This window comes from Flavonifractor sp. DFI.6.63 (genome assembly GCF_024462255.1).
Taxonomy (GTDB): domain Bacteria; phylum Bacillota; class Clostridia; order Oscillospirales; family Oscillospiraceae; genus Lawsonibacter_A; species Lawsonibacter_A hominis.
The window spans coordinates 1-57,671 of record NZ_JANGBE010000020.1 but is presented as its reverse complement, the minus strand read 5'-3'; the positions used below and the strand labels follow the sequence as shown (position 1 = coordinate 57,671).

The following is a 57,671-nucleotide window of genomic DNA, read 5'->3' as shown; positions in this document are numbered from 1 at the left end:
GATGCGGATGATCCGCTCGGCGGTGGCGGCAATGCCGTTGTCATGGGTGATGAGAATGATGGTGGAGCCGTCCGCGTGGAGCCGGTGCAGGATTTCCAGTACGTGCTTGCCGGTCCGGGAATCCAGGGCGCCGGTCGGTTCGTCGGCCATGATGATCGGCGGGTGGGTGGCAATGGCGCGGGCGATGGCCACCCGCTGCTGCTGGCCGCCGGACATCTCGGTCGGCTTGTGGCGGGAGCGGTCCGCCAGGCCCACCTTCTCCAGCGCTTCCTCCGTCCGTTCCGAGCGCAGGGAGGGAGACATCCCCTGATAGATCAGGGGCAGCTCCACGTTTTCCCAGGCGTTGAGGGCGGGGATCAGGTTAAACCCCTGAAAGATGAAGCCGATCTGCTTGTTGCGCACGTGGGCCAGCTGCCGGTCGGTCAGCTCGGTCACATCCACCCCATCCAGATGATAGTCCCCGTAGGTGGGGATATCCAGGCAGCCGAGGATGTTCATCAGGGTGGATTTGCCGGAGCCGGACGCCCCGATGATGGCCACGAACTCGCCCCGGTCGATGCGCAGGGAGACCCCGTCCAGGGCCCGCACCTCGCTCTCTTCCCCCTCGTTATAGATCTTGAAGAGGTTTTTTACATCTATGAGCATCGCGTCAACCCCAACTGTCGGCCTGCTGGGTCTCATAGCCGATGAAGACTTCGTCGCCCTCGTTCAGGCCGCTGATGATCTCCACGCGGGTGGTGTCGGCAAGGCCCACCTCCACCGGTACGGCCCAGAAGCCCTCAGGACACTCCCAGGAGGGGTCCGGCTCGGCAATGCCGTTTTCCGGCATCTGCTCGGAACGGACAAAGACGATGGTGCCGGTGCCGTCGTCGCTGACGCCGGCGTAGCTGCCGGAGGAGCCGCCGCCCGCAGGCATGGGCACGGCCACCGCCATGAGCGGTTTGGCGGAAGCGCCGCCGGCGTAGGACTGGGGCGCGGCCTCGGCGTCGCCGCCCGCTTCCTCGTCCACAACGGCTCCGTCGTCTGCGATGGCTCCGTCGCCCATCCCATCCGTACCGCTTGTCATACCGTCGCCGTTTGTGCCGCCGAAGCCTTCGATCCCGGCAAAGCTGACGTACTTGACCGCCTGGACGGGCACGGTCAGGCAGTCGTCGGACTGGCTGGCGACGAAGGAATAGTTGACGTACATGCCGGTCATGAGGCTGCCGTCGGGATTGTCCACCTTGACCACGGCGGGGAAGGAGGCTACGCCGTTTTCGCCCTTGGCGGTCAGGGAGACGCTCTCCACGATCCCCATATAGGGGGTGCCGTACTGGTCGATATTGACCATCATACCCGTCTTGACGTAGCCGATATTCCGCTCATCGATGCTGATATCCACGGTCATGACGCTGGTGTCGGCGATGGTGATGCCCTGTCCGGAGCTGACCTCCATGCCCTCGCTCAGGCTGCAGGAGAGGACGGTGCCTGAAATGGGGGCCACTGCGTTGTAATTGCTCAGCTCCTTCAAGGCGGTATCCAGCTTCTCCTGCGCGGTCTTCAGGGCGTCCTGCTTGGCGGAGATCTCCTCCTGATTGTCCTCGGCGCCCAGCCGGACCAGCAGCTGGCCCGCTTTCACGTCGGCATAGTTGAGCAGCCCGGCGTACTCCACGGGGCCCTTGACCTTGGCGGTGATCTTGGTGGTCTCGTAATATTTGAACTGCCCGTTCTCATAGGGGTAGATGGGGGTGCCGTCGGCAGCCGTAAGGACGGCCGAGGCGTCCATCCCCTCGGTAAGCGTGCCGGGATTGTCCAGGACAAGGACAACCTCAAAATAGATGCCGCCCTCGGGGGAGATGAAGCGAACCTTGTTGATCTGCTCCACCTTGCCGCTCAGCGTAGACATGACGGAAGGGATGGAGACCTGCACGGCCTGCCCCACGCTGATCTCGTTTTCGTATGTATAGTTATAGTAAAGGGACAGGCGCAGCTTGGTGTCGTTGACCAGCGTGGCAATGGGGTCCCCGGCGTTCACCGTGTTTCCGACCTTCAGGTCGGCCACCTCCATCAGCTTGCCGGAGTGCGGCGCGGAGATGGTCAGATCCTTGGCCGAATCATAGATGGCCTGCAGGTCCTTGGCGCACTTGTTCACCGTCTCCTGGGCGGCGGTCACCGCCTCCTGGGCGGCGGTGTCGTCCATCCGGTAAAGCTGCTCGCCCTCGGTCACCTGCTGGCCCTCCTGCACATACAGCTCCAGGATGGTGCCGCCTGCGGTGGGGCTGACGGTGGCCGAATCCTTGGCCCGGGTGGAGCCGCTGCCCTCCACCACGCTCTGAATGGAACCGCGGCTGACAAAATCGGTCATGGCGGTACCCTTGGAATCATCCTTTTTGAACACCAGGAAATAAAGGGCTGCGATCAATCCGATCACCACCGCGGCGATGAGGACGATGGCCAGAATGATCTTGCCCACGCTGTGTTTTTTCTTTTTGCGCTTGCCGCTGGGCGCTGCAGGCGGCGTCGCCGGCGCAGCGGCGGCGGCCGCGACCTGGTCCAGAACCGGGGTTTGCTGTTGCGTCATGTTTCCTTCCTCCTAATTCACGGTACTCTGCTTGCCATTGTACCACCCGGGCAGGGCGTATGGAATTACAATCCAGTGACAAGTTCTTAAGTTATCCTTAAATTTAGACGGCGCCGAAGGCGGAAAGTTTCCCGGGGCGCGAAAAAAATTCCAGTGTCCGCGGCCTGTCCGCCCGCCCTGGATGTACGCAGACGTGCATCCGCCCGGCCATACATTATATATAAATGGAAGGCATGGCTTGTTTTACAGCTTTGTTACAAATGGCCCGAAGCGGTTGACGGGGGACGGAAGATGATTTATAGTCATCACAGAGGCAAGGGGAGTCATACTTGGCTGGTAAGTAATGCCAAACCCGAGGCATGACGGCCCGGAACTCTAAAATTTAGAAGGAGGAATTCCAGATGAGAAACCTCAAACGGGCTCTCAGCCTGGCTCTGGCCGCCGTTATGCTGATCGGCATGATGGTCGTCGGCGCTTCCGCTGTGAGCTACAACGATTTCACCGACCGCGATGAGATCGTGAACAAGGATGCCGTTTCCATGCTCACCACCCTGGGCGTGATCGACGGCAAGACCGACGGCAGCTTCGATCCCGAGGGGACCGTGCGCCGCGACGAGATGGCGAAGATGATCTCCGTCATCATGAATCAGGGCGTTGACAACAACGCGCTGTATTCCGGCGTGGACAGCAAGCTGACCGACATCGGCGACAACTGGGCCAAGGGCCACATCAACTACTGCTACACCCTGGGCATCATCGCCGGCCGCGGCGACGGCCGCTTCGACCCCGCCGCCGAGGTGACCGGCGCCGAGGCCGCCAAGATGCTGCTGGTGGCCGCCGGCTACGATCCCTCCATCGAGGGCTTCGTGGGCACCGACTGGGCCATCAACACCAACGCCAAGGCTTCCAGCCTGGGCCTGTTCCGCAACTTCACCAAGAACATCATGCTCCCCCTGAGCCGTGACGACGCCGCTCTGCTGATCTACAACGCCCTGGACGTTGAGATGATCCAGAAGTATGAGAACGGCTACGCCATCGCCTTCTCCGATCACCGCACCATCCTGTCCACCATGTACGGCGTGTACAAGCTGGAAGGCGTTGTGACCGGCAACCAGTGGGCTCAGCTGGACGGCACCGACTCTGACGCCGCCCTGCGTTCCGGCAAGACCAACCTGGAGGAGGTCGTCCTGTACGGCTCCACCACCGCTTCCACCGTCACCGGCGAGTCCAAGGAGTATGTCGGCGATCTGTCCCTGAGCATGGACAGCACCGTGGACATGATCGGCAAGACCGTGACCGTGTACATTGAGAAGACCACCATCCTCTCCAACTCCAAGGTTCTGGGCGTGTCCACCAAGGACGACGTGAACGTCATCAAGTCCACCACCGCCAACAGCGACACCCTGGCCAAGTTCCTGAAGGGCACCGGCCTGGCCGCCGACGGCGACACCCAGTACTATGTGAACTACGGCTATTACAAGACTCAGGCTGCTGCTGAGGCCGCCATCAATGAGTACTATGATACCGCCAAGTTCAACCTGAACGGCATCTCCGTCGAAGTCATCGACAACGATGACGACGGCACTGTGGACTATGTTCTGTACCTGATGGAGACCCTCTCCGAGGTCCGCTCCTACAGCGTGAAGAACGAGACCATCTCCCTGTACAGCTATGCCCGCGACAACAACGGCAAGCTGACCCAGAAGGCTGACTCCTTCTCCGAGGACTTCGAGAACGTGGTCTTCAACGACGAGGTCGCTACCAACGATGTGGTGCTGTACGTCCAGTACGGCGGCCGCACCTACATCTCCCTGCCCGAGATCGTCACCGGCAAGATGACCCGCGTTGACCGCGACAAGGCCAGCGAGCTGTACATCACCGTCGAGGGCGAGACCTACAAGCAGTCCTTCATCCCCGACGCCGCCTCCCTGGTGGACGTTGACCTGACCCACTTCGAGATCGGCAAGGCCAACACCAACCCCGGCTTCGACACCGCTTATGACTTCATCCTGGATTCCACCGGCGAGTATGTGGTCGCCATTCGTCCCGCTGAGGAGACCGTGACCAACTACGCTCTGGTCCTGAATTCCGCCTGGACCCAGAACGCCCTGACCAAGTCCGGCATGGTGAAGGTCCTGAAGGCTGACGGCACCGAGGCCACCTATGACATCAACTGGAAGGCTTCCGTGGGCAGCAGCAAGGCGTTTGCTGACGATGCCGCTCTGGAGACCTATCTGGGCACCCGCGACGTGAACCAGGCCACTGACAACACCCTGGGCGCCGCGATCGGCACGGTCATCACCTACACCCTGTCCGATGACGACGTGCTGACCATCAAGAGCGTGCTGAAGACCCACACTCTGGGCAATGACGGCTATGTGGCCGAGAACGGCAACCAGGCCGGCGGCGAGTACGCCTACATCGCCACCAACGCCAAGTCCGTGAACGTTGTTGACAAGGGCGGCCCCAACACCGACTGGACCCTGAAGAAGACCTACGATTCCGGCGATGCCAGCGTGGTCCTGAAGGCTGACGGCGTTCAGACCGACGTGACCTACGCCATCGACCGCAACACCGTGGCCTTCTACTACACCGACAGCAAGAACTACGGCGTGGCGATCGGCTGGCAGAACATGGGCAAGGTCGAGGCCGACCAGGGCAACACTGCTGTCCAGGTCTATCCCGTGCTGCAGAAGAATGACGCCAAGAAGCTGGTGCCCACCAAGCTGGCTGAGGTCATCCTCTTCAACGCCAACACCACCGCTTCCAGCCGCGACTACATGTTCGTCCTGAACCGCAACGCCTACACCGCCTCTGACGAGCTGTGGCTGAACGTGGTCTTTGAGGACGGCACCACCAAGGAGATTGAGATCAAGGACGACGGCGGCTACGACTTTGACAACAAGGACAACAGCGCCTACAAGAAGGCCTATGCCTATGTTGCCAACAGCGACGGCACCTACAGCGTCGTGTCCCGCAGCGTGCAGAACGCCCAGACCGCCAACCTGCTGAAGGTCGGCACCGTCAACGGCAATGTCTACTACGCTCTGCCCGACAGCGCCAAGGTGTGGGATGTCACCGACATGACTTCCGCCTCTGACGAGCCCGTGGCCGGCACCTTCACTTATGTGGATGTGAACGCCGTTATCATCCCCACCACCACCGACGGCAGCGTGATCCGTACCGCCTTCATCTGGGATAAGGATACCACTACCCCTGAGAAGCCCACTGATCCCGTGTACGGCTACACCAAGGTCAGCGAGCCCACTACGGGCACCCTGAATATCGACCATTATGCCGCCAGCCTGACTGCCCGCCAGGTTGCCGCTCTGGTGCGTGAGCATCTGAACGACAGCGACATTGAGACCGTCAATGTGCCCGCCAATATCGCGACGGCTACCGTGGTCTACAAGGATGGCACCTCTATCACCTACAACCTCACCCTGACCCGCGTGTATGCGGTCGACCTGACCATCGTCAACAACAGCGGCAAGAGCGTCACTGTGAAGGTGGATGGCATGACCGTTTACAACGATGACGTTCTGTATCTGGCCAATGGTCAGCACAACGTTACCGTTGAAGGTGATAGCGTGCAGGTCAGCCCCACTACCATTACGGTTAGCGACGCGAACCAGACCCCGACCCTTACGGTGACCAACCAGTAATTTCCTTCGAGAAATTTCTGGTCAAACAAAAAACGGAACCCCGGGCTTTTGCCCGGGGTTCCGTTTTTGCCCTCACCGCAGGGCCAGATAGGTGTAGGTGGTGCTCCGGCGGTTGCCAATATAAACGTATGTGCTGTTGTAGGTCACCTGAAAGCCGGTGTCGGTAAAGCAGATGTAGTCATAGGTGAGCCCGTCCGCAGCCATACACATTTTATGGCTGGTCTCATCTTCCACCATGATCAGAAGCCTGGGGCGGAAGCCAAGCGAGATCTCCTGGGTCCCTCCGTTTCCTGTGAAGCTGCCGCATACAAAGCCGGACATCTGGTCCAGGGCGGCGTCGATCCTGGCCAGATCCTGATTGAAATCCTCCCGTAAAAAGCTGTCCTCCGGCTCCCACTGGTGGAGCCCGTAATGGGGTGTATACTGTGCCATTCGGCATCCCTCCTTCACCCCTGCCCGGTCCGGGCGGAAAAGAGGGACGTTATTATACAATTATTTCCAAAAATGAGGCTGCCGCTATGCCACAATGCCCGGCCTGAGCCCCCAAAGGGTCGTAAAAAACGGATCGCCCCCCAGAGCGCAGCGGGGGACGATCCGTTTTTTTACGTGTTCCATCCGATCCTCAGCGAACAGGAGGAGCCAGGCATAATCCTGTTTCTTGCTAAAAACCTTTAGGCAACACCGCACAATTCCACACGCACGTCTTGGCGGCTGCGCCGCCGGGCCGCTTGCAGCGGCCTCAATAAAACGATGGAATCGTTTTATTGAGAATTCATATCAGCCGCATTTGGAATAGCCGCAGTCCCGGCAGGTGACGCAGCCGCCCTCATGCTCCAGCTTGCTGCCGCATTCCGGGCAGAACTTTGCCAGCTTGGCCTCCGCAGGACTCATGCCGGGCCGGGGAATGGGCGCGGACGGCGTTTCGCTCATGGGGGCGGGGATGGGGTCGTGGCTCTGCTGAGAGACCTTGAGCACCTTCTCCAACGCCTTGGCAATGGCATCCGGGCAGGAGGTGACGGGTACGCCCTGCTGCCGCAGGCAGGAGGGACAGCGGATGCCCTTGAGCTGCTGGATGATCTCCTTGGGGTCCATGCCGGAACGAATGCCCACGCTCACCAGGCGGGCGGTGGCCTCGCTCTGGCTGGGGCAGCCGCCCGCGCGGCCGGTGTTGGTGAACACCTCGCAGATGCCCTTTTCGTCATAATTGACGGTGATATACAGGTTTCCGCAGCCGATGCGTACCTTTTCCGTAAAGCCGGTGGTTACGGCCGGACGCTGCCGGGGGAGGATGTGGCCGTATTCGTGGGCAGGGTCGGCAGAGGTCTGCCTTCCGTCGTTGACCTTGCCGATGTTGAGCACCTGTTCGCTGCGGCTGCCGTCCCGATAGATCGTGGTGCCTTTGCAGCCCAGGGTATAGGCCAGACGGTAGACCTCGGCCACCTCTTCCCTGGAGGCGGAATGGGGGAAGTTGACCGTCTTGCTCACTGCGTTGTCGGTGTACTGCTGGAACGCGGCCTGCATCTTTACGTGCCAGATGGGGGATACGTCATGGGCGCAGACGAAGACCCGGCGGATCTCTTCCGGAATGCCGTCCACGTGGGCCAGAGAACCCTGCTCCACGATCTGGCGCATCAGCGCGTCGGAATAGACGCCCGCCTCCAGAAGCTTATCCTTCAGGATCTGGTTGGTCTCAATGAGGTGGGTGTTGTCCATGACGTTGCGGATATAGGCGTAGGCGAACACCGGCTCCACGCCGCTGCTCACCCCCGCCAGGATGGACAGGGTGCCGGTGGGGGCGATGGTGGTGACCGTGGCGTTGCGCAGGGGCGCGCCGTCCTTATAGATGCTCTGGCTGAAGAGGGGGAAGGGGCCGCGCTGTTCGGCCAGCCGGCGGCTGGCCTGATGACCGACGGCATTTACCGTGTCCATGACCTCGCGGGCCAGGGCCACGCCCTCTTCGCTGTCATAAGGAACGCCCAGGTAGAGCAGCATATCCGCAAAGCCCATCACACCCAGGCCGATCTTCCGGGTGGCACGGGTCGTCTCCCCGATTTGGGGCAGGGGGTATTGGTTGACCTCGATGACGTTATCCAGAAAGTGAACGGCGGTGCAAATGGTGCGCTCCAGCTTGTCCTGATCCAGCGTATAGCCCTCCGGAGTCCGTTTCAGGTGGTTGACCAGGTTGATGGAACCCAGGTTACAGCTTTCATAGGGCAGCAGGGGCTGCTCCCCGCAGGGATTGGTGGACTCGATCTCCCCCTGGGCCGGGACGGCGTTGTCCCGGTTGAGACGATCCAGGAAGAGGATGCCCGGCTCACCGGTCTGCCAGGCGGAGGTGACAATGGCGTCAAAGACCGACCGGGCCCGCAGCTGGCCGGTGGAGGAGCCCGTGGCCGGGTCCACCAGGTCGTACATCCCGTCCCGGCCCACCGCCTCCATAAAGGACTCGGTAATGCCGACCGAAATATTAAAGTTTGTGATCTCGGAGGTGTTGTTCTTACAGGTGATGAAATCCATAATATCCGGGTGGTCCACACGGAGGATGCCCATATTGGCCCCACGCCGGGTGCCGCCCTGTTTGACCGCCTCGGTGGCGGCGTTGAAGACCTTCATAAAAGACACCGGGCCGCTGGCCACGCCGCCGGTGGAATTCACCGTGGAGCCCTTGGGCCGCAGCCGGGAAAAGGAGAAGCCGGTGCCGCCGCCGGACTTATGGATGAGGGCGGCGTTTTTGATGGCGTCGAAAATGTCCTCCATGGAGTCTGCCACCGGCAGCACGAAACAGGCGGACAGCTGTCCCAACGGACGGCCCGCATTCATCAGCGTAGGGGAATTGGGCAGGAAATCCAGCTCGGTCATCATCCCGTAAAACGCACGGGCGGTGGCCGCCACATCGGCCTTGGGATCGAAGACGGCGTCGGCTGCGGCGACCGCATCGGCGACCCGGTGGAACAGGCCGTCCACCGTTTCAATCGGCTCGCCCGCTTCGTTTCGGGCCAGGTAGCGCCGCTCCAGCACGGCCTTGGCGTTCTCAGAAATAGGCATAAGACACTCTCCTCCGAACAACGGATTGTAATACTATATATTGTATCACGAACCAAAAATAAGTCAATATTTTGTTTCTTGCTCTAGGGAAGAAAACTTGATATAATAGAATGGACAAAGTAGCTGCTGCGCGCTGCGCTGCGCGGCATGCATCGGAGCGGATCATATCTTGTGAGGGAGGGGCGCGGATGTACGAGCCATGGCACAGCACGCGCTCAGACGAGACGGCGCGGCTGCTGCGCGGTCACTGCCAGCACTTTTCGCGGCTGGGCTGGGCGCTGTTTGCCCAGATGCTCTCCATGCTGTTGGCGCAGGCGGGGATCCTCCTGATCGTGGGCGTCTGTGCGCCCGGCCTGACGGGGAACAGCCTGTTTTTGTGGCTGCTCTGCGTCCTTTCCGTCTATGGGATCAGCGTTCCGGTATTTTGCCTGGTGATCCGCCCCGCGCCGGCCGCGCCGGGCCCGGTGCGGGGCGCGCCCTTGGGGCCGGTACGCTTTTTTCAGACGTACTGCATGTCTCTGGCGGCCCTGTACCTGGCCAACTATGCCACGCTGGCGCTTCTGTGGGTCGTCGGGCAGCTGCGGGGCGCGCCGGTGAGCAACCCGGTCGAGAGCATCCAGAATTACCCTGCGGCACTGAATCTGCTGCTGGGGTGCGTGATCGCGCCCGCGGCGGAAGAGCTGATGTTCCGGCGCCTGCTGCTGGACCGGCTGCGGCCCTATGGGGACCGGTTTGCCGTGTTCGCCTCGGCGCTGTGCTTCGGCCTGTTCCACGGAAACCTGAACCAGATGTTTTACGCCTTTGCCCTGGGGGTGATTTTTGCCTATGTGATGCTGCGGACCGGGCGGCTCTGGCAGACGGTGCTGCTCCACGCCCTGGTGAATGCCGTGTCCGTGGCCCTGGCGCCCCTGCTGGAGCGGGTGGGCGCCTGGGGCGATGCGGCGCTGGGCGTGTTCGTACTGACGGCGATTGTGCTGGGGGTGACCTTTTTCCTCGCCCGGCGCCGGGAGCTCTCCTTCGCCCCCGGCGGCTCCGGCTTCCCGGAGGCGCGCAAATGGAGGTTGTTTTTTGAAAATCCCGGCATGATCTGCTTCTGTCTCCTGGCGGGGCTGCTCACAGCGGCCTACCTGACGCTGGAGTGAGGCAGGAAGGCATGTGCAGACAGGCGCCTGGATTTGGTTTGGACAAAAGGCTGCAGGACGGACAGGGCTCGTTTCCTGCCGAAAAGCTGCCCTGCCCGTCCTGAGTGTCCTTTTCCAGGCGCATCCCCCAGGGGCCCCTCCCTTGCCCCTGCGGGGCCATTCACCCTGCGTTTTGGAAAAGGACGGATCTTTATTTTGTTCCGCCGCCTGCGGGCGGGGGAATTCTGCGCAGCGTTCTTTCTGCAGGTTTTTTCCGGCGGTTTGGCCCCCGTGCGTCCCGGAGAGGGCGCGCGGGGGCCTGGTTTCATGGATAGGCATTCCAGTACATTTCCCCGGATTCCAGAGCAATGCCCCGGGCGGCAAAAAGTTCGTCTACGGTGCAGAAGAGATAGCCCTGGGCGTGGAGCTGATCCACCACCTGGAGAGCGGCGTCCACCGACTCGGGAAAGATGTCATGCATGAGGATGATGGCCCCGTCCTGCGCCTCTGAGACAATCAGCTTCACCTCGCGCTCGGTGTTCATGTCCTTCCAATCCTCCGGGTCGATGGACCAGAGGATGATGGGACAGCCCGCCCAGGCCTTAACGCTTTCATCCAGCATTCCATAGGGAGGACGCAGCAAAAAATCGTTGTGTCCCAGCACCTGCTTGAGCAGGGCGCGGGATTTTTCCACCTGGGCGTTGAAATCCGTCCGGTTCAGGTCGGTGAGCCTCACATGGTCATAGGTGTGCAGGCCGATCTGATGGCCTTCCTCGTCCATGCGCCGCACCACGTCCTGGTTTTCCTCCACCTGGGCGCCGATGAGGAAGAACGTGGCGTTCACTCCGCGCTCCGCCAGGCCGTCCAGCAGACGGGTGGTGGTAGAGCGGCGCGGCCCGTCGTCGAAGGTCAGGGCGATGAGCTTTTGCCCGGTCTGGACAGAAGGGGATTCCTCCGTGTCGCCCGCAAGACCCGCGTCCGCCTCCACCGCCGCAGGATGTCCCGTCCGCAGCCCCGCCGCCGTCAAAACAGAGAGCAGCAGAAGGGCGAGGGCCAATACGTACCCCTTCTGCTGCCGTCCAAACTTGTTCATATCCGCCCGCCGCCTTTCCAAATCCATCGGACTTAGTATGCGCGGTGGGGCAGAAGAGTCTCGCTGTAAATTTTGTTATTGTTCGCGCGGATCCGGGTCGGCGATCACGTCCATCATATATTGATAATAAGGCAGCAAAAATTCATAGCCTTCCAGCAGCTGGTCCGCCAGATCGTGGGACCAGAGCAGCGCGTCGTGAGGGCCCTCATACCCCAGACTGAAGCTCTTTTTATTGTACCAGGGAGCGAGCAGTTTGGCGGCTTCCCCTTTGGGGCGCTTGTAATCCACTCCGTCCAAAACGAAGCGGTCCTGCCGGCGGAACGCACGGGCCAGCTGTTCCATGGGCTTGGGGTCCCGGTCCATCCGGGCGCGGAACTTGGCCATGGTCACGGCGGGCGCCATCCAGAAGCCCATGCCATAGGAGTAGCCTTCCGGCTCCAGCTCGAACCAAAACACCGGCTCTCCGCTCCAGTTGTCGGAGGGACGTTCCATGCTCCACCACAGCCGATCCTTATAAGGGCCCCGGCCGTGGAGCCTGCGGGCGTCCCGATAGATGCGGGAGACCCGGCGTATCAGGTCCAGCTCGCCGTGCCGGTCCAGAAAACGCTCGTACACCTCGTCGGCCAGCGCACGCATGGGATCGTAAAAACAGCTCTTGTATAGTTCCTTGTGCTGCTCGAACCAGCTCTTTTCATTGTTGAAACGGATGCCCCACATAAAATCTACGGTCTGTTCCGAAAAGCCTTGAAACATGGCGGGTCCTTCTTTCCTCATAAGGTACGCCGCCCCCCGCCGAGGCGGGGGGCGGGCGGTCATTCGGTCACGGGGGATGCGGCGGGAGGCTCCGGCGCGGGGGAGGACGTGTCCTCCGGTTCCATGCCCGGCCCGCTGACGGGGGTGGTGGCTTCCGGCGTCGGGGCGGCGGAGGGCTCCGGCGTGGGCGACGTCTGGGGAATGGGAGTGATCTCCGCCGGCGGAGTGACCGCGGGGGTGGCGCTCGTCTGCGGCGCGGGCGTGACCGACGGCGCAGGCGTGACCGGGGTGAGCGTCATCAGGCCGGTGGCGGGGTCGATGCCCAGACGCTCCGCGTCGGCGGGATTGTAATAATAGACCGGATTGGAAACGGAATAGGCGTCCTTGTGGAGGAAGATCGTGTCTACCGTATTGCCGTTCTTGTCGACCAGTTTCTGATAGACCTCTACGGTGATGCCGTTGTAGCGGGCGTACTCTTCATCCCGCACGGGCGCGCCGCCCACGGGCACCTTGGAGGCGTCCGGCTTATAGGTGTTCTGATAGGCCACGGTGCTCAGCGTGACGCTGTAAGGCTCCCCGTGGACGCCGGTGGTATCGGTGCCGTAGAGGGTCACATGGAGCCGGTGGCTGTCGTCCTGATAGCACTCGATCTTGAGCGGGAAGTCGGTATCGTTTTGAAAGCGAAAATCCAGAGAATCGCTGAACACGGTGGCGTCGGTACCCACCACGGGCATATAGCCGCTGTTGTACTTGTGCTTGTTGCGCTCCACGATCTGCAGGTTGGCCTTCAGGGTGGTCCAGTAGAGCGTGGAGGAGAGCTGGCAGATACCGCCGGCGGTCGTGTCGATGTTCTTGCCGCCCACGTAGGCGCCCGCTTTCTTGTAGCCGCCGGCCTCGGTGTAGGGGCCGGCCAGCGCGTTGTAGGAGAACTCCTCCCCAGGGAGGAGAATGGTGCCGTTGACCCGGCCGGCCGCCAGATCGATGTTGTACCAGCGCGTGGAGGGCCCGGCGCATTTTGTGGTGGAGGTGCCCAGCACGTCGGCAAAGAGCTTTTCCTGAAATTCTTTCGTGGTCAGCTCCGGTTCCTCCAGCTGCAGGGGGACGGTGCAGGTGCCGCCCTCGGGGGTATCCGCCAGCGCGGCGGCGGCTTCCTCCACATCAAAGCGGACCCCGGTCACCGACGCCACGATCTCCTTGGTATCCGGATCCAGGTAGGCGTCCGCCGCCTCGACGGACAGCTCGTCGTAAACGGCCTGCAGGTCGGGCTCGGCCGGGGGCGCGGTGGTGATCTGGGCCTCGATGGGGGCGTAAGAAGCAGGCTCGTCATCCAGCAGCAGATGGTCAAAGCGCTCTACCAATGCGTCCAGCAGCGCGGCCACGTCCACGGTGCGCCCGGTGACCCCCTTGCGAAAGACCAAACTGCGGTCGGTCTGTTCCCAGGTGGTCTGCGCCTCGGGGTCGGTGCAGTCCTCAATCGCCTGCGCTACCGCCCGGGGCGTTTCGTCCAGAGACAGCGGTACGGGATACTCCGCCCGGCCCAGCAGGGCGGACAGATAGTGCCAGCCGCCCAGAAAAAAGCTGCCGTGCTGGTCGGCGATGGCCTGCTGTGCCGCGCGTGCCTCATCAAAGCTGAATTCAGCGCCGGAAACGGCGTACTCCGCGCCGCCGCAGAGAAAGGAGGCGGACAGCTGCGACAGGCGGCCGGGAAGCTGCCCGGCCAGAGCGGAGGAAGCCTCCGCCTGTGTCATACCGCCCACATCCACACCGGCGATGGCGGTGTTGGGCAAAAAGGTGCCGGCTCGATCCACATAAGCGCAAAGCCCCACATATCCGGCGATCAGCACCGCCGCCAGTACGAGAATGACGATGAGGACGGCCTTTGCGCCCCGGGGTTTCCGGTCGCCTTTGATGACGCGCTTTCCCCCCTGATGATCCATTGCTATCACTCCAAAGCATCCCTCTCCGGATGCAAGAATACGGTTCCTGTTCCCGTGCGTAGGAAACAACGCAAAAAGCACGGAAATGCCATGCGCCCGGGCGCCCTTCAGCGTGCGGTGGGTTCACCGCACGCAGCAACCGGCGCAGGAAGGCCGGATGCTGCCATGTATTCGAACAGCGGCGCAAACAAGCCGCGCCGCGGCTTGTTTAATAGACACTATTATAGGGCCTTTTGTCCGGAAATGCAATTACAGAACGGTTACATGAAAGCCCTTTACACCGGCGGGCTTTCGCGGTATGATAAATAGACCGGGCGGGAAACCATACGGGAATGCGGGGCCCAAACGGCGGCGGGCTTCGTTCTCCGCCCGGCCGCGTGTCCGCCGGGCCCGTCTTGCCGGCCGCCCTTTTATGGCGGAAGAACCGGGCGTTCGGATTCCGTTGCGGATATCATTCATCTTTTATCTTTTTTAAAGAACTTATCCATCGAAACTTTAACACTGATGTGATACAATACATTTGTTCCAAGCGGCGGGCCGGTGGCCCGCGGAAACAGGAGGGGCCGCATTCATGGCAGACTATCGAGACGACAAAAACGGTACCGACGCGGGGGATCTGATCTCCTGGATCGTCACCATTATCCTGCTGGTCAGTCCCGTGTGGCCGGTGGGACTGATCATGCTGTTCCGCAAACTGACCGGCGCGTCCCGCGGCCGCCGCCAGCCGCGTCATCCCTATGACATCCAGCGGGAGAGCGGCGCGCCGGCGCCGGGCACCCAGGGAATGCCGGGTACCGGCAGCACACGCCGGCAGACGCCGCCCGCGGGGGGCAGAAGCGCTCATTACGGCTCCGCCCGCCAGGGCAAGCCGGTGAATCTGGATCGGGGCAAGGGACTGACCATCGGCGGGGCCGTGGTGAGCGCCATTTTCGGCATTGCGCTCATCTCCGCTCTGCCGCCGGTGCTGCTGGAGGACGGGATCGCCGCATTTGCCTATCTGTCCCCGGTAATCGGTTTCTTCTGCGGCGGATTGGGCATGCTCTATGCCGGAACCCAGCGCACCAAAAAGGCAAAGCGGTTCCGGAAGTATCTGGCCCTCATCGGCCGGAGGGAGAGTATCTCCATCACCACCCTGGCCCAGGCAATGCCCATTTCGGTCCACAAGGCCTGTGACGATCTGCAGGAGATGCTGGATACCGGCATCCTGTCTACCGGCTATCTGGACATGAGCAGCGGCCGTCTGATCCTTAACGACGAGGGCCTGCGGGAGGAGGAGCCCGCCCCCCAGCCGGAGGAGGCTGCAGAGGAGAAGGATACGCTCGACATCAATGACGACGACGCGGTGCTGGGGGAGATCCGCAGGGTCAACGACGCCATTGCGGATGAGGAGATGAGCCGCAAGATCGACCGCATCGGCGAGATCACCGGAAAAATATTCGCCTACCAGAAGCAGAACCCGGGCAAGGCGGGGCAGCTTCGGAGCTTTTTGGGGTATTACCTGCCCACCACGCTGAAGATCCTCAACGCCTATGCGCAGATGGAGGCCCAGGGGATTGAGGGGGAGAACATCCGCTCGGCCAAAAAGCGGATCGAGGGAATGATGGATAAGGTGGTGGAGGGGTTTGAAAAGCAGCTTGACAAACTCTTCCAGAACGATGCCATGGATATTACCACCGATGTGGAGGTCCTGGAGCGGATGCTGGAAAAGGACGGACTTTCAGGCGGGCAGGGCCTGACCTTGGGCGGCTGAACGGGCTTGCATTGTATTTTCGGGAATCGGAAGCGGCCGTGCGCAGGAAACGTCCTGCGCACGGCCGCTTTTTCTGCAGTGGGTATTAGGACCATTCCCAGAAGATCCCGGTCAGGCCAAAAATCCGGCGGCCACATCGGCGGCGGAGGCGGCGTCCCGCGTATAGGCGTCGGCGCCGATGGTCCGGGCAAACTGGTCGGTGACAGGCGCGCCGCCCACCATGATTTTCACCTTGTCCCGGATCCCGGCGGCCTTGGCCCGCTCCACCACCTCGCCCATGACGGGCATAGTGGTGGTCAGCAGGGCGGAGCAGGCAATGATGGAGCAATCATTGTCGATGGCCGCCTGTACAAACTGGTCGGGAGGGACGTCCACGCCCAGGTCGATGACTTCGATCCCCTTGCCCTCCAGCATCATGCGCACCAGGTTCTTGCCGATATCGTGCAGGTCGCCCTTGACCGTGCCCAGACAGGCCTTGCCCAGCGGCTCCGCCCCGGATGCGGTCAGATAGGGCTTGAGCATCGCGGTGCCCGCGTTCATGGCCCGGGCGGCGATCAGCACCTCAGGTACGAAAACCTCGTTCTTTTTAAATTTGGCGCCGACGATGTTCATGCCGGCGAGCAATCCGTCCTCCAGAATAGCCTTGGGAGAGACGCCTTCCTCCAGGGCGGCGGAAATCAATTCCTTGACCAGCTTGGCCCGGCCCTTCTGCATGGCTTCCGAGATTTGGCACACAATGCTCATCGTAGTTCCCATTCCTTTCGAATCCCCGCCGGTTCAGTCTGCGCTGCGCTCCTTGTCCGGCTCCAGACGGCCCCGGCGTTCCCGAAATTTCCCCGGTGTGACCCCGGTACGTTTTTTAAAGACTTTGGTAAAATAGCTTTGATCCTCAAATCCGGACTGGGAGCAGATCTCAACCAGCGTGGCGTTGCCGGAGAGCAAAAGAGATTTGCTCTTGTTGATGCGCAGCTCATTGAGGTAATGATTGAAGGTGCAGCCCATCTCTTCTTTAAAGACTTTGCTGAAATAGGAGGGAGAAAGGCCCACGTATAGCGCGGTATCCTCCAGGGTAACTTTTGATTGATACCGCTTTTTCATAAAGTCGATGGCTTTGTAAATGATATCCTTGTGCTTGATATCCACCAGATTGAAGACCAGGTCGGCAAACCGTTCCATGATGCGGGTGAGCCAGAAGATCAGATCGTCGGTGGAGCGGAGGTGGCTGATCTCCGCCAGGTAGCGGTAGTTGAGACCGAAGACCTGCTCGATGTCCACGCCGCCCTCGGCGGCGGCCCGGGAGAGCACCACCATCAACTCCAGAGCCCGGGCCCGCATCACGGTAAACTCCCCGCCCGTCGAAAAAAGGATGTGCCCCAGGATCTCGTTGAGCAGCCGCCGGGCGGCGGTCTGATCCCCCTCGCGGATGGCGTGGACCAGCTCCCGCTCCTTTTCGATGGGGTAGACGGTGGGGGCGCCGTCCAGCTTGAGCTGCTGAATGTGTTCGCTCAGCACCTGCTGCTGCTGGTCCCGTTCCCGGTTGAGCAGCAGGGTGCAGCTGCTGTCGCTGATGTAGACCGACAGGGCGAACAACAGGTTGGAAAGGTGGGACAGGCGGGCGGGTTCGATCCGGGGAAAGGACTCCAGGACGGGGCGGAATTCCTCCAGCAGCTCCGCAGGTACGTCCCGCATGCCGGGAGGACTGCCGGCCAGATAATCGTCGATGTCCATAATGAGCACCGGCCCGCCCACCAAGCTGCCCGCCGCCCGGCCGCCGATGATGATGGGAGCGGCGAAATAGGCCATGCCGCTGGGGCAGAAGTAGATGTAGCGTCCGCCGAAGCGCTCCGCCTGATAGGCGCCGTAGAGATGGACCTTCTCGCAGTGGGAGGTCTGCCCGGTGAGTTGAGCGATCCTGCGGCAAAAGGCGCAGCTGTCGCCGCAGAGGCGGCTGCGGTAGAGCACCTGACCATCGTGATCGAGCAGCTGGCAGTTTGCACCGCAGGCCTGGGTAAAGGACTCCGCGATCTCTCTGGCGGCGTTCAGATCGAACGCGGTGTCCTGCAAATGGCTCAGATCCATAGGTGATCCCTCCCGTATACCAACAATGTTTGCGCGGCCGCTGCGCGTATGCCCTGTATCCACCGGCAGAACGGCTTTGGTTTGCGGAAAAAGGAGCCCCGATCAAGGCAAGGCCGCCAGCGGGCGGGGCCGGCATTCCGTTGGACGATCCTGCCGGGCGAGGCGTCTTTAAAGCTATTATAACAAATTTTTCAGGTTTGGAAAATAGGGAAAAGACGGCGCCCTTCCAAAAAGCGGAAGCATAAAAGCGGGAGTGCCGCCGCCGCCGCTTCTGGAAGACGCTTCCAAGCCAAAGGTGCGTTTCATTCCCAGCGGACCGGCCGTGTTTTTGTCTGGAGGCGGGTCATATTAAACACGTCGGACAAAATCTGCGTCCGCATTGCCGGCAGGACGAGAGTGCATGCGGAGAACTTGTCCGTGACTCCAACACAGATAAAAATGCGCGGGTTTGACTGAAAATGGCAGGGGTGATCGAATGAAGGAGGAACAAACGACACGGCTCTGGGCTGTGGCGGTGCGGATGCTGCTGGTGATCGCGGTGATGGCGTCATTCGTGCTGGCATCCACGGCCCAGGCGGCACAGCACGACACGGAAGGGCGCAGGGTGATCCCCATGGGGCGCACGGTGGGGATCAAGCTGTTTTCCGACGGCGTGATGGTGGTGGGCTTTTCCGAGGTGGCGGCTGCCGGAGGCAGCAGCGCCCCCGCCCGTGAATGCGGTCTGCGGGAGGGGGACATCATCACGCATATCAACAGCGCGGAGGTGGACACCATCGAAGAGGTCCAAAGCGTTCTGCAGCAGGTCGGCGGTGAAAAAATGAGTATCCGGGCCAGCCGGGACGGAAAACAGCTCCAGGTGACCGCCCAGGCGGTGCAGTGCAGTGCGGACGGACAGTATAAGCTTGGAGCCTGGATCCGGGACTCCATGGCGGGGATCGGCACCATGACGTATTATGACCCCGGCACCGGCGTGTTCGGCGCCCTGGGGCACGGGATCAACGACGTGGATACCGCGCTGCTGATGCCGCTGCAATCGGGGAACATCATGTATTCTGAGGTTACCGATGTGAAAAAGGGGGAGAGCGGCGCCCCGGGCGAACTCCACGGCGCGTTTCAGGTGGATCGGGACCTGGGGACGCTGAGTGCCAACACGGCGGGCGGCGTGTTCGGAACCCTGACCGACAAAAGCCTGACCGCCGGACACACGGCCATGGAAGTGGCGTCCCGTCAGCAGGTCCACACCGGTAAGGCGAGCATCCTCACCAATATTGCGGGAGACACGGTGGAGGAGTATGGGGTGGAGATCATGCGGGTATATCCGGCGGGGAGCGAAGATACCCGCGACCTGATGATCAAAGTCACCGATCCCGTACTGCTGGCGGCCACTGGCGGAATCGTACAGGGAATGTCCGGTTCTCCGGTGCTTCAGGATGGGAAAGTGGTGGGAGCGGTGACCCATGTGCTGGTCAATGATCCTACCCGTGGCTACGGCATCCTGATGGAACGGATGCTGGAAATGGCATAAACCGCAAAGCAGGGGGCCGCCGGCGCGGCTTCCTGCTTCTTTTGAATCCAAGCGGGGCGAAAGGAGTCGGATCGTGGAAACACGGCAAAAAGAAGCGGCGTTTGTGTCGAATGAAGTCGCGCGGAATATCCAAAAAATTCCATAATAATACTTGCGTTTGCTGTCTGAATATGGTAAATTATAGGCGACCGGTAAACCGCCGTGGCCAGGCAGAAAACGGAATTGGAGAGAAACCAGTGGAAAGGAAGTCAATATGGAAAATCGAAAGAGCGTATTACTGGCCGATGCCAGCGAGGAGTTCCGTCATCTTTTTGCAGGAGCGCTGGCAGAGGAGGACGATATTGTATTGATCGGCGAGACGGGGGACGGGCAGGAGGCCGTCCGTCTGGCGCGGGAACAGCAGCCCGACGTGATGGTAATGGACCTGGTGCTCTCTCGTATGGACGGCCTGGAAGTACTGCAGGCGCTGGCGGGACAGTCGCCCAGGCCGCGGGTGCTGGTGCTCTCCAGCTTTGCCCGGGGCAACATGGCTGAACTGGCGGCAAGCTGCGGGGCGGATTACTATATGATGAAGCCCTGCAAGCTCTCCACCGTCATCGAGCGCATCCGCCAGATGGCCGCCGGGTCCTTTCAGGGGGACGGAGAGGGCGAGAGCGCCCGAAACGGATCGCGTGAAGTGAGCCTGGAAAGCACCGTCACCGCTATCATCCATGAGATCGGCGTACCCGCGCATATCAAGGGATATCAGTACCTAAGGGAAGCCATCCTGATCGCGGTGGCAGACATGGAAGTCATCAACGCCGTTACCAAGATACTCTACCCCGAGGTGGCCAAGCGCTTCGGCACTACGGCCAGCCGGGTCGAGCGGGCGATCCGGCATGCCATCGAAGTGGCCTGGGACCGGGGCGACCTGGAGACGCTGCAAAAATATTTCGGCTATACCGTCTCAAACGCAAAAGGAAAGCCCACCAATTCGGAATTCATCGCCATGATCGCCGACCGCCTCCAGCTTCAGCGAAAGGAGAAATGAAACGCGCCGAGCCGTTGCGCCGCAGGCGGATAGGGGGAGGAAGGCGGGGGCGGAAAACACTCCAAAAGCGGGAATGAGGATCCCGTTGGAATACAACAGACCTTCTGCGCAGAGCGATAAGCGCCCCCGGTTGATTGGATGGATCATCGGATCGACCGGGGGCGCTTTATCCGAACGCGCAGCCGGTCAGAAAGAGCGCGCGGCTGCCGCGAACTTGATAATTGCAATTTGGATGATTCGGGTATATACTTGTTTATAACAAGGGCGAATGGCGGTGTTTCCCATGGAGCAGGAAAAACAGAAGCAAGACCACACGGAGGATGCGCTCAAGCTGCCGGCGGATTTCCGGGAGGAGCAGTACCTTCACACCGTGGCCAGCGAAAAGCGGCATGAACTGTTGATGGCTCCCTACGGCGTGTCGTTCCCGGTATTTCGCACGCTGGTCTATTTGATGCAGCACCCGGATGGGGCGGCGCCCTCTCAGATCGCGGATGACCTGATGATCCTGCGGCAGAGCATGACCAACATCGTGGATTCCCTGGAGAAGCAGTCGCTTGTGGAGCGCAGCGCCCACCCGAACGACCGCCGGCGTATTATCGTCCGGCTTCTTCCCAAAGGACTGTCGCTGGCGCGGACGTTATTCCAGATCGAAAACGACTATACGCAGCGTATCTACCGGCATTTTACGAAGCAGGAGCTGGAGGATTACTACCGCCTGATGCGAAAAATGCACGAAGCGAAGGAATTGGAGCTGAATCAGATCCTTAAGGAATATGAGGCGGGGCATGTATAGCATCCTTCGCCCGCTCCCGTTTCCAAGACCGCCGGAAAGCAGGATTGCTTTCCGGCGGTCTTGTTTTGTGCATTTTATAAAAAAGCAGGGGAATGATTTGTGGGAAAAAGAGAAAAGCATGGGGGAGAACAGATTTTGCTTGCACGCGTCGGAGAAAATAGTATAATCATTTATAGTAAAACAATTTATTATTTTACTATGGATAATATAAAAATGGAGGAGTGATGGCATGAAGGAGACCTATCTCGAACCAGGCGGCCGCCTGGAGGTCTACGAGCGCTGCGATGTCCTGGTGGTTGGCAGCGGCGCGGCGGGGCACAGCGCCGCCGTGGCCGCTGCCCGGGCGGGGTGTAAAAATATCGTGCTGATGGAACGATACGGCTACTCGGGCGGGGATGTGACCGGGGGCTACGTGATTATGGTGCCCGATTTGTCCTGGTATGAAAAATCCTTTGTCCGGGGGCTCCAGGAGGAGTGGTTTACCCGCTTGGGAAGCATTCCCCAGGCGGTACGGGCGCCCGGCCTGGCGGACATCGGCAGCCAGGATCCCGTCCTGGTAGACGCCTGGAGCGCCATCCACGACTGCGTCAGCCGCAGCGAGCCCAAACGTCTGGTCCGGGCGGTCTATTTCGAGCCCAATCAACTCAAGATCGAGATGGACAAGATGCTCCGGGAGCATGAGCAGGCCATCCGGGTGCTGTACCATTGCTGGGGGGCCAGGCCCATCCTGGAAGGAGACACGGTCCGCGGCGTGATCTTCGAGAGCAAGGAGGGGCGCAAGGCGGTCCTGGCCAAGGTCGTCATCGACGCCACCGGAGACGGCGACATCTTCGCGCAGACCGGTACGCCCTACAGCAGCCTGGCCGACGGCGGCACCCGCTCCAGCACCACGGCGCTGGTCTGGCGGATCGGCGGGATCAACTGGGATCAGTTTGAACAGTGGAAGCGTACCCGTCCGCAGGCGGCGGCGGCGCTGCGGGAGCGGCTGAGCGCCGTGGCGGGCTTTCGGTGTCTGCCGCTGCCCACCAATCAGAACGACATGTGCTGGGTCAATAACTGGCATCCGGCAATGGATTGTACCAGGATCGCCGACCAGACCAAGACGGAGATGGATACCCGCGCCACCATGCGTCAGGTGCTGGCCTATCTGAAAGAGGCGGTGCCCATGGCCTTCCGGGACGCCTTCCTCTACGATATCGCTCCCCAGTTGGGCACGCGCTGTTCCCGCCGCCTGAAAGGCGAATACGTCATGACGGCCAACGATTTCGCCTTTGCCACAAAGCATGACGACGTGATCGCGTGGCATTCCACGATCTGCCAGATCAACGATTGCGGTCCGGTGGAGATCCCCTACCGCTGCATTCTCCCCCAGAAGGTGGAAGGGCTGCTTTGCCCCGGACGGCATCTGTCCGCCGACGACGTGGCCATCGACTGGCTGAACCTGATCCCGCAGTGCGTGGGGACCGGGCAGGCGGCCGGTGTGGCGGCGGCCGTGGCTGTGGCCGACGGCACCACCGTGCGGGAGGTGGATATCCGCAAAGTGCAGGATATCCTCTGCGGCCAGGATGTGCCCCTGCCCCGCAACGCCAAGACCGACCCCTCCTATACGGCCTGCTGCGAGGCGCATGAGTACGGACTGTATACCGACCTGGCCAAGCAGGCCCGCGCCGCCGCGGAAGGGAAGGGGGAGGATCTGAACCAGTACCGGCAATGGTAACCAAGAATAAGGAAGAAAAACGAAAGAGGGAGAAAGAGCCGACTTCCATACCTCTGCCAGTGGAATTTTATCAAAAACTCTTAGACCTCCAACCCTGCCGAAGGGGAAAACCATGTAACCACTGCGGGCAATGTGAGCATTAGTGCAGGATGTCAAGCCGCCTGTAAAATGCTTGAATACGGATAAGAGAAAACGATACAAAAAAGTAAAGCGGGGGAAAAATATGTCAGCATTAGCACAAAAGAGATCCATAAAATATCCTGTTCTGTGTATCATCTCGCTGCTACTGATGTTTGGTTTTGGGAAGATTGTTCCAGCATGGGGACCGCTCACGTCGGTTGGGGTAAGTATGTTAGGCATCTTTCTTGGTGCCTTACTCATGACAGTAACAACTGATCAGACATTTTGGCCGCCTGTCATCGGCATTTTTGCAATGGTCATGTGCGGGTATACCACAGCAAACGGCGCATTGGCGACCTGGTTTGGAAATACCACAATCCAGCAGATTATATGGGTATCTGCACTGGCGGGCGCGTTGTCTGATTCAGGTGCCATCAATGTTCTTGCACGTAAGATGATGCAAATCAAGGCGCTGAAAGGCCGTCCTTTATTGTTCATTTTTGCGCTCTTCGGAATGGTACTGCTCTGTTCGGCACTGGCTGGCAGTCCTACGGCCATGCTGCTGCTTTGGTATCCAATCCTGGATGGTATTGCTGAATCCTGCGGCATCAAAAAGGATAGTGATTTAAAACGGGCGTTGCTGTTGGGAATCTATATCTCTTGTATGGGGGCCTATATTTTCCCATTCAAGGGAGTTCAGATGTCTTCCATTGCTATTACCTCCGCTGTGCTGGAGAACTATGGCCTGACCTTTAATCAAGGGGCTTATTTTATCACTGCTACGCTGTCCGTCATTTTATTTGTGGCCTTGTATGCGTTGTTCATCAAGTTTATATGGCGCATTGACCTGTCACCCCTGGAAAGTTTTGATGCCGATAAGCTGGGCTTTAAGGCGGAAGAGCAAAAAATGAATAGTCGGCAGAAGATTTTGTTAGTAGCAATGATAGCAGGTATTGTCTGGCTGTTCGTCGGTGCATTTCTGGGGGGGATCGCAAAAGAGGTATATAATACAATTGGAACTACTTGGATCTGGATTGCCATAGTGGCATTGCTGACCATGATTCGTTTTGAGGGCAAACCTTTGGTGGATGGCGCTACGATGCTGAAAAATAAGACCATGTGGGGAATTGTGGCTATGACAGGCTGTTTTACTATGGCAGGTAGCGCGATTAGTTCGGATGAATTGGGAATTAAGACATGGATTTCCGAAATATTGGGTCCCTTGGTCAGTGGTACTAGTTGGCCTCTTCTAATTATTATCTGCGTCATCATTGCCACTGTTTTTACGAATATAACCAACGGTATGCCTGTCAGCTTTACTATGAACGCGGTTGCCGTGCCTTTTGCCGCAGAAATGGTGCTGGCAGGAAAAATCTCTGATGCCACACCGCTTGGAACCGCTATTATCATTTCGGGTATGTGTGCGTTTTTGACCTATGGTGCAATTGCCTATGCGCCCCTGTTGTTGGGACGTGAGGAGATGACTAAGAAATTCCTGTGGACAAAGGGAGTGGCAACAAACCTTATCTATATTGTTGTAGCAAGTGTCATCTGCATTATCGGAGGTTATATTCTGTAACGCATATCCTGATGGGACATCTGTATGAAAACCATATTAGGAAAGGTGGTCGTGAATATGATTGAATACGCGCCTCCCGTTGGAGTGGACGTTGCCTGTATGAATAAATTAGATAGCCCCTATGCGCCCCCTATCGGAATTGACCTGCTGTGCAAGAATGTGGTTGAGACCACATATGACCAGCTGAGTGAAGACAATGTCCGCATTTTTAAAGACCGTCTGCTGGATATGACGGGCTGTATTTTGGGTGGTGCCATCGTACCGGAGGATCAGTTCTTAGCTGAGGTGTTATGTCGGTGGGGTGGTATTGAGGAAGCCCCTTTGTTTGCACGCAGGGGACGGCTTCCAATGCCCAGCGCAGTTATGTTAAACAGTATTACCGCGCGTGCGAATGACTTTGGGAATATGTTTTTTCATGTACATGGGGATCGTATTGCGTCCCACTGTGGAGAGACCCTGATTCCTATGGGCCTGACGCTGGCGGATGTGTATCAGACTAACGGTGCGGAGTTCATTGCCAATAATGTGGCAGCAGAAGACCTGACAGCCCGTATTCTGTATACCCTACCTATGCGCTGGCCTACTGATATGCTAATGGTTTCCAGTGCCGCGGCAGCCCTTGCATCCAGATACTATAAATTGGATGCTGATAAAACAAAAGTTGCGTTGACCTATGCTGCCTGCAACGCAACAGACCCTGCAAACTCTTATTATGACTATTCCCAAGAGTTTAAATATCACAATGGTGCTAGTGCGCAGATGGGCATTATGGCCTGCGAGTTGGCGAAAGGCGGCTGGGACGGCTGGGCGGATCCTTACTTTGGGCATTGGGGATTGGTAACGAGGCAGGTCAAAGATGGGAAACCTCTGCCGGAACTCTATGAAAAAGCGTTTGAGGGATTAGGACAGGTTTGGTATACAGAAGAGAGCTTTAAGCGGGGACCAGGCGGTATACCGACCACGGCGGCGGCAAAATGCGGCGCAGCTGTCCGCAAAAAAATTATTGAAGCGAGGGGACGTTTGGATCCTGATAAGATCTGCCGTGTAAGGGTATTCCGTTCAAGCAATATGCGGTTTAACTATTATGCAAATCCCTTCCATTTGAGAAATCACACCAACGCACTGTTCTCCTATCAATTTGCAGCTTGTTGCGCATTGCTCCATGGAGCGGTACGAGTGGATTTGGTGCAGACACCTGCCATACTAAATGATCCCTATCTAATTTCGCTGGCGGAGAGTTCTACGATGGAGGTATTTGAGTGCGAGCCCGGCAAGAGTATGATGAAGGTAATTGTAGAGTTGGCAGATGGGCAGTCATTTGAGGATATAGAAGATTATGGCGGTTCTATGCATGACTATCCAACAAAAGAGTTTATTGAAGAAAAATTCTGGGCTCAATTCAATGCATATGGGAAAATGCGCCGTTCTGTTGGTGAAAAGATTGTGGAATTAGCCAGCAAATTGGAAACCTTACCCGATATGCGTGAGTATACAGAGTTGTTAACTCTGAAATAGAAACCCTTATGACAGAAATCGAGCGGGCTGCGAATTGCAGCCCGCTCGATTTGATATCAGTTGCACGCCGGGGCGCTTTGGAGTACACTGGTCATAAGAACAAAAGAGGGGGAGCGCTTATGCCCGATCTATTTGATTATCTGATCTGGCGGGGAGATTTGACCTTGGAGCAGTCCCCCTTCAACGATGTGGACAGCCTGATCCTGTGCAGCCTGTCCTATGCCGCGCTGGACGGATTGGTGGGTCCTGGGGGCGCCACGATCCGTCAGGCGGCGGAGGCCTTTGTCCGCGCGGGCGGGCAGTGGCCCAAGGAGCGCCGGGGCGGCGGCATGGAATTTTGGGAAGATGCCCTGCGCCTGTTGGAACAGTTGGCGGGGACGGCCCGGTTTGGTACCATGCGGCTCTTTGATTCGGTAAACTATGTCGACACGGCGGCGGAGGAGCAATTTTCCGCCGTGACCGTGGATACGGGGGATGGCGCGTATTTCGTATCCTACCGGGGGACGGACAGTACGCTGATCGGCTGGAAAGAGGATTTCAACATGAGCTACCAGACCCCGGTGCCCGCCCAGCGCTCCGCCGCGGAGTATCTGCGGGATGCGGCGCGGCGCCGCAGAGGCCGCCTGCGGGTGGGCGGACACTCCAAGGGCGGAAACCTGGCGGTGTATGCCGCGGCGCACACACCGCAGCCGGTGCAGGCCCGGCTGGAGGCAGTGTACAACAACGATGGACCCGGATTTTGCGCCGGGGCATTGGACGAGACCGGCTATGCGGCGGTGCGGGAGCGCATTCGGACCTTCGTCCCGCAGACCTCCATCGTAGGCATGCTGCTGGACCATGAGGAACGCTATACGGTGGTGCGCAGCCGGCAGGTGGGGCTTTTGCAGCACGACCCCTTTTCCTGGCAGGTGGAGGGGCCGGACTTCGTGCGCCTGGAGACGGTGACCAGTTCCAGCCGGTTTTTGAGCCTGACGCTGAAAAACTGGGTGGCCTCCATGGACCGGGAGCGGCGGGAGGCGTTTGTGGACGCCCTGTTCGATATCCTGGGCTCCGCCGGAGCGGATACCACGGAGGAATTGTCCGAGGGATGGCTGAAAAACGCTGCGGCCATTCTCTCCAAACTGCGCAGCGTGGACGACGAGACCCGCCGGATGCTGTTGGAGGTGCTGCGGGCGCTGCTGGCCGCGGCCCGCGAGAGCATGCCGGAGCTTTTGGCCTACCATCGGCGCCGGGGCGGATGAGCTCCGGAGGAGCCTTGTCGGCAGGCATGGGCCGGGCCTGCCGGTACTCCGGATTCCGCCGCCGGGCCCATACCCATGGACCAAACGCCCGCCCGGCCTGAAACAAAGGAAGGAGCATTGCCTCAGCAATGCTCCTTCCTTTGTCCGTCAAAAGACCGAACACACGTGCAAAAAAGAAGAACGTTTTCGTATGGGAAACGCACTCGGCTTTATTTTTGCCGCCCAAGAGCGGCGGAAATAAAGTTCGGCCCCATACTTCCGGGGGGCTGTGCGAAAACAAGACCCCCTGGTGCGCCTGCACCTGGGCGCCAGGGAAGACGCCGCTTGGGTTCCCTTGCTTCTTCCGCGTGATCAGTCTTTTCGGGCCCGGCATCCCGCCCACAGCACGCCCGATCCCGCCATTTCTCAGATGCAGTGACAGCAGGCAAAGTGGCCGGGGGAGACTTCACGCATCTGCGGGGTATCCTGGGAACAGATATCCTTCTTAAAGGGACACCGGGGGTGGAAGGGACAGCCCTTGGGCTTGTTCAGAGGGCTTGGGATCTCGCCGATCGACTTGATCTTCTGGGGCTTAAGGCGCTCCTCCTCGTCGCTGAGCACCGGGATGGAGGCCAGCAACATCTGGGTGTAAGGGTGGCGGGGATTTTCGAAAAACTCCGCCGTGTCGGCATACTCGCAGATGCTGCCCAGATACATTACCGCCAACCGGTCGCACATGTTGCGCACGAGACACAGGTTGTGGGTAATGAACAGATAGGACAGATCGTTCTTTTTCTGCAGCTCAATGAGCTTATTGGTGATCTTGGCCTGAATGGATACGTCCAGAGCGGAGGTGGGCTCGTCCAGCACGATGAACTGGGGGTTGGCCGCCAGGGCGCGGGCCACGCACACCAGCTGCTTTTCGCCGCCGCCGATGGCCCGGGGATACTTGTCCAGGTAGTGGACCGGAAGACCCACCTGCTCCAGTATGCCCTTGATGCGTGCCTCAACCTCCGCGGTGGTCAGACGCTTGTCCGCATACAGCTGTACCGGTACGGAGAGGATCTGACGGATGGTTTTGCGGGGATTAAGAGAACCGCCGGGATCCTGAAACACCAACTGGATCTGCTGCTTGAGCGAGGGTTCCCGGGACTGGCTGGAGCGGCTGATATCAATCTCGTCCCGGAAGGTGATGGAGCCGGAGGTGGGGCCGTAGGTGCCCACGATCATGGAGCCGATGGTAGACTTGCCGGAGCCCGACTCGCCCACCAGACCGAAATTCTCGCCCCGGCGGATGTCAAAGCTGACGTCATCCACGGCGGTGAGGGTACCGAACTTGGTCTTAAATTGCTTGGTCAGATTCTTGATCTGAATGACGTTTTCGCTCATACCGCCGCCTCCTCTCCCGCATGATGACAGGCTACCTGACGCCCGTCCTCCATGTCCGCCAGAATAGGGGGCGCTTCCAGGCACTCCTGAGTGCATCGGGGACAGCGTGAGGCAAAACGGCAGCCCTTGGGGGGATTGATATAGCTTGGAATATCGCCGGCGATACCGTCGGCAATGCCGCTGCCGGTGAGTTTGGGCGTGGCGGCCATCAGGCCGATGGTATACGGGTGGTGGGGGTGTTCGAAGACTTCTTTGGTCTTGCCCACCTCGACCACATTGCCTGCGTACATGACGTACACCCGGTCGGTGATCTTCCGAATGGCGCCCAGGGCGTGGCTGACCAGGATGAGGGACTTCTTCTTCTCCCGGACCAGTTTGTCCAGCAGGTCGAGGATCTGTTCCTCGATGGTCACATCCAGAGCGGTGGTGGGCTCGTCGGCCAGCATCAGGTTGGTATCCTTCATCAGCGCCATGGCGATGCACACACGCTGGCGCATACCGCCGGAGAGCTGCACCGGATAGCTGCCCAGCACCCGTTCGGGGGCCGGCATGGACACCGAGTCCAGGGCGTCCAGCATCATCTGGCCATACTCTGCTTTGCGCTTGCCGGGGAACTGGCTTTTGAGGATGTCCGTCATCTGGGTAGAGATCTTTAACGTGGGATTGAGGGAGCTGGAGGGGTCCTGAAAAATCATGGACACGTTGCGGCGTACGCTGCGCAGCCCCTTTTTTCCGTCCACCGAGACGCCGCATACCTCGATGGCGTCTTTGTGGACAATGGCCGGAGGGCTTTGAAGCACGGCGGCGGCGGATTTGAGTACCGTGGTCTTGCCGCAGCCGGTCTCGCCGATGAGGCCCACCCGCTCGGCCTGCTCCACATGCATGCTCAGGCCTGGGATCACCTCCAGGATCCCTTCGTAAATTTTATACTTCACGGAGAGGTTTTCGATATTCAATGCAAGATTCTTCTTCTCCATGTCACTTCTCCTCCACGGACAGAACATCGTTCAAACCGTCGCCCAGCAGGTTGAAGCCCAGCACGATCAGTACGACCACGATGGCAGGCATAACGGTCAGCCACCAGAATTCGGGCAGATACTGGATGCCGTCGGACACCATGGCGCCCAAGGAGGGCTCCGGCGGCTGCACGCCCAGCCCGACAAAGCTCATGCTGGAGGCGGTCAGAATGATGCTGCCCATATCCAGACTCATCTTGGTGACAATGGACGAGGTGATGTTGGGGAGCATCTCACTCAGGAGAATTTTCAGGACTTTAACGCCGGACAGCTCCGTATAGACGATATACAGCTCATTGGAGAGGGAGGTGACCATGTTGTAGGTCATACGAGTATACCAGGGCCACCAGGCGACGGCAATGCCGATGGCTGCAAAGAGGTAGCCGTTGGTGAACATGGTGCAAACCACCATAGCCAGGATCAGGGGAGGAATGGCCATAAACAGTTCGGTCACCCACATGATCAGCCGCGAGATCAGTTTGCCCTTGTAGTAGCCGGCGACCAGGCCCAGAATGACGCCCAGCGGTACCGAGATGGCCAACACCAGCAGCCCGATGACCAGGGAGGAGCGGGTGCCAATGAGCATGCGGCTGAACACATCTCTCCCGTACTCGTCGGTGCCTGCCAGGTGAATGGCGCTGGGCCCCTGGAAGGACTCGGCGATCTTGGTGGTCAGGCCGGCGTCCTCCGGATAGGGGACAATGTAGGGCGCGAAGACCGCCACGAAGACGACCGCCAGCACCACCACCAGGCCCAGCATGGACAGAGGGTTACGCGAAAATTTATACCAACTCTTCTTCAGCGATTCAATTCTGGGATTTTGACCCTGCTCGACGGCTGCGTTGGCTTTCAATTCTTTTGTCATCATACGCAATCACTCCGATGTATTGATGCGGATTCTCGGGTCCAGGAAAGCCACGCCGATATCCACCAGGGCGTTTACGACAGCGAAGATGATACCAAACACGAAGGTAACTGCCACGATGCCGTAAGGGTCCTTGTTCTGGATCACGTTTAGGCTATACTGCGAAAATCCCGGATAGCGGAAGATCACCTCAATGATGAATGCGTTGCCGATCAAAGAGGCCACCTGCAGGCCGTAAATCGTCAGCGTGGGGATAAAGGAAGGCTTCATCAAATGCTTCATTACCAACTTGCCCCGGCTGACGCCGGCCACCTGCGCGAAGGCAATGTAATCAGCATTAATGTTTTCCACCATGGCTCCGCGATGGATACGAGCCATATAGGCGATGCTGCCCAAAGAGAGACTCAGGCAGGGCAGTACCATGCACTTGAGCACTTGGCCGTAGAGGGCGAAGTCTCCTACCAGCAGGCAGTCCAGGCCCATCATGCCGGTTCTCACATAGTTGTCCGGAATCGTGGGCATACCGCCGATGGGGAAGATGCCGAGCGTATAGCTGAATACCAGCAGCAGCAGTACGCCGATGGCGTATGCCGGGGTACACACACCCAAGTAAGAGATAAACCGGATCAGGTTATCCAACCACGAGTTTTTGAATATGGCGGATATCGTGCCTACCGCCACGCCCACAATGAGAATGAGGATCGCACAGTAGAATACCAGCTCCAGACTCTTGGGCAGGTATTGCTTGATGTCCTCGGCGACATTGCGGTGGGTGAAAAGAGACTCGCCGAAGTCCCCCTCGGTGATTACCCCCTTGAGCCAGTGGGCCCACTGTATCGGCAGGGCGCGGTCAAAATACAGTTCGCTGCGCTTCTGCGCGATGGTCTCCTCCGGCGTCATGGGACCCATAGAGATTTTGACCGGGTCGCCGGGAATCAGACGGATGAAGGAGAACACCACAAAGGAGAGCACCAAAAGCAAGATAACTGTATGCAGCAGCTTTTTCAAAATGGCGACGACAGTCTTTCGCATAGTGGCTCCTTACTCGTCAGGGCCAGAAGCACCCGCCTCTGGCCCTGACGCATGTTCTTCTTGGAATGATTTACTTCATGATATAGTCCGCGTAGTAGAAGTTGTATTCCGTGGTGGCGTGCTTGGCCGGCCACTCAAAGTTGTTGGCGTTGTAGATGGGCTTGATGACAGAGGCGCATGTGTAGACGGAGGGCACGACCTCCTCCACCAGGTACTTTTGCATCTGGCCGTACAGCGCGATCCGCGCGTCGTCATCCACGGTCCCCAGGGCCTCGTTGAGCATGGAGTCAAACTTTTCATCCTGCATCCACTCGTTCTGGTTCCAGTTGCCCACCGTCCAGGAGGCATACTTCAACTCCAGGATGGAGCCGGCTTCCGGATAGCCGGCGGTGGCAAAGGCGTTGGTCACGTTGGGGCTGGTGGCGATCTCGGCCTCATTGTTGCAGAACTGTACCCAAGGAGTCTCGTTGATGACCACCTTGAAGCCCAGGCTCTCCAGCGAGGAGGCCATCAAGTACACCAGTTTGCCGGTGTCGCCGTTGCCTTCAATGTAGTCCAGCTGGATGGGGTAATTCGCCAGGTCACTGGCGTATTTGGACGCGGCGATCTCCTCCTTGGCCTTGTCCAGATCATAGGAGTAGCCTTCAAAGTCATCCACATATCCGAACAGGTTTGTGGGTACGGGGCCGTTGGCATCGGGAGCGCCGCCCAAAATCTGCTTCATCTGCTCATAATCACAGGCGTAAGAGATGGCGCGGCGGATGTGCACGTCATCGGTGGGGGCTTTTTGCGTGTTCATCATGAAGTAGTTCAGGCCGGCCTCCTGGAGCTCAGCTACCTCGATTCCGTCGTTGGCGGTCAGAGCAGCGATGGTAGTGGAGTCCTGGTGGCCATGGACAAAGTCCAGATCACCGTTGCTCATGAGCATCTTGGTGGTGGATGCCTCGGTCAACTCCTGGATTTCCACCGTGTCGGGCGCGGCAGCAGGCACGGCACCGTTCCAGTAGTTCGCGTTCTTGGTCAGCACCATGGTGTCATGGACCGTAAAGCTGCTGATGACGTAGGGGCCGGAGCCGGCGGAGTGGGTCAGCAGATAGCCGGTGCCGTAGTCGCCGTTGTCACCGTACATCCCTTCGGCGGCGGTGTTGGCCTCCACCAGAGCGCTGTTGACGATACGGAAAGCGGTCAGAGCGGAGACGAAGGGGCCAAAGGTCTTGGAAAGCTTGAATTCCACGGTGTGCTCGTCCACCGCCACCGTCTCAGCCAGCACATCTTTGAGCACATAGGCGAAACCCTCGCCCATGGTCATCATGCGGTCAAAGCTGTACTTGACGTCCTTGGAGGTCAGAGGGGTCCCGTCGGCGAAGGTCACATCCTGGCGCAGCTGGAAGGTGTAGCTCAGACCGTCTTCGCTGGCCTCCCAGCGCTCCGCCAGTTGGGGCTCCGGGCTGCCGTCCTCTGCGTTGGGGGCCACCAGGCACTCGTACAGATTGACATAGAGCATCAGGTCGTTTTCGCCGGTGCCCCGGGCAGGGTCGACGGTCTCAGGGGTGGTGGTGCAGGTGCCGCGCAAAACCGTGGCGCCCGCAGGCGCGCTGGTGCTGGGGGCGCCGGTATTGCCGGGGGCCGCGGTGTTTGCGGCGCCTCCGCCGTCTGTAGTGCCGCAGGCGGCCAGGGCAGCCAGCAGGGCGGCCGACAAAACGCCGCACAAGATTCGTTTCATGGTTTTCATTGTTCTGTTCCTCCTTTAGTCGGTCAGTTCATGAATCGCGTAGCCGTACATTATCGTGTTTTTGATAATATTCGCTCTCAGCGTCCGCTCGTTGGGGGAATGCACGGTCAGTTCCTCCTTTGGATAGACCGGGGCTGTTGACAAAGTCCCTTATCGAAAAAGCAAATAGGTTTTTCTTGCTTGTTTGTTGTTATTTACTATCAAATATATGCTATTTGATAAACTTTTTGCAAGGCCATATTTTTGAAAACAGACTTTGTCAACAGCTCCAGACCGAACCAAAGCAAACACAGTTGGGGAAGGCCCTGGCATAGGTGCCGCCGCCGATGGCGGAGAGTACCGCCTCCTCCCCCGCCACCGTCTCATAGACGCGGCAGAGGGTCTGGATGAAGCTGCTGTCTGCCGGGACGTACAAAGGGTGCTTGAGATGCTCGCCTGCGCAGTGGTAGCCCTGGCCTGCAAAAGCGTCCTTCACCTTGGCTGCGACGTCATCCAGGGAGACGGTGACCGGGGCACGCACGTCCAGCTTGGCGGTCAGCATGCCGTCGTTCAGACTGAGCATGCCCAGGTTGGTGGTCAACTCGCCGGACACGTCGTCCGCACAGCGGATCCCCATGGCTGCGCCGTCAGGCTGTTCCCCCATCAGGCCCAGCAGTTCCCCGGCCGCGTCCCGCAGCGCCCCGGGCGCGCCCTCGCACCCGGCGATCACATGCAGCAGGCCCTGGATGGCGGACACGCCCCGGGCGGGACTGTGAGAAGGGGCGTTTCTGCCCTTGCAGCGGATGCACGTGCCTTCCCGCTCCTCGCTCACGGTAAAGCGCATGCCCTCGGGGGCGGAATAGGCGGTCACAGCCGCCTGTGCTTGGGCTGCCGTACAGGGCAGCCATGCCGCGGCCCCGGCGGGCACCAGGTTCCCGGCCTCGCCGGCCTGGATGCAGGCGCCCGCCCCCTCGATCTCCTTGGCAAAGTCTGCGCCCAAAATGCCCTTCTCCCGGTTGACTACGGTGTACATGCCGTCGGGAGAGAAGCTGTAGGCGGGAGGATCCAGGTGCTTTTTATAGTAGTCCATGCAGCCCCAGCCGGTCTCCTCGTTGGTGCCGATGATCACGCGGACCTGCTTTTTGGGTACAAAGCCCATCTGTTTTAACGCATACATTCCATACAGGCAGGAGAGCAGAGGCCCCTTATCGTCGGCTACGCCCCGTCCCTGAAGAAATCCATCTTTCTCCGTGAGGGTGAAGGGGTCGCTGTTCCACGCGGACAGGTCGCCGGGGGGCACCACATCTACATGGGAGAGGATACCGAGCACCTCGCCTTCGCCCCACTCGATGGTGCCTACGTACCCGTCGTGGTTTTTTACACAAAACCCCATCTGTGCGCCCAGGCCCAAAATATGCTCCAGAGCCTGAGCCACCGCGCTGCCGAAGGGGGCGCCCGGGGCGGGCGTTCCCTCTACGCTGGGGATGGCGATCTGCTCGTTCAGGCTTGCAAACAGTGCGTCAATGTGGGCATCGACCTGCGCGGTCAGCGCCTTTAACACCCCGTCCATGACTTAGTAACCGGCCACGCCCAGCTCGCCGCAGATGCGAACGCACTCGGGGTCGACATAGAAGCCGTTCTCCTCAATGGCCTTGCCGTCGCAGTAGATGGAGGGGTTGAGAATGATGCCGTCGGTGTGGTTGGCAGCCACCCAGCTCTTGCCGCCCAGGCCCTCGCCCTGGGTGCCCAGGCCGATCTCCACACAGCCGAAGATGCGCTCGTCCTCCTCGATGCGGCCGGTGGGCTCGGGGATACCGGGGTTGAAGCCGCAGGAGATATGCGCCACCCAATACATCTTGGGATCGTTCCAGCTGGCCATCCACTTCTGGAACAGGTGCGCCTCACGGCCGGGCCCCTCAATTTTGGTACAGACGCCCTTTTCAATGGTCAGCTTGACCGGGTTGACCTGGCGGCCGATCTCCTGGGGCGGGAACAGACCGCCGTCGAAGACGATGGTGCCGTTGATGGTCTCCTCGATGGGGCACATGGAGGTCTGGCCGGAGAGCATGACGGAGGTGCCGGGAGCGGCATAGGTGCCGGACTGGTTGCACAGACGGCCCTCGCAGGCAAAGGTCAGATCGGTTCCGCCGGGGCTGGTGATGCGCATCTGCTTGGCCTCGTTGTGCAGCACGACCAGGCGTTCGCCCAGTTCCACGATCTTCTTGTGGTCGAAACGGCCGATGACGTTGAGCATCATATTGATGTCCATCGAGGCGGCGGTGATCTGACGGGTACCGCAGTCCATGGCCTGCTTCCAGCCGCGGGTATAGAACAGCTGGTAATCATACTCGATCCACACATCAGCGGCCTTGATGGCCTCCAGCACAGGCTTAGTGGGTTCGATCATGATGGCTTGCTCCAGAGAGGCGGGGTACTGCATCACGATGGGGTAGGCGCCCATAGTCAGGGCGGCGCCGGCGGTGGCGTTGATCACGCGCTCATCGTTGGTGGTGTCGCAGGTAATGAGAACGGTTTCGCCGGGCTTGACCATCATGATCTCCCGCAGCAGCTTTTCAGCAGCCTTCTGCAGTTCCCAATTGAGGTAGTACGGACGGCCTTCCGCCTGAGTGGTAGCTTTCATGTTGCATTCTCCTTTTCATTATTCGTTTTATTAAGAAAGATTCTAATCCTGCTCTTGGTAGGCGCGCAGCGCCTGCGCAATGCGCTGGAGCACCTGCTCCGACTCGTCGTCGCTGCCCAGGCAGCCGTTGATGATGCGCAGGCAGCCATTGCCCTGGGAACCGTAATTTTTGCCGTCGTTGACGGCCACTCCGGCCTGGCGGATGAGGTAGTCCATGATCTCGGTGGAGTCCCCCAGCTCGGATACATCGATCCAGCAGAAGAAGCCGGACTGGGGCATATCCATCTTGACTCCGGGCACCGAACCCAGAATGCGGTAGGCGTCCTGGCGGCGGCGATCGTAGTGGGCCTTATAGCCGGCCATAAAGCTGGTGTCCCGGAAGGCTGCGATGGCCGCCAGCTGGGAGGCGGTGTTGGTGGCCCCCAGTACGTTGACGGCGCCGCCGTAGTATACGTCCATAAACGTATCACAGGCCACGATGTAACCCACCCGCAGCCCGGACAGGCCCATGCCCTTGGAGATGGAGCATACCGTAACGGTCCGCTCCCACATTCCGGGCAGGCTGGCGGGGGAGACAAACTCCACATCGTCGAAGATCATATCCTCAAAGGCCTGATCCACCACTAAGATGAGATCGTGGCGGATGACAAACTCAGCCAGGGCCTCCAGGCTTTCCCTTCGAAATACGGTGGTAGTGGGGTTGTTTGGGTGGGTAATAAGCACCATCTTGGTCTTATCGGTCACACAGCGTTCGAAGGCATCCATGTCAAACTGGTAGCCGTTGGCCGCATCCAGGGGGACCGGGACCGTAACGCCGCCCATCAGCGTGGGGTTGAGAAAGTTGCTGGGATAGCTTGGGTCGGGTACCAGAACCTCATCGCCGGGGTCGAGGAAGACCGTCATGGCATAGAACAGCCCTGAATCCGAACCCGGAGTGATAATGATGTTGCGCCGGGGATCCACATCCAGATGGTTGTAGGCCTTGCACTTTTTGGCGATCTCTTCCCGCAGCTCCACAGAGCCGATGGGCATGGTATAGTGGGAAGCAATGCCGCACTGTGCCGCCTCAATGAGAGCTTCCTTCACCGTTTCGGGCACTGAGGGATCTGGATAGAAGGGGTCCGCCCATCCCATGAGTACCACCTGCCCGGCCATGGAAGCAAAGCTGTCTCCCACATCGGCCTTTGTCACCTTGGTGAACAGGCCTCCCTCTACCCCACGGAACTTTCGTGCGATCTTATCCTTACCGGCCATATCCGCACACCCGCTTACAGTGCGGCTATGGCGTCGATCTCTACCTTCGCGCCCTTGGGCAGGGCGGACACCTCCACCACAAAGCGGGCGGGCGCCCCCTCGCCGAAGAAGCTCTGATAGGCCTCGTTGATCAAGCCGAAGGAGTTCATATCCTGGATAAACAGGCCGCATTTGACGATATTTGTCTCATCACCGCCGGCGGCCTTCACCAAGGCTATGATATTCTTCATGGACTGAGCCACCTGGGCCTTGAGATCCTCGGGCATCACGCCGGTGGCTGGGTCGATGGGCAGCTGACCGGACACATACAGCGTGCCGTTCCCAATTACCGCCTGAGAATAAGGACCGATCGCCGCCGGGGCTTTGCTGCTGCTGATGATCGCTTTTTCCATTTTTGTTCTCTCCTTTGTTTGGTGAGGGGCATAAGCTGTTTTTGCAGTTTTAGTTCTTTGCTCTTGCAGTGCTGCGTTTTTGGATTTGCCGGATAATGAAAATGGACGCACTGAGCCGGGTACCTGATGCACCTTTGCCCGTTGCGTCCTGCTTCCTACATTGCTGATTATAAATGAACTTTTTTTCATTGTAAATCTTTTTCAATAAAAAAATTAATTATTTTGGCGGCCGATTTTTCTGGTTTTTTGCATTATTGTCGTTTTATTGGAAAATATTTCACAATTGCTTGCATCCAAATTGGAATGGTGGTAAAATTTATTTTAGTTTTGGGAACGCTTTGTTGACTTCTAGACTATAAAGTTTTCTGTTTGTCACCTTTTGACTCCACTTTTTTATTTACTTGCAAAATTGGGAGGATGTTTATGGAGCAAATTGCCGTTTCACTCACACCTGCGGATCGGATGATCCTGGAGTCCTATAAGACCATGGCGGAAGGCCTGAGTGACTATCTGGGCAGCGGCTACGAGATTGTGCTGCACAGTCTGGAAAATCTGGACCGTTCAGTCATTAAGATTTTAAATGGCTATCACACCGGCCGCAGGGAGGGGGCCCCCATCACCGATCTGGCGCTGGAGATGCTGTCCCGCATTAAGGAGACGGGTGGAGACCCTCCCTATATTTCCTATTTTACAAAGAACAAACGGGACGAACCCCTCAAGTCCACCACGATCGCCATCCACGGCGAGCGCGGACGAGTTATCGGCCTGATGTGTATGAATTTTTATCTGAACACCCCCCTGGCCGATGTGATCAGTTCGCTTACGCCCCGCCAGCACCAGCCGCCGGAAAGCATCCCTGAGATATTCTCGGACAACATCGGCGATGTCATTGACGCCACGGTGCGCCAGGTCAAGGAGCAGGTCTGTGCAAACGAAAAAATTCCCGCCAATCTGAAAAACAGGGCTATCGTCTCCGAACTCTACGAAAAGGGGATCTTCAGCCTGAAGGACAGCGTGGTGCGTACGGCGGAATTGTTGAGTATCTCCAAAAATACGGTCTATCTCCACCTCCGTAATTTGACCGGGTCCAAATAGCGCGCATGTGTCGTTCCCGCATACGCCATACCCGGCGGTGCTGGAAAAGGTTGTGCGACGCTTCCCGCCAGTGGTTTTTTCTATAAGAAAAAGTCCTGCCGCTATTGCAGCGACAGGACTTTGCTTTGCCTCAATGCGGCAAAAAAGCTGTTTGGAACATACGGGCCCTACACGGTGGGCGGCGCTTTTGCGCGGCGCAAGTGTTTTCACCCAAAGGCGAAACCCTTGGCGGAGGCGGAATTTATTTCCGCCGAGCAGTTTGATCACCGAAGGACGGAGCGACAAAAGGGCGCGAAACTCCAAAAGAAAGACACGCGTTTTGCGGGCCGTTTTTTGCATGTTCAAAAGGTATATGCAGGTGAATGCCGCTGACCGGAATTTGGAGCGGAAGCCCTCGATTAATTATCGCATCCCTGGCCGCGGGCCTTCTTGATCTCATTGGTAAGGGCAGGAAGGATTTGAAAAAGATCGCCAACAACACCGTAGTCTGCAATGTCAAAGATGGGGGCATCGGGATCTTTGTTGATGGCGACGATGACGTCGGAGCTGGACATACCGGCCAAATGCTGGATGGCACCGGAGATACCGCAAGCGATGTAGAGTTTGGGACCTACGGTCTTTCCGGTCTGACCCACCTGATGGCTGTGGGGGATCCAGCCGGAGTCTACGGCGGCGCGGGAGGCACCCACAGTGGCGCCTAGGACTTTGGCCAAGGCTTGGATAGGCTCAAAACCCTCGGGCCCGCCCACGCCGCGGCCGCCAGAGACGATGATCTCCGCGCTTTCCAGGTCTACCAGCGCTCCGGCTGCCTCCTGAATGACCTTCAGAAGTTGCGTACGGATCTGCTCGGCGGGGACGTGGAGTTTTTCGCGGATAATCTCAGCCCTGAGGGCCACGGGGGCGGACTTTTTAAACACGCCGGGACGCACGGTGCCAATCTGGGGCCGGTGGTCCGGGCAGAGGATGGTGGCCATCAGGTTGCCGCCAAAGGCGGGGCGGGTCCAGGCCACGTTACCAGACTCCTCGTCAATGTCCAGGGCGGTGCAGTCTGCGGTGAGGCCGGTCTTCAGGCGGCAGGCCACCCGGGGGCCCAGATCCCGACCGTTGTTGGTGGCGCCAATGAGCATGCTTGTGGGGCCGTACTGCTCCACCAAGGTGCACAAAGCGATGGCGTAGGCGTCGGTGGTGTAGTGTTCATATTCCGGGCCGTCCACTACGATTACCTTGTCTGCTCCATGCTGCGCGGCAGCGGTTATAGCCGCGTCCGTGTGATGACCGATGACCACAGCGGTCAGAGCTCCGCCCTGTTTGGCCGCCATGGCCTTTCCGGGGGTGAGCAGTTCCAGACCCACGTTTTTGGCAGTGCCATCCCCATTGGTCTCTATAAATACCCAAAGCTCTTTCGTTTTGGCTTCCATTGCGCTTCCCTCCCTTAGATGATACTGGCCTCGCGCAGAGCCTGAAACAGCTTCTTTGCGGAGTCCTCGTTCGTTGCTTCCTGAATCTTCGTGCCGCCGCTCTTCTTTTGGGGCACAAAAGTCTTTTTTACGTGGGTGGGAGAGCCCTTCAGGCCGATGCGGGCGGCATCGATCCCCGGAAACATGGCATCGTCCAGCACCGGGATCTCTACCCGGTTGGCCGCCATTTTCCGCTTGATGGTGGGGTAGCGGGGGTCCCAAGCGGGCTTGGTGAAGGTGACCACGCAGGGGGTACGCACACCTATGAGTTCTGCTCCCTCCTCAGTCTCCTTCTTCACTATAAGCATGCTTTCCTCCGCCTCAACCTCCAGGCCGTAAGTCACCTGGGGATAGCCCAGGTGCTCGGCAAGTTCCGGCCCCACCTGGGCCGTGTCTCCGTCGATCGCCTGCTTGCCGCAGAAGATGGCATCGAACTTACCCTCCAGCGTCTCTATCTTCTTCACAGCGTTGGACAGGATGTAGCTGGTGGCCAGAGTGTCTGACCCGCCGAAGCTCCGTGCGCTCACTAAGTATGCTTTGTCCGCTGCGATGGCAAGGCACTCCTTCAGCGCCGCCGCAGCCTGAGGCGGACCCATGGTGACCACCACGATCTTAGTCTCTGGGGCCTTGTCCTTGATCCGGGCTGCTGCCTCCAGTGCATAGCCATCGAACGGGTTCACAATGCTCGGTACCCCGTCCCGAATCAACGTGTTCTTCACAGGGTCGATTCGAATCTCCGTCGTGTCCGGCACCTGTTTGACACATACTAAGATATTCATTTTGTTTCCTCCTGCTGTAATTTGGTTCTGTTTTTGCCGTTTGTTTCAAAGAAGTTCCGGCCCACGGCCCCTTCCCCGCCGGTGCAGGCATTGTATTCATCAGAACGCATGAGATGGGTCTTCAGTACCGACCTGTAGGTACATAGCCCGTGCCAGAGGGTAAGCTCGTGGAAGGGAATGTTAATCGGGAGTTCCCCAAGAGCCGCAAGGCAGACCTCACGGTCTCCGGAGAGCAGCTGCAGGTGGGACTGGAATAGTGCCCTCAAAAAGCAGGCGTATCCTCCTTGGTCCTTCTGTCCCTCTGCGTTGGGCAGATTGGCCAGCAGCTCCAGCAGCGCACTACAGGAGTCGGCTTTTCCCCGGCAGAATCGGGCAAAGCGCTGACACCTGTCCTTGTCCCGTTCCAGAAAATAATCTTTTGACATAAGACCCGCGTAATGCCGCACCTGTTCCGCCAGCCTGCGCAGATGCTCCAGCTTCTGAGAATCGACGCCCGATACCGGCTTGTGCTCCAGCAGCTCCACAAATAATGCCGTAAGAGCGCGGTCCATCTCCTGCACAGACCTGGTCAGGGCTGCGCGATGTCTTGGCGGGTACACGATAATATTCACAGCGACCCCTACTGCAATCCCTACTAGGCAGTAGAGAAGCCGTTTTACCGGATAGAAAGAATCGCCGCCGGTCATGAACTGTATCATAAGCACGGGAGAGTACAGCGTCATGTCCGGTATATCCAGTTTCCTGATTCGCCCGACCAGCAGGATAAGAAACGCGCTGACCGATAGGCCGAGGGCCAGTCGCTGTGCCTTGGGGATGCCATCAAAGCGGGCTAGGAAGAAAAACACCGGGGCTCCGATGACAATGCCGAGCAGCTGTGCCTTGATTCGCAGCAGGCCGTAGGCCAGAGCACCGTATATCGTATTGCCATATGCCATGAGAAACACCGCACTGAACACCGCGGTCAGCGGAGAGGGAAAGCCACATAGCTCAGATACCGCAGCGCTCACGTAGATCGCGATTGCCAGTTTTATTAGGGGAATCCACTCTTCTCGCGCCATCCAGTCCTCCTCTCTTCCGCGCGCAGTACTAGGGCGTACGGGTGCAAAGGCTGCGGCCGTCAGGGGCGACCATCCCTCCGGGTCAGAGTTTGGCCGCCTTGCCCAGCAGCTTGTCGGAGAGCAGGTTTGCCAGGATCAGTGCACAGATGCCGCAGGTGAGCTTGGCCACGATTACCGGCAGGATCATATCCTGATTGACGCCGGCAGTAAAGCCCAGGTGGTCACCGAAGACAAAGGCGGCGCACACGGCGAAGGAGATGTTCAGTAGCTTGCCCTTGGGGGTCATGTCCTTGACCATGTTGAATACCGGGATATTGTTGGCTAGATTGGCCACGAACCCAGCGGAGGCAGTCTCATCCACGCCCAGCAGCTTGCCGAAGGACATCAGCGGCTTGCGAAAGGTACGCTTGATCCACTCCACCATCGGGAAGGCCCCAATGAGCACTAGAGCGATGTTGCCCACGGTGATGAGGCTCTCTTTCAGGGGAGACATTCCATTGGCATCCTCAGCTACCATGATTTCCGCCAGGGGGAAGCGGATGCCGGTCTGGTACTGGAACACAGCGACAACGGTGCAGACGGTGATGACGGCAGTGACCACTGCGCCGAATTTGTCGAAGCCGTTCATCATGGCTTCCGGTTTGAACCATAGCCCGATGGCGATCAGAACCGCGATGATCGTGACGGGGATAATGTTTTGAATGAGGGCCAGCAGGTTCAGCGAATAGGGCGTCAGGCCCATAGCCAGCCCGCCGGTCAGACAGCCCAGAGGAACCGTGACCAAGCCGCACAGTATACCACAGGCCAGGATGGAGCAGTCCTTCTTCGGAACAATGGACAGGGCTACAGGAATATCAAAGAGGATGATGCACCCCATGGTGGTTCCTACAATCAGTCCGGCAAAATTGCCGATGGCCTGGTCGGAGCCAGCCAGCGACATGGCCAGAGAGTAGCCGCCCATGTCGCTGGCCAGCAGCGTGGTGGCAAAGACGGCGGGCGAGGCGCCGAAGAGAGCGTAGATGGGGGTAATGATGGGCTGGAGGATCATACACAGCACCGGAGCGGCGGCGATGACGCCCACCATGGCAACGGCCAGGGGGCCCATGGCATGGAAGCCCTCGTCAAAAGCGGCGCCATAGCCCTTCCGATTGCCGCGGATCTTGTCCACCGCGCCCACGACCATAAAGATCATCATGATCAGGATGATGGCGGAGTTGAAGGAAAAATGAGAGAGATAGCTGTGTAAACTCTCTGAAAAAGCCGCCGTATCGGTGACGGCGGAGATCAGTTCATCAAACATGAAGCAGATTCCTCCTCATAAAAGGCATCCGGGACAGGGCATCGCCACTAGGTCCCGTTGAACTGGGGAGAACGCTTTTCCACAAAAGCCCGTACGCCCTCCCTGTAGTCGTGGGTGTCCGCGCAGGAGTTCATTGTCGTCTCCTCCACCTGATGGAGGTAACGGTCGTAGTCGTGGAACGCGGCGCCATAGACCTGCTTTTTGATGTTGGTATAGGCGAAGAGCGGCCCGGCGGCCAACTTGCGGGCCAAGGCCATGGTGCGCTCCTCCAGTTCCTCTCTGGGACAGATCTCGTGGACCAGCCCCAGCCGGAGGGCCTCCTCCGCGGGGACAGGACGACCGGTAATGCACATCTCAAGGGCCCGCTGAGCGCCGATGCTTCGGCTGAGCAGATAGGGACCGCCGGTGTCCGGTACCAGAGCGATGCCCACAAACGCCTGGATAAACCGGGCGTTTTCCGAACAGACCACAAAGTCTCCGGACAGGGCCAGGTTGGCCCCGGCTCCGGCGGCGGAGCCACTGACCGCGCAGATAACCAGCTTGTTCAGCTGCTTCATGGCCAGGGCCAGTTTGCCTACCAAAACGACCAGCTCGGAGGATTCAACAACTCCCCGCTGGATATTGTCGTAAAGATAGCGGATGTCCCCGCCGGCAGAGAAGGCTCTGACACCGCCCTTGAGCACGACGACCTTGACCTCTGAACTCCGGTCGCACTGGTAAAGACGCTCCAGCAGTTCTTTGGCCATATCCACATCGATGGCGTTGAGGTTTTCTGGACAGTCCATTGTGATGGTGGCCACTCCCGCCTCACAGTGAAAGGCTGTTTTCTTATATTCCATGGCATTCTTCTCCTTCCGCTGGCAGAGGCTCCGGCAGCGGGAACGTTACCGTTACCGTTGTGCCGATGTTCTGCTCGGATGTTATAGATACGATAGCTTTACTCTGGTCGAATACTCGCTTGGCCACAAAAAGACCCAGGCCGGAGCCGCCATTCCTCGCTTTCGTGGAATAATAAGGCTTAAACAGATGATCAATCTTCTCCGGCGGGATGCCGCAGCCAGTGTCCTGAATGGAGACCTGGGCTGTGCGGGGCAGTCGGCGGCTGCAGACCCGAATCGTTCCGCTGGTTTGAATGGCCTCCACGGAGTTGATCAGCACATTGAGAAACGCTTGCTGCAGACCGCCGTTGTCTGCAATCAGTGTGGGGATGGACGGGTCCAAAGCCACGTCCATATCGATCTGCTTGCCGTTTTTCTGCCGATTGATGATGCGCACGCAGTTGTCGAGCACATCGTTCAGATTCATAGCCGACGGCTTGCGGGAGACACTGATATTGCCGAAGGAGAGCATCTGCTCGATGACGTTGTTGATGCGGCCGCTCTCATGGAGAATAATGTTGAGCAACTCCTGATGCTCCGGCGACAGGCCGCCATTGCGCAACAGAGCGCCGGCGCAGCCGTTAATGTTCATCAGGGGATTTTTTACATCATGAGCCAGTCCGGCGGAAATTTGACCTAGAAGGCTGAACTGCTTGCTCTGCTGCAACTCGTGCTCCATGGAACGCAGACTGGTTACGTCGTTTCCCACCAGCACCCCCCCGACCAGATGGCCCTTGCTGTTCCGCAGGGGCGACAGGGTGGCATTGACGATGCGGTCGGTGTTCGGAAAGAGGGCTATGTCCCCCAGAAGCTGGCGCTGACCAAGCTGTGTTATCCGCTGGAAGCACTCGCTAAAAGCGTCGCGGCAGGCGGGGTTGATACAGGTCAGGAAATTCCGGCTCAATAGAGTGTTTACCCCAATGCCAAACATGTGGCGGATGTTTCCATTGCAGCTGACTACCTTTCCGGTCAGGTCCAAGACCACGATGGCGCTCTCAATGCTGTCTACGATGTTTTCCGATAGGTCCCGCTCCTGGATGGACTCGTTGTTCAGCAGGGTATAGGCGTACTTCAACTCGGAACAAATCTGCAGCCACTCCAGATTTGCCGGGCTGATATCTTCTCCTTTGCGGCAATACAAGGCGAAAACGCTGTAGCTGGCATCCCGGCGGATGGGGATCTTGCGGAAGTAGCAGTCCTCCATCTGAAAGAGCTGCATCCCATCGTCGCAGGTCAGCTCGTGGCCGTACTGATCCAGAAAGCGTTGGGGAATATCTCCCGCGGCCCCGGTCTCGTCCCGCTGGGCGTCGATATAAATTGCGCCCTGGTTGGTTTTGGTACAGATGGCGACCCAGTCCAACTGACATAGGCGGTACATCCCCATAGCGTGGTTCTCTTTCAATGTGACTTCGGCGCGGCAGCTGGGATCGTGAAACAGCATAGGTGCTCATCTCCTGTCCGTCTGAGGCGGAGTATAGCTTCATCTATAAAAGGGAACCCGCCCCGGACACGAAGACGTCTGGGGCAGGTCCCGAATACGGGCTTATCTGCCGTGATAGACTGGGGGACGCTTCTCCAGGAAGGCGCGCAGGGCCTCCTTATAGTCTTCCGACTCTAGAGACTGCATCGTCTTGTCCCCGTCGAAGGCCACCAGATCAGCAATGTGAGCGGGGGGATAGATGTTGTTCAGGGATTCCTTCATGCACTTGACGGTGAAGGGCGGCAGGGAGATGATGCGTTTGGCCAACTTCATGGCAGTTTCCAGCAGTTGATCCTGGGGGACGATATCCATGACCATGTTGTAGTCCTTGGCCTGCTGGGCTGTGAGCAGATTGCCGGTCAGGGCCATGTAGCGGACTACCTTGGGCGGAAGAGAGTGGCTGGCTTCGGGCCCGCCGCCGATGATGCCCACGGTGACCTCGGTGATGCCGAATTTAGCCTCGGGGGCGGCTAGGACGATATCGGAGTAGGTGGCGATGCAGAAGCCGGCTCCCACAGCGGTGCTGTGGACACAGGTAATAACAGGTACCTTGCACTTGATTACAGAGGTCAGGCCCTTTTCCACCATATCGCCGTAAGGAATCTCGTGGGTGTCTTCGGCGCCGCTCTGAGCGGTCTCGTCCAATTCGTTCAGGTCGTTTCCGGCGCAGAAGAGTTTGTTCTTGGCCTGGAAGATGACACACCAGATTTCAGGATCCTGAGCCACCAGTTCGAAGACCTCGAAAATCTCGCTGTAGGCCTGATAGTTCAGGGCGTTAACCGGGGGACGGTCCAGGGTAATAATGCCGATGTGGCCCTCTTTCTTCAAAGACAGGTATTCCATAGTGCTTCTCCTTTCTTATTTTACCAAAGTTTATACTGCTCTGCACCCGCGCGCAGCATGTCACGGAAGTCGGGATGGGCAATGTTGATCAGGTTTTCCACACGGCCGGAGACGGGGACGCCTCTCATTTTGGCAATACCGTACTCGGTGACGATATAGTCGATGTCATTGCGGCTGATGGAGACGATGGAGCCGGGGGTAAGTATGGGCTGGATGGTAGAGATCGTGCCCTTCTTAGCAGTGGAGCGGATAGCGATGATGGCCTTTCCGCCCTTGGCGTGGTTGGCGCCAATGGCAAAGTCTGCCGCGCCGCCGGTGCCGGTATACTGGATGGGACCCATGCTCTCAGAACAGATCTGACCCATCATGTCCACCTGGATGGCGGAGTTGATGGAAATCATGTTGTCGTTCTGCGCGATGACATAGGGGTCGTTGGTGTAGGAGCCCCGCATGAGCCAGACGGCGGGGTTCTGGTCGATAAAGTCGTACAGTTCCTGGGAGCCCAGGGCAAAGTTCCCGATGATCTTTCCCCGGTGGAGGGTCTTTTTTTTGCCGTTGACAACGCCGGCCTCAGCCAACTTAGCCATGCTGCTGGTGATCATCTCGGTGTGGATTCCAAGGTCGTTTTTCTCCATGAAGTACAGAGCGGCAGCGTTGGGGATGTTGCCGATACCCAGTTGGATGGTGGCTCCGTCGGGCACCAGGTCGGCTACGTATTTGCCGATCTTCATATCCACCTCACCGGGGGCACCCTCCTCAAAAGCCACGATGGGCTCGTTGCTCTCATAGAGGTAGTCCACATCGGAAATATGAATCTCCACGTCGCCGTTGGTCTGGGGCAGATTGGGGTTGACCTCCAGAATGATCATCTTGGCCATCTCGGCGGCCTCCTGCTCGGCGATGACGCTCAGAGACATGCGGAAGTAGCCCTGGTCATCCATGGGAGAGACCATACAGACAAAGATGTCAATCCCGGTCTCCTCCAATCCGGCCCGGGCGAAGCCAGTGCTCAGATGGGCGGGCATGAACCAGGTGTTCCTGGTGTCGTGCATGGCCCGAGTATAATCATCGGAGAAGCCTGTACAGGGGATGATATGGCCCTTGCAGGCGGGATCCATCACGAAGGGATAGGGACGGTAGACGCCGGCATGGCGCAGAACCACGTTCTCCACCCGCGGTGCAATGGTGTGGAGTTTGCTCATAAAAGCGGCAGGCTCCAGGCCGTTGTAGGAGGTCCAGATCATGTCCCCGGACTTGACCATGGAGAGCGCCTGTTCCACACTGATTTTCTTCTTGCTGTATTCTTCACGATGCGGGTTCATTTTTTTACCTCCCTTTGTTATTACTCTGTTTCGATATCGTTGAGACCCAAGAGTTGACGGCGTTCCTCCAGGGAACTCTTGTTCTTCCGATTCCAGACTTGATCGACGATGAGGGCGAAGATTACATACACAGCCAAAACACCCCATTCGATGGGCATCAGACCCGAGGGCGAAAAGGGGAGATACAGGCACGTAAATGCCAGACAGCACAGGAGAGAGATCCAGCCAATCAGTTTGGGATGCTTGACCCGGTAGGGGCGAGGCAAATCGGGACGGATCTTTTGTAGACGCAAGAAGCATACCGAGGTCAGTACCCACTCCAGCACCACGTTCAGAGACAGCGCGTCCGCCAGAATGCCGAAAATGGTCATGTTCGCGCCCATGAAGACCATAAGGCTGCTGAGGATGAACAGGAATAAGATGCTCTTATAAGGAGTATTAAATTTGGGATGTATATCAGAGAAGATTCCGGGCAGAAATTTGGCCCGGCCCAGGCCCACTAACAGACGGCTGCCAGCCACATAGGCGGAATTCCAGGTAGTGAGCATACCCAGAAGAGCGGCAATCGCCACAAAAGTGCGGGCCACGATGGAACCGTTGAAAAGGACGGTGACCGCATCGAGCACCGCCAGACCGGCACCAGAGCGAACCTCCAGCGGGGCGGCAAAGCCCAGGCCCAGGACGATCATCAGATAGAAGATAGCGGCGGCCCAAATGGTAATGATGACCACACGACCCACCATCTTGTGGGGCACCTTGCCCTCCTCTGCGGCCTGGGGAATGGCATTAAAGCCGGACATGAAGCCTGGCAGCATCAGCAACACGGTGAAGACGGCCTGGGGTGTGGTGAACAACGGCTCCATGTTGGCGGGCTCACCGAGGGCGATGCCGCTGACGCAGAAGAATACGGCGGCGGCCAGCAAGAGATAGACCGCCCACTTCTGGACAGTGCCGGAGATGGAAGCGCCCAGGATATTGATGACGGCAAATATACCGTTGATGCCGATGGAGACGAGGATGTAGGACAGATAAACGGTTTCACCGGCAAACTGGTACAGCGGAACCACCTGGGGAACGGTAAAGCCGATGGTGGTGAGGATAACAGGGATGCCGATGGCCTCCACCGCCAGCAAGCCGACCCAGCTCAGCAGACACATCCATTGGGCGACTCGGGCGGCTCCCAGGCCGAGGGCTTCGATACTGAAGATGACCTCGCCGCCTGCCTTGGGGTAGGTGGAAGACAGCTCTGCGTAGACCAAGCCCACGAAGCTGCATAAAATGGCCACAATGACGAAGGCCAGAACGCCGCCCATGGTTCCGCCCAGACTTCCCCACATGCCGCTGTAGATGACCCAGGACCAGCCGACAACGCATCCAAGACCGAGGGCTAACAACGCTTTCCAGTCAAAGGATTTCTGCAGTGTTGACATAATATTAAGCTCCTTTCTGTGGGGCGGCTCACCGCCCGTACCTAGACCGCCTGAATGCGTTCCCCTCTCGCTTTCCTGCCTCTGCAGGGGTGACCGGCTTGCGGTGCCGGTCTGTGTGTACCTCTGTGGGAAACGATGCGCCGGACTGCCTTACGTCAGACAAAAAAGCAAATCCGATGCCAAACCTGCGAAAGGGCGCTTTTGTCGAAAAATGGAGCCGGTGCCGGTATCGCGCGGGAAAGCGTGCCGCTAAGGTTGTGCAATTTTGGTACATGTGGAGCAATAGAAACGGCATATTTTGCACAAACGTATGGGGTTGTCGGTAGAAAAGCGCAGGATTGGAAACGGCTCCGCGGACCACTTTGTGGTCTGCGGAGCCGTAATTCTATTGATAAAGTCATTTGTTCAGGTGGTATTTCGCCAGCTTGTACTGCAGAGACCGACGGGAGATGCCCAACTCCTGGGCGGTATGCTCCCGGTGGCCTCCGTGCTTTTCCAGGGCGGCCAGAATGGCCATAATCTCCTGATTTTCCAGAGAGAGGGGGGAGGCGCAGGCGCTATGTCCCCCGGCGCAGGAGGTAATCTTTTTCGGCAGGTCCGAGGCGTGGAGGTGGCGCCCGTCGGACAGAACCACGGCGCTCTCCAGCGTGTTTTCCAGCTCCCGCACATTACCCGGCCAGTCATAGGCCATCAGCACATCGAAGATATCGTCGTCCACCCTCTCAAGGGCGACCCCCGTTTTTTCCATGTGGGAGCGGATGAAGGTGCGCGCCAACTCGGGGATGTCCTCCCGGTGGTTGCGCAGGGGCGGACACTCGATACACACGATGCTCAGGCGGTAGTAGAGGTCCGCCCGGAAGGTGCCGTCGGCCACCGACTGCTCTAGATTTTCATTGGTGGCGGCCACGATTCGGGCCTCAATGGGGATATCCTGGGTACCGCCCAAGCGGGTAAAGCGCCGCTCCTGAAGTGCCACCAGCAGCTTGGCCTGGAGCTCGGGCGAGAGAGTGCCGATCTCATCCAGAAAGAGGGTGCCCTGCCCCGCAAGCTCTAATTTGCCCTTCTTCTGGGCGGTTGCGCCGGTAAACGCCCCTTTTTCGTAGCCGAACAGCTCGCTCTCAATCAAATTATGGGGGAGAGAGGCGCAGTCGATGTGGGTGAAGGGCAGACTGCGGCGGTCCGAGGTCAGATGGAGGTATTTGGCCACCACACCCTTGCCAGTGCCGCTCTCTCCCGTGATAAGTACGGTGGTGTTGCGGTTGCGTATCTTCTCCACAGTGGTACGGATCTGCACTATGGCGGCGCTTTTCCCAATCAGCGTGGGCGTCTGGACAGCGTGGGGACACCCCAGCTGAGCCATTCGTTGGCGGACCCTTCGGATTTGCTCCACCTTTTCCACCAGATCGGGAGGATCAAAGGGCTTGGTGATATAGTCGTCAGCCTGCATCTTCATGGCGGTCACCGCCCCGTCGATGGAGCCGTAGGCAGTCATCATAACGACAATCATGGGCTGGCCCTGCTGACGGATGGCCCGAAGCACCTGCAGGCCATCACAGACCGGCATGCTGATATCCAGCACGGCAGCATCATACCGTACATTCTGCAGTAGGGTGAGGGCCATATTTCCGTCGTTCGCCAGATCTACCAGAAAGGCGGCACGTTCAAATTCTAATTTCAACAGCTTGCGAATTGTTGGTTCGTCATCCGCAATCAGTATCCGAGGTCTCATAAAGCGCCTATCTCCCCCCTCTTTGTGTTTGTTTTGCGCCAAGTATAGTTATTGTAACACGCCAACTTCCCGTATACAAGGCATAACAGGTTTATCCAATTTTTTCATAAGTTTTGGACAGGGGCGGAAGCGGATCTGCCGGCAGAGCACAGTATACGGAAAATGGCTGGCCGTCTGAAAATTGGCATGCCGTTTGCATATTTTCTGTGCCAGGAGTCCCTTTCAACCTCAGCACACCGGTTCTGCCTTACATCGGAATCGTATCTCTAAGGAGTCGTTTAAACTTGCAAAGGAGTGAACAGGATGGACTGCATCAATAAAACAACGTCCTTCAGCATCCAAAAGGCGGCCGTAATCGGAGCCGGCACCATGGGTGCGGGTATCGCGGCCTTGGTCGCAGACGCCGGTATTCCCGTCATCCTTTTAGACATCGTTCCCCCAAAGCTGACTGAGGAGGACGTGATCAAGGGAGTGGATACCAAAAGCCGCACATTCCGCGACCGCTTTGCCCAAGGCGGCAAGGAACGGGTATGCGACCCCAAGCGGGGCACCATCTATGACCCGGAGCACGCAACTCTGATTACGGTGGGCAACTTGGAGGACGACTTGGAACTTCTGAGGGACTGTGATTGGGTGGTGGAGGTCATCATCGAGGATCTGAAGGCCAAGCAAGACCTGCTGGAGAAGATACGTACCTATCTCAAGCCTGGCGCGTTCATCAGCAGCAATACCTCGGGTGTCTCTATCACCGGCATCGCTCAGGGACTGCCCCGGGAGATGCGCAAGCAGTTCCTGGGTACCCATTTCTTTAATCCACCCCGGTATATGCACCTACTGGAACTGATCCCCGGCCAGGAGACCTGCCCGGACCGCATGGCTTTTATGAAGGAGTTTGGCGAGCGGGTGCTGGGCAAGGGCGTGGTGGTGGCCAAGGACACACCCAACTTCATCGGCAACCGCATCGGCGTATATAAGAGCGTACAGACCTTCCAGCTCATGCTCAAGTACGGCTATGACGTCGAGACCGTGGACTATCTGACTGGCCCGGTGGTAGGGCGTCCCCGTAGCGCCAGCTTTGGCACCACAGATATGGTGGGTTTGGACATCCTCTATCATGTGGCGGGGAACGTCCGGGAAAAGCTGCTGGAGGCCGGCAATACCGAGGAAGCGAGTGCCTTTGAGCTTCCCCAATTTATCCATGAGATGTACCAAAACCGTCAACTGGGAAACAAGACCAAGGGCGGCTTCTACATGAAGGCATCCGACCCAAGCGGGAAAAAGGTCAAGCTGGTGTGGGATCCGGAACGGAAGGAGTATGTGCCCAAGAAGGGTGTGAAGATCCCCATTGTGGAGGAGGCCCTCAAGGGCCGGAATACTCGGGAACGGCTGAACAAGCTTCTCTGGGATGACAGCGACGCAGGACGGTTCACTTGGGAGAGTACCAAAGGCTTTCTGCTCTATAGCGCGGAAAAGGCCGAGGAAATCGCATGGAACTATCAGGACATCGACAAAGCTATGAAGTGGGGCTACAACTGGGAGCTGGGTCCCTTCGAGACCTGGGATGTCATCGGTGTGGAGCGCTCGGTACAGCGGATGCGGGACGAGGGCGCTGCCATCCCCCGGTGGATTGAGGAACGCCTCGGACGGGGAGAGACATCCTTCTACAATATCGACCCGCTGGACCGGCGGCTCTCCGCTCAGTACCCCACAGTGAAGGAGTACGGCGACTCCGCCCTGCTGGACCTAGACGACGGGGTGCTCTGCCTGGAGATAAGGACCAAGGGAAATGCCATCAACGAGTCTTTTATGGAGCATCTGCTGGACGCGCTGGACCTGGTGGAACAGACCCCGGCGTATCGTGCCTTGGTGCTGGCCAATGCGGGAACGAACTTCCTCACGGGAGCGGACCTGACCCAATTTCTCAAGAACGCCGAGGCGGGCAACTATCAGGCACTGGAGGAGTCCCCCAGAAGGTTCCACAAGGTGAGCCTGCGGCTCAAATACGCTCAAAAGCCCGTGATTGCCGCGGTGGCGGGCAAGGTATTGGGCGGCGGCCTGGAGTTTGCCCTCCACTGCTCCCGGGTAGTGGCCCATGCCGAGAGCTATATGGGGCTGGTAGAAGTCGGGGTAGGTATCATCCCTGGCGGCGGCGGTGTAAAGGAATATCTCTACCGTTGCATGGAGAAGGTGGAGCCTTTCGGTTTCCCAGACCTGAATCCCGTGGTTCAGAAGGTGTGGAAGACCATTGCCACCGCCACAGTGTCCAAAAACGCCTTTGACGCACGACATATGTGTTTCCTGCGGGACTCCGACCGCATCGTGATGAACCGCGATCAGCTGGTAGAAGAGGCTAAGAAGGAGGCTTTGCGCATGAGCGTGGACGGCTTCCGCCAGACGGCCCCCAAGCCCGTCAAGGTTACCGGCATCAGCGGAAGGGCCGCATTGGATTATATGATTTCTACCATGCGCAAGGGCAACATGATCAGCGATTACGATGTGGAGGTGCTCTCTGCTCTGGCGAGGGTGGTTACCGGCGGTGACGTTCCCAAGGGTACTCTGGTAAGCGAGAGAGAGTTGCTGGATCTGGAAGCCGAGGGCAATGCTAAGTTGATCGTGACCAAGCAGGCGCTGGAGCGGGTCCGGGCCATCCTGACCACCGGCAAACCGCTCAGGAATTAAGGGGGTACGTGAAATGAAAGATGCAGTAATCGTGGCCCTGGGCCGCTCAGCCATCGGCAAGGCCCCCAAGGGCGTGTTCCGCCTCTCCCGCCCCGAGGATATAGGCGCACAGGTGCTCTCCGGCGTACTGAAGCAGGTCCCGCAGTTGGATGCCCGGCATATTGATGACGTGATCGTGGGCTGCGCTTTCCCAGAAGCGGAGCAGGGCATGAACCTGGCGAAGATCGTGATATCCAAGGCTATCCCCGGGGTGGATATCCCTGGCCAGACCGTAAACCGATTTTGCTCTTCCGGTCTGCAAACCATTGCCACCGCTGCCAATGCCATCATGGCGGGACAGGCCGAGGTGATAATTGCCGGCGGCATCGAGCTGATGAGCACTATTCCCATGGGCGGCAACATCGTCGCCCCCAATCCGGATCTGATCCAGTCTCAGCCGGACGCTTACACTGCTATGGGCATCACTGCCGAAAATGTAGCGGAACAGTACGGTGTGACCCGCCGGATGCAGGATGAATTTTCCATGGAGTCCCACCGACGGGCCAACGCCGCCCGGACGGAAGGGAAATTTGCCCAGGAAATTATTCCTGTAGAGGCGGTCACCACTTATGTAGACGAGACAGGGCACACCCGTATGGGGCTGCGAACCGTGGCGGAGGACGAGGGTATCCGTCCTCAGACCACGATGGAGAGTTTGGGCAAACTGCACACCGTGTTTAAGCTGGGCGGAACCGTGACTCCCGGCAACTCCTCTCAGACCAGCGACGGTGCGGCTTTTGTTATACTCATGTCTGGAGAGAAAGCTGCGGAGCTGGGGGTAAGGCCCATTGCGAAATTTATCAGCTTCGCCGTAGCGGGGGTGCCCTCTGTGCTGATGGGGATCGGCCCCATTGCAGCCATCCCTAAAGCGCTGAAGATCGCCGGGCTCCGCCAGGAGGATATGGATATCATTGAACTTAACGAGGCATTCGCCGCCCAGTCTCTCGCCTGCATTAACACCCTGGGATTGGATCAGAAGAAGGTCAACGTTAACGGCGGCGCCATCGCTATGGGCCACCCACTGGGGTGCACCGGCTCCCTGCTGACGGTTAAAGTGATACGGGAGCTGCAGCGCCGTGACGGACGCTACGGTATGGTTAGCATGTGTATCGGCGGCGGTATGGGTGCCGCAGGCGTGTTTGAGCGGCTGCCCTGAGGGCTGACGGAACGCCAAACTACCATCAAACGGAGCGCCTGAGGGCGCGGGAGGTTATTTATGAGTTTGTACACAGAAAATCAACTGAGCCTGAAGAGCATGGTGGCCGACTTCATGAAAAAAGAAGTTGTACCCATTATGGCGGAGTACGATCGCAAAGGCGAGGTGCCCATGGAAGCGGTTCGCAAGGGCTTCGAGATAGGCCTGCATCTGCTGGAACTCCCCGAGGCGTACGGCGGCATTGGACTGAGCTATGAAGACTACTGCATCGTGCAGGAGGAACTTTCCTCCTATGAGGCGGGCTTCAGCACTACCTTCGGAGCATCAGATCTAGCGGTCAAGGCAGTGATGAACGCGGGAAGCGAAGAGCAGAAGCAGTACTTCGGCGACTTCATTGCCCAAGGGCACCTGGGAGCCTTCTGCCTCACAGAGCCCCAGGCTGGTTCCGACGCCGCCGCCGTGCGCACCACGGCTGTACGGGACGGTGACGACTACATTTTGAACGGTACCAAGTGCTTTATCACCAACGGCGGCATTGCCGACATCTTCGTTGTCATTGCTGTGACCGATAAAAGCAAGGGCGTCAAGGGACTGTCTGCCTTCATCGTGGAGCGATCCAGGGGTGTGAAGAGCGGCAAGGAAGAGGACAAATTCGGCATACGCTTGTCCAACACCACGGACGTGATCTTTGAGGATGTACGGATTCCGTCCAAGAACCTGCTGGGTCAGGAGGGCCGCGGCTTTATCACAGCCATGAAGGTGCTGGAGCGAGGCCGGGTCAACTGTGCCGCCGGCGCGGTGGGCATCATGCGCCACGCCATTGAGCTGGCTGCCGATTACGCTAAGACCCGGGTTACTTTTGGTAAACCTATCGCGGCCAACCAGGGCATCCAGTTCATGCTGGCAGATATGAAGATTGCCGAGGAAAGCGCCCGGCAGCTGATGCTGTATGCCGCCCGTCTGTGTGATGCAGGGGAAAATTTCCAGATAGCCGCCTCTGCCGCCAAGGCCTACGCCGGTGACTGTGCTATGAAGGTCACTACGGACGCGGTGCAGATATTCGGTGGGTACGGCTATAGCCGGGAGTACCCGGTGGAAAAGCTGATGCGCGACGCAAAAATCTTCCAAATATATGAGGGAACCAACCAGATTCAGCGTTCCGTCATCGCTGGGGCTATGCTGAAATAAGAGTATAGTCACTTGCAGGACCGAATCTGGCACCTATTCTATGGGTGATCCGGTCTTGTCCCTATAGAGTAATGTCTAACTCCCGCGAAGGTGGTTGATCGTGCTCGATATAACTCGATTTCGGACAGCATCTAAAGGGAGAACGTTTGGACATAAGTCACAGCCGCCAGTATCAAATAAAAATAGGCAACAACTAAAAACAACATGATTTTAAGGCCCAGTTCAGTCCTGTACTGAACTGGGTTCTTATGTGCTGGGCGGCATCGGTCGCCCATGATTGAAGTGATGGACGTAGGGGTGCAACCGTGCAGGAATCTCTGGAGGGATATCATAGAAGTGCAGAGAGTAAACACCCAAAAGTGATAGAATAAGAAATACAGGAAGGTGTTTACGATGCGCAAATATGATAAGGAATTCAAAGAGGAAGCAGTCAAGCTGTCCGATGAAGTCGGCGTGAAGCAGGCAGCATCACAACTGGGGATCCCATATTATTCTCTGGCGGAGTGGCGTCAGAAACGGAAGACGTTCGGAGATCATGCCTTTGTGGGCAGCGGGATACGGCGAGATGCGCCGCTGTCTGAGAATGAGCGGAGACTTATGCGTGAAAATGCGGAACTCCGTAAAGCAAATGAAATTCTCAAGGACGCCCTTGGTTTTTTCGCAAAAGACCGGAAGAAGTGAAGCCTGAACTGCTGTATGAGTACATCACGCTGCGGCACAATGAACATACGGTTCACTCCATGTGTCGAGTTCTGCATGTGAGCGAATCCGGTTACTACCGCAGCGTACGTCGGATCACGGGAACAAAACCTTGGCAGCTTCTTCTGGTCAAAATTAGAGAGATCTATGCGGAGACACCAGGTAACCGAAACTACGGAGTCAGGCGGATACAGCTTGCTCTGGAGCAGCGAGGAATCCGTGTCAGCCGCAGTGGAGTTCGCCGCGCCATGAAACGCGGAGGGCTGTTGAAATCAGCTCCACACAGGGCAAACAGCCTGACCAGAGCGGATGCAGCGGCACAAAAGGCAGGAAATCTCATTCAGCGCGATTTCTCAGCTCAGGCGCCAAATCAAAAGTGGCTGACAGATATCACGCAAGTCCCGTGTGCAGACGGAAAGCTTTACGTCGCAGCCGTTCTGGACTGTTATAACGGTGAGATCATAGGTCTTGCCATGGATAACAACATGAGGAAGGAACTCTGTATCCACGCTTTTTGCTCTGCCTGCCAGGCTAAGGAAAGGCAACCCATATGATAATGCCATGGCGGAAAATCTCTTCTCCATTCTTAAAACGGAGTGCATTTGCCGCCGCAAACCGGCGACTTTCTCTGAAGCCAACGAGAGGATTGACCGCTATATCCACTTTTACAACCATGAGCGCATTCAGCTAAAGACTGGAGAGGGGGGGGGGGGGGGGGGGGGGGGGGGGGGGGGGGG

General features: G+C 58.4%; 46 protein-coding genes (1 of these 46 running past the window's edge). 18 read left to right on the top strand and 28 right to left on the bottom strand.

Going from position 1 to position 57,671, the window contains the following annotated elements; translation table 11 throughout:
• Together NE547_RS11330 and NE547_RS11325 are read right to left on the bottom strand one after the other, a co-directional pair.
• Positions 1-645, bottom strand: the 5' portion of a protein-coding gene (locus tag NE547_RS11330; RefSeq protein ID WP_186909051.1) for an ABC transporter ATP-binding protein. The gene continues 51 nt to the left of window position 1, outside the view; the window shows 645 of its 696 coding nt (coding positions 1-645); the start codon lies at positions 643-645; its stop codon lies off the left edge, out of view.
• A 4-nt stretch (positions 646-649) separates the two neighbouring features.
• Positions 650-2,560, bottom strand: a complete 1,911-nt coding sequence (locus NE547_RS11325; RefSeq protein WP_186909052.1) for an HlyD family efflux transporter periplasmic adaptor subunit — start codon at positions 2,558-2,560, stop codon at positions 650-652.
• A 401-nt stretch (positions 2,561-2,961) separates the two neighbouring features.
• On the opposite strand from NE547_RS11325, the gene NE547_RS11320 reads away from it, so the two are divergent.
• Entirely contained in the window at positions 2,962-6,225 is a 3,264-nt protein-coding gene (locus NE547_RS11320) for an S-layer homology domain-containing protein (RefSeq protein ID WP_256175985.1), read from the top strand.
• Between the two features lie 72 nt (positions 6,226-6,297).
• On the opposite strand, the gene NE547_RS11315 is transcribed toward NE547_RS11320, so the two are convergent.
• Both NE547_RS11315 and NE547_RS11310 read right to left on the bottom strand, forming a co-directional pair.
• A complete protein-coding gene (locus NE547_RS11315; protein WP_256175984.1) occupies positions 6,298-6,657 on the bottom strand; it encodes a hypothetical protein in 360 nt (119 codons plus the stop codon).
• A 345-nt stretch (positions 6,658-7,002) separates the two neighbouring features.
• Positions 7,003-9,270, bottom strand: coding sequence for a vitamin B12-dependent ribonucleotide reductase (locus NE547_RS11310; RefSeq protein WP_256175983.1), 2,268 nt, complete (start codon positions 9,268-9,270; stop codon positions 7,003-7,005).
• Positions 9,271-9,458: 188 nt separating this feature from the next.
• On the opposite strand from NE547_RS11310, the gene NE547_RS11305 reads away from it, so the two are divergent.
• Entirely contained in the window at positions 9,459-10,412 is a 954-nt protein-coding gene (locus NE547_RS11305; protein ID WP_186908463.1) for a CPBP family intramembrane glutamic endopeptidase, read from the top strand.
• Between the two features lie 304 nt (positions 10,413-10,716).
• Here the strand turns inward: NE547_RS11305 and NE547_RS11300 are convergent, their stop codons facing one another.
• The 3 genes from NE547_RS11300 to NE547_RS11290 all read right to left on the bottom strand — a co-directional run bounded on the left by NE547_RS11300 (position 10,717) and on the right by NE547_RS11290 (position 14,174).
• Positions 10,717-11,484: a polysaccharide deacetylase family protein gene (locus tag NE547_RS11300; protein WP_256175982.1), complete on the bottom strand. Its 768-nt coding sequence runs from the start codon at positions 11,482-11,484 to the stop codon at positions 10,717-10,719.
• 75 nt (positions 11,485-11,559) lie between these two features.
• The gene (locus tag NE547_RS11295) at positions 11,560-12,258 is read right to left on the bottom strand and encodes a DUF2461 domain-containing protein (RefSeq protein ID WP_256175981.1); all 699 of its coding nucleotides are present in this window, start codon (positions 12,256-12,258) and stop codon (positions 11,560-11,562) included.
• 38 nt (positions 12,259-12,296) lie between these two features.
• Positions 12,297-14,174, bottom strand: a complete 1,878-nt coding sequence (locus tag NE547_RS11290; protein ID WP_186908461.1) for a VanW family protein — start codon at positions 14,172-14,174, stop codon at positions 12,297-12,299.
• 571 nt (positions 14,175-14,745) lie between these two features.
• On the opposite strand from NE547_RS11290, the gene NE547_RS11285 reads away from it, so the two are divergent.
• The gene (locus NE547_RS11285) at positions 14,746-15,924 is read left to right on the top strand and encodes a 5-bromo-4-chloroindolyl phosphate hydrolysis family protein (protein ID WP_186908460.1); all 1,179 of its coding nucleotides are present in this window, start codon (positions 14,746-14,748) and stop codon (positions 15,922-15,924) included.
• Between the two features lie 111 nt (positions 15,925-16,035).
• Here the strand turns inward: NE547_RS11285 and NE547_RS11280 are convergent, their stop codons facing one another.
• Complete coding sequence (locus NE547_RS11280) at positions 16,036-16,668, bottom strand: corrinoid protein (RefSeq protein ID WP_186908459.1); 633 nt, start codon at positions 16,666-16,668, stop codon at positions 16,036-16,038.
• Positions 16,669-16,701: 33 nt separating this feature from the next.
• The gene (locus NE547_RS11275; RefSeq protein WP_186908458.1) at positions 16,702-18,003 is read right to left on the bottom strand and encodes a PocR ligand-binding domain-containing protein; all 1,302 of its coding nucleotides are present in this window, start codon (positions 18,001-18,003) and stop codon (positions 16,702-16,704) included.
• Positions 18,004-18,478: 475 nt separating this feature from the next.
• On the opposite strand from NE547_RS11275, the gene spoIVB reads away from it, so the two are divergent.
• The 8 genes from spoIVB (at position 18,479) to NE547_RS11235 (ending at position 27,523) form a co-directional block, all read left to right on the top strand.
• Positions 18,479-19,528 (top strand): SpoIVB peptidase, encoded by a 1,050-nt coding sequence (gene spoIVB, locus NE547_RS11270; RefSeq protein ID WP_256175980.1) that lies wholly within the window; start codon positions 18,479-18,481, stop codon positions 19,526-19,528.
• Between the two features lie 253 nt (positions 19,529-19,781).
• A complete protein-coding gene (gene spo0A, locus NE547_RS11265; RefSeq protein WP_256175979.1) occupies positions 19,782-20,558 on the top strand; it encodes a sporulation transcription factor Spo0A in 777 nt (258 codons plus the stop codon).
• Positions 20,559-20,841: 283 nt separating this feature from the next.
• Positions 20,842-21,351 carry a MarR family winged helix-turn-helix transcriptional regulator gene (locus NE547_RS11260; protein ID WP_256175978.1) on the top strand — a complete coding sequence of 170 codons (510 nt, stop codon included), beginning with the start codon at positions 20,842-20,844 and terminating at the stop codon, positions 21,349-21,351.
• Positions 21,352-21,450: 99 nt separating this feature from the next.
• Positions 21,451-21,576, top strand: a complete 126-nt coding sequence (locus tag NE547_RS11255) for a hypothetical protein (protein ID WP_256175977.1) — start codon at positions 21,451-21,453, stop codon at positions 21,574-21,576.
• Positions 21,577-21,580: 4 nt separating this feature from the next.
• Positions 21,581-23,068, top strand: a complete 1,488-nt coding sequence (locus tag NE547_RS11250) for an FAD-dependent oxidoreductase (protein ID WP_256175976.1) — start codon at positions 21,581-21,583, stop codon at positions 23,066-23,068.
• A 223-nt stretch (positions 23,069-23,291) separates the two neighbouring features.
• Positions 23,292-24,767: an SLC13 family permease gene (locus tag NE547_RS11245; protein ID WP_256175975.1), complete on the top strand. Its 1,476-nt coding sequence runs from the start codon at positions 23,292-23,294 to the stop codon at positions 24,765-24,767.
• Between the two features lie 57 nt (positions 24,768-24,824).
• Positions 24,825-26,282: an MmgE/PrpD family protein gene (locus NE547_RS11240; RefSeq protein WP_256175974.1), complete on the top strand. Its 1,458-nt coding sequence runs from the start codon at positions 24,825-24,827 to the stop codon at positions 26,280-26,282.
• Between the two features lie 119 nt (positions 26,283-26,401).
• Positions 26,402-27,523 carry an Mbeg1-like protein gene (locus tag NE547_RS11235; protein WP_186908451.1) on the top strand — a complete coding sequence of 374 codons (1,122 nt, stop codon included), beginning with the start codon at positions 26,402-26,404 and terminating at the stop codon, positions 27,521-27,523.
• Positions 27,524-27,928: 405 nt separating this feature from the next.
• Here the strand turns inward: NE547_RS11235 and NE547_RS11230 are convergent, their stop codons facing one another.
• From NE547_RS11230 to NE547_RS11190, 9 genes are all read right to left on the bottom strand, one after another.
• The gene (locus NE547_RS11230; RefSeq protein WP_256175973.1) at positions 27,929-28,891 is read right to left on the bottom strand and encodes an ABC transporter ATP-binding protein; all 963 of its coding nucleotides are present in this window, start codon (positions 28,889-28,891) and stop codon (positions 27,929-27,931) included.
• Positions 28,888-29,868, bottom strand: coding sequence for an ABC transporter ATP-binding protein (locus NE547_RS11225; RefSeq protein WP_186908449.1), 981 nt, complete (start codon positions 29,866-29,868; stop codon positions 28,888-28,890). Before NE547_RS11225 ends, NE547_RS11230 begins: the two co-directional genes overlap by 4 nt.
• A 1-nt stretch (position 29,869) precedes the next feature.
• The gene (locus tag NE547_RS11220; RefSeq protein WP_256175972.1) at positions 29,870-30,775 is read right to left on the bottom strand and encodes an ABC transporter permease; all 906 of its coding nucleotides are present in this window, start codon (positions 30,773-30,775) and stop codon (positions 29,870-29,872) included.
• Between the two features lie 6 nt (positions 30,776-30,781).
• Entirely contained in the window at positions 30,782-31,804 is a 1,023-nt protein-coding gene (locus NE547_RS11215; protein ID WP_256175971.1) for an ABC transporter permease, read from the bottom strand.
• A gap of 70 nt (positions 31,805-31,874) precedes the next feature.
• Positions 31,875-33,536, bottom strand: a complete 1,662-nt coding sequence (locus tag NE547_RS11210; RefSeq protein ID WP_186908447.1) for an ABC transporter substrate-binding protein — start codon at positions 33,534-33,536, stop codon at positions 31,875-31,877.
• Positions 33,537-33,795: 259 nt separating this feature from the next.
• The gene (locus NE547_RS11205) at positions 33,796-35,085 is read right to left on the bottom strand and encodes a Sapep family Mn(2+)-dependent dipeptidase (protein ID WP_256175970.1); all 1,290 of its coding nucleotides are present in this window, start codon (positions 35,083-35,085) and stop codon (positions 33,796-33,798) included.
• 3 nt (positions 35,086-35,088) lie between these two features.
• A complete protein-coding gene (locus tag NE547_RS11200; RefSeq protein ID WP_186908445.1) occupies positions 35,089-36,156 on the bottom strand; it encodes an aminopeptidase in 1,068 nt (355 codons plus the stop codon).
• Between the two features lie 42 nt (positions 36,157-36,198).
• Complete coding sequence (locus NE547_RS11195; RefSeq protein ID WP_256175969.1) at positions 36,199-37,410, bottom strand: pyridoxal phosphate-dependent aminotransferase; 1,212 nt, start codon at positions 37,408-37,410, stop codon at positions 36,199-36,201.
• 14 nt (positions 37,411-37,424) lie between these two features.
• Positions 37,425-37,802, bottom strand: coding sequence for a RidA family protein (locus NE547_RS11190; protein WP_186908443.1), 378 nt, complete (start codon positions 37,800-37,802; stop codon positions 37,425-37,427).
• A gap of 423 nt (positions 37,803-38,225) precedes the next feature.
• Between NE547_RS11190 and NE547_RS11185 the strand changes: the two genes are divergently transcribed.
• Entirely contained in the window at positions 38,226-38,897 is a 672-nt protein-coding gene (locus NE547_RS11185) for a transcriptional regulator (RefSeq protein WP_186908442.1), read from the top strand.
• 398 nt (positions 38,898-39,295) lie between these two features.
• Here NE547_RS11185 and NE547_RS11180 read toward each other — a convergent pair whose 3' ends face one another.
• The 10 genes from NE547_RS11180 to NE547_RS11135 all read right to left on the bottom strand — a co-directional run bounded on the left by NE547_RS11180 (position 39,296) and on the right by NE547_RS11135 (position 51,173).
• Positions 39,296-40,315 carry an electron transfer flavoprotein subunit alpha/FixB family protein gene (locus tag NE547_RS11180; protein WP_256175968.1) on the bottom strand — a complete coding sequence of 340 codons (1,020 nt, stop codon included), beginning with the start codon at positions 40,313-40,315 and terminating at the stop codon, positions 39,296-39,298.
• 14 nt (positions 40,316-40,329) lie between these two features.
• Positions 40,330-41,133, bottom strand: a complete 804-nt coding sequence (locus NE547_RS11175) for an electron transfer flavoprotein subunit beta/FixA family protein (protein WP_186908440.1) — start codon at positions 41,131-41,133, stop codon at positions 40,330-40,332.
• Entirely contained in the window at positions 41,130-42,191 is a 1,062-nt protein-coding gene (locus NE547_RS11170; RefSeq protein WP_256175967.1) for an aromatic acid exporter family protein, read from the bottom strand. The genes NE547_RS11175 and NE547_RS11170 overlap by 4 nt, the downstream gene beginning before the upstream one ends.
• Before the next feature lie 82 nt (positions 42,192-42,273).
• On the bottom strand, positions 42,274-43,491 hold the full coding sequence (locus NE547_RS11165) for an ethanolamine utilization protein EutH (RefSeq protein WP_256175966.1): 1,218 nt from the start codon (positions 43,489-43,491) through the stop codon (positions 42,274-42,276).
• Between the two features lie 47 nt (positions 43,492-43,538).
• On the bottom strand, positions 43,539-44,330 hold the full coding sequence (locus tag NE547_RS11160) for an enoyl-CoA hydratase/isomerase family protein (RefSeq protein ID WP_256175965.1): 792 nt from the start codon (positions 44,328-44,330) through the stop codon (positions 43,539-43,541).
• A complete protein-coding gene (locus tag NE547_RS11155) occupies positions 44,320-45,810 on the bottom strand; it encodes a nitrogen regulation protein NR(II) (protein ID WP_256175964.1) in 1,491 nt (496 codons plus the stop codon). The genes NE547_RS11160 and NE547_RS11155 overlap by 11 nt, the downstream gene beginning before the upstream one ends.
• A 102-nt stretch (positions 45,811-45,912) precedes the next feature.
• A complete protein-coding gene (locus NE547_RS11150; RefSeq protein ID WP_186908435.1) occupies positions 45,913-46,692 on the bottom strand; it encodes an enoyl-CoA hydratase/isomerase family protein in 780 nt (259 codons plus the stop codon).
• Positions 46,693-46,712: 20 nt separating this feature from the next.
• Positions 46,713-48,014 carry an acetyl-CoA hydrolase/transferase family protein gene (locus NE547_RS11145; RefSeq protein WP_186908434.1) on the bottom strand — a complete coding sequence of 434 codons (1,302 nt, stop codon included), beginning with the start codon at positions 48,012-48,014 and terminating at the stop codon, positions 46,713-46,715.
• A 20-nt stretch (positions 48,015-48,034) separates the two neighbouring features.
• Positions 48,035-49,444 (bottom strand): APC family permease, encoded by a 1,410-nt coding sequence (locus NE547_RS11140; protein ID WP_256175963.1) that lies wholly within the window; start codon positions 49,442-49,444, stop codon positions 48,035-48,037.
• A 397-nt stretch (positions 49,445-49,841) separates the two neighbouring features.
• Positions 49,842-51,173 (bottom strand): sigma-54 dependent transcriptional regulator, encoded by a 1,332-nt coding sequence (locus tag NE547_RS11135; RefSeq protein ID WP_256175962.1) that lies wholly within the window; start codon positions 51,171-51,173, stop codon positions 49,842-49,844.
• Positions 51,174-51,476: 303 nt separating this feature from the next.
• Here NE547_RS11135 and NE547_RS11130 point away from each other — a divergent pair, with 303 nt between their 5' ends.
• From NE547_RS11130 to NE547_RS18640, 6 genes are all read left to right on the top strand, one after another.
• On the top strand, positions 51,477-53,852 hold the full coding sequence (locus NE547_RS11130; RefSeq protein ID WP_256175961.1) for a 3-hydroxyacyl-CoA dehydrogenase/enoyl-CoA hydratase family protein: 2,376 nt from the start codon (positions 51,477-51,479) through the stop codon (positions 53,850-53,852).
• A 13-nt stretch (positions 53,853-53,865) separates the two neighbouring features.
• Positions 53,866-55,047 (top strand): acetyl-CoA C-acyltransferase, encoded by a 1,182-nt coding sequence (locus NE547_RS11125; protein ID WP_256175960.1) that lies wholly within the window; start codon positions 53,866-53,868, stop codon positions 55,045-55,047.
• 60 nt (positions 55,048-55,107) lie between these two features.
• Positions 55,108-56,235, top strand: a complete 1,128-nt coding sequence (locus NE547_RS11120; protein WP_186908429.1) for an acyl-CoA dehydrogenase family protein — start codon at positions 55,108-55,110, stop codon at positions 56,233-56,235.
• A 393-nt stretch (positions 56,236-56,628) separates the two neighbouring features.
• Positions 56,629-56,916 carry a transposase gene (locus NE547_RS11115; protein WP_256175959.1) on the top strand — a complete coding sequence of 96 codons (288 nt, stop codon included), beginning with the start codon at positions 56,629-56,631 and terminating at the stop codon, positions 56,914-56,916.
• Positions 56,913-57,488, top strand: coding sequence for an IS3 family transposase (locus NE547_RS11110; protein WP_256175958.1), 576 nt, complete (start codon positions 56,913-56,915; stop codon positions 57,486-57,488). The genes NE547_RS11115 and NE547_RS11110 overlap by 4 nt, the downstream gene beginning before the upstream one ends.
• Positions 57,489-57,495: 7 nt before the next feature.
• On the top strand, positions 57,496-57,671 hold a 176-nt coding region (locus tag NE547_RS18640), incomplete at its 3' end, for an IS3 family transposase (protein ID WP_370866846.1).

Bases quoted from the DNA above. Each gene is read 5' to 3' on its own strand.
- NE547_RS11325 (WP_186909052.1), bottom strand. From the start codon at position 2,560: ATGACGCAACAGCAAACCCCGGTTCTGGACCAGGTCGCGGCCGCCGCC.
- NE547_RS11320 (WP_256175985.1), top strand. From the start codon at position 2,962: ATGAGAAACCTCAAACGGGCTCTCAGCCTGGCTCTGGCCGCCGTTATG.
- NE547_RS11315 (WP_256175984.1), bottom strand. From the start codon at position 6,657: ATGGCACAGTATACACCCCATTACGGGCTCCACCAGTGGGAGCCGGAG.
- NE547_RS11310 (WP_256175983.1), bottom strand. From the start codon at position 9,270: ATGCCTATTTCTGAGAACGCCAAGGCCGTGCTGGAGCGGCGCTACCTG.
- NE547_RS11305 (WP_186908463.1), top strand. From the start codon at position 9,459: ATGTACGAGCCATGGCACAGCACGCGCTCAGACGAGACGGCGCGGCTG.
- NE547_RS11300 (WP_256175982.1), bottom strand. From the start codon at position 11,484: ATGAACAAGTTTGGACGGCAGCAGAAGGGGTACGTATTGGCCCTCGCC.
- NE547_RS11295 (WP_256175981.1), bottom strand. From the start codon at position 12,258: ATGAGGAAAGAAGGACCCGCCATGTTTCAAGGCTTTTCGGAACAGACC.
- NE547_RS11290 (WP_186908461.1), bottom strand. From the start codon at position 14,174: ATGGATCATCAGGGGGGAAAGCGCGTCATCAAAGGCGACCGGAAACCC.
- NE547_RS11285 (WP_186908460.1), top strand. From the start codon at position 14,746: ATGGCAGACTATCGAGACGACAAAAACGGTACCGACGCGGGGGATCTG.
- NE547_RS11280 (WP_186908459.1), bottom strand. From the start codon at position 16,668: ATGAGCATTGTGTGCCAAATCTCGGAAGCCATGCAGAAGGGCCGGGCC.
- NE547_RS11275 (WP_186908458.1), bottom strand. From the start codon at position 18,003: ATGGATCTGAGCCATTTGCAGGACACCGCGTTCGATCTGAACGCCGCC.
- spoIVB (WP_256175980.1), top strand. From the start codon at position 18,479: ATGAAGGAGGAACAAACGACACGGCTCTGGGCTGTGGCGGTGCGGATG.
- spo0A (WP_256175979.1), top strand. From the start codon at position 19,782: ATGGAAAATCGAAAGAGCGTATTACTGGCCGATGCCAGCGAGGAGTTC.
- NE547_RS11260 (WP_256175978.1), top strand. From the start codon at position 20,842: ATGGAGCAGGAAAAACAGAAGCAAGACCACACGGAGGATGCGCTCAAG.
- NE547_RS11250 (WP_256175976.1), top strand. From the start codon at position 21,581: ATGAAGGAGACCTATCTCGAACCAGGCGGCCGCCTGGAGGTCTACGAG.
- NE547_RS11245 (WP_256175975.1), top strand. From the start codon at position 23,292: ATGTCAGCATTAGCACAAAAGAGATCCATAAAATATCCTGTTCTGTGT.
- NE547_RS11240 (WP_256175974.1), top strand. From the start codon at position 24,825: ATGATTGAATACGCGCCTCCCGTTGGAGTGGACGTTGCCTGTATGAAT.
- NE547_RS11235 (WP_186908451.1), top strand. From the start codon at position 26,402: ATGCCCGATCTATTTGATTATCTGATCTGGCGGGGAGATTTGACCTTG.
- NE547_RS11230 (WP_256175973.1), bottom strand. From the start codon at position 28,891: ATGAGCGAAAACGTCATTCAGATCAAGAATCTGACCAAGCAATTTAAG.
- NE547_RS11225 (WP_186908449.1), bottom strand. From the start codon at position 29,868: ATGGAGAAGAAGAATCTTGCATTGAATATCGAAAACCTCTCCGTGAAG.
- NE547_RS11220 (WP_256175972.1), bottom strand. From the start codon at position 30,775: ATGATGACAAAAGAATTGAAAGCCAACGCAGCCGTCGAGCAGGGTCAA.
- NE547_RS11215 (WP_256175971.1), bottom strand. From the start codon at position 31,804: ATGCGAAAGACTGTCGTCGCCATTTTGAAAAAGCTGCTGCATACAGTT.
- NE547_RS11210 (WP_186908447.1), bottom strand. From the start codon at position 33,536: ATGAAAACCATGAAACGAATCTTGTGCGGCGTTTTGTCGGCCGCCCTG.
- NE547_RS11205 (WP_256175970.1), bottom strand. From the start codon at position 35,085: ATGGACGGGGTGTTAAAGGCGCTGACCGCGCAGGTCGATGCCCACATT.
- NE547_RS11200 (WP_186908445.1), bottom strand. From the start codon at position 36,156: ATGAAAGCTACCACTCAGGCGGAAGGCCGTCCGTACTACCTCAATTGG.
- NE547_RS11195 (WP_256175969.1), bottom strand. From the start codon at position 37,410: ATGGCCGGTAAGGATAAGATCGCACGAAAGTTCCGTGGGGTAGAGGGA.
- NE547_RS11190 (WP_186908443.1), bottom strand. From the start codon at position 37,802: ATGGAAAAAGCGATCATCAGCAGCAGCAAAGCCCCGGCGGCGATCGGT.
- NE547_RS11185 (WP_186908442.1), top strand. From the start codon at position 38,226: ATGGAGCAAATTGCCGTTTCACTCACACCTGCGGATCGGATGATCCTG.
- NE547_RS11180 (WP_256175968.1), bottom strand. From the start codon at position 40,315: ATGGAAGCCAAAACGAAAGAGCTTTGGGTATTTATAGAGACCAATGGG.
- NE547_RS11175 (WP_186908440.1), bottom strand. From the start codon at position 41,133: ATGAATATCTTAGTATGTGTCAAACAGGTGCCGGACACGACGGAGATT.
- NE547_RS11170 (WP_256175967.1), bottom strand. From the start codon at position 42,191: ATGGCGCGAGAAGAGTGGATTCCCCTAATAAAACTGGCAATCGCGATC.
- NE547_RS11165 (WP_256175966.1), bottom strand. From the start codon at position 43,491: ATGTTTGATGAACTGATCTCCGCCGTCACCGATACGGCGGCTTTTTCA.
- NE547_RS11160 (WP_256175965.1), bottom strand. From the start codon at position 44,330: ATGGAATATAAGAAAACAGCCTTTCACTGTGAGGCGGGAGTGGCCACC.
- NE547_RS11155 (WP_256175964.1), bottom strand. From the start codon at position 45,810: ATGCTGTTTCACGATCCCAGCTGCCGCGCCGAAGTCACATTGAAAGAG.
- NE547_RS11150 (WP_186908435.1), bottom strand. From the start codon at position 46,692: ATGGAATACCTGTCTTTGAAGAAAGAGGGCCACATCGGCATTATTACC.
- NE547_RS11145 (WP_186908434.1), bottom strand. From the start codon at position 48,014: ATGAACCCGCATCGTGAAGAATACAGCAAGAAGAAAATCAGTGTGGAA.
- NE547_RS11140 (WP_256175963.1), bottom strand. From the start codon at position 49,444: ATGTCAACACTGCAGAAATCCTTTGACTGGAAAGCGTTGTTAGCCCTC.
- NE547_RS11135 (WP_256175962.1), bottom strand. From the start codon at position 51,173: ATGAGACCTCGGATACTGATTGCGGATGACGAACCAACAATTCGCAAG.
- NE547_RS11130 (WP_256175961.1), top strand. From the start codon at position 51,477: ATGGACTGCATCAATAAAACAACGTCCTTCAGCATCCAAAAGGCGGCC.
- NE547_RS11125 (WP_256175960.1), top strand. From the start codon at position 53,866: ATGAAAGATGCAGTAATCGTGGCCCTGGGCCGCTCAGCCATCGGCAAG.
- NE547_RS11120 (WP_186908429.1), top strand. From the start codon at position 55,108: ATGAGTTTGTACACAGAAAATCAACTGAGCCTGAAGAGCATGGTGGCC.
- NE547_RS11115 (WP_256175959.1), top strand. From the start codon at position 56,629: ATGCGCAAATATGATAAGGAATTCAAAGAGGAAGCAGTCAAGCTGTCC.